Origin of the sequence: Ideonella alba (assembly GCF_018069875.1) — a bacterium.
Lineage (GTDB): Bacteria > Pseudomonadota > Gammaproteobacteria > Burkholderiales > Burkholderiaceae_C > Ideonella > Ideonella alba.
Map to the genome: position 1 here is coordinate 165,875 of NZ_JAGQDF010000009.1, position 55,488 is coordinate 221,362.

Genomic DNA, 55,488 nt, shown 5'->3' on the forward strand with positions numbered 1-55,488 from the left:
GTGCTGACGGCGCGGCCGTCCAGCGCCCACTGGGCGATGCCGCCGTCGAGCACGGCGATCTGGTCCTCGCCATAGACCTTGAACTGCCAGTAGACACGCAGCGCGTCGTCCACGTCGGCGGCCTCGGTGCCCAGCGGCACCAGCACGATCGGCTTGCCAGCGTCGATGCCCGCGGCCTGCACCGCCTTCTCGAAACCCTCCTTCTCGGGAATCATGTACTTGACCATCTGCTCGCCGATGCGGCGCTCGACGCGCATGGTCTTCATGTCGATCAGGCGCGAGCCGGGCACGTGACCGCCGGCCTCGACCACGGTCTTCCTGCCGGCCTTGTCGGTCTCGATCTCGGGGGCACTGGTGTAGGTCTTGGGGTTGGAGCGGACGTCAACCACCTGGACTTTGTCGAGGTTGTCGGCCAGCCAGGCCGGGGTGACCAGCGGACCGGGCAGCACGCCGGCCTGGGCCCATTGAAGACCCAGGGCCAGCGCGGCGGCGGCCAGGATGCGGGTGAGGCGCTTCATCAGTTGTCTCCTGGGGTGGGCGGGGGTATCCCCGCGAGTCGGGAAAGGGTGTGGGCGAGGTCGATCCGCTGCTCGGTGAGCACGTCGTGGCGGCGGTCCTCGAAGAAGTCGTCGGCATCGCGGCGCAGCAGGTGTCGCGCCACCACGGCGTCACGGCGGCGCAGCAGGGCCTTCAGGCCGCGGCGGTGGATCCAGACCATCGCGCCCAGCCACCGCGCCACGGGGGCCAGACGGCCGGTGGTGCGAGGGGCGAAGCGGTCGATGTCGGCCGACAGGGCGGGTGCCCACTGCCATGTCTCGCCGGTCACCCAGCGATTGGTCGTGAACCAGCGCAGGGGCCATCCGCGGTCGTCCAGCGACAGGCCGGCGAGGTGGCTGAAGCGGCCATCCGGCCGCCGAGTGAAGAGATGGAAGTGGCCATGCTCCGCCGCCGGGCAGCGGCTGGAGCCGTGCAGGTGGTAGTAGAACTGCGAGCGGTTGTCGGCATCGATCACGTCGCCACGGGGGTAGTGGCGCAGTGACTCGACCCGGCCGGCGCCGGCCAGTGCCGCCTGTGCCAGTCCCAGGCCGCGCCGGGCCAGTGCGAACTGCACGGCCACCAGTTCGGCGGCGGCGTCGGCAGGGGTGGCCCGGGCAGAAGTCATGGGGCGGGCAGGGCAGGGCGGCTCAGCCCTTCTTGGGGGCGCAGGGATTGGCCGGGCCGCAAGGGTTGTCGCCCGACTTCTTGCGCTTCCTGGCCGGGCCGCAGGGGTTGCTGGGGCCGCAAGGATTGGCCGCCTTGGCTGGCGCGGCGGACGAGGCGGACGAGGCGGCCGCCTTGGGCGCAGGCGCCGTGTCGGCCGCGCGGGCGGCCGGGGCCACCAGGCCGGCGGCCAGCATCAGCGCGGGAAGGGTTTGGGCAAGGGTCTTTCGACGCGACATGGGCACTCCTGGCGGGGATGAAAGGCGGGATTCGGGGGTCAGGTCCGGGTGAGTTCGTCGTCGGCGCCGGCCACCGCCTGTTCGGCGCTGACCGGGCCGCGGCCGCGGCGCTCCAGCCGGCCGCCGACGACGAAGACCGCCACCAGCGCGGCGGCCAGCAGGCCCAGCATCGCCAGGTCGGGCAGCCCGAAGGCATCGGCGAAGGTGTCGCCGCTGGGCAGTTCGCCCCAGCGGGTCAGCGATTCCAGCGAGGGGCCCCAGGCGGCGGCGAAGCCGAAGGTGCCCAGCACCAGGCCGGCAATGAAGAGCAGGGCATCGGCGCGGCCGGAGAACAGGCCCACGACCGAGGTGCCTGGGCAGTAGCCGCCCACCGCAAAGCCAATGCCGACCAGTGCGCCACCCACCGCGGCCGCGCCCAGGTAGGCGGCGGGCACGTACAGCGCATCCTCGGCCAGCAGCCCGGTGATGCGCAGCAGCCACAGGCCCGCAGCGGCCACGACGATGGCGGTGAACATCACCTTGAAGACCGACCAGTCGTTCAGGCGGAACTGGGCGGTGAGCTTGCAGGGACTGCCGAAGCCGGCCCGCTCCAGCACCACCCCGAAGGCCAGACCACAGACCAGACCGGACCACATGCCGGCATCGTTCAGCGGCAGCATCTCAGATCCCCCGCACCAGCCGGCTGGCGAGCAGCCCGGCGGCAAAGAAGGTGGCCAGGAACACGAAGGCCGCCACAGCCAGGGTGGCGGCACCGGACAAGCCCAGGCCACTGGTGCAGCCCGCCGCGACGCGGGCCCCGACACCGGCGAGCGTGCCGCCCGCCAAAGCTGTCAGCGCGCGACGGCCCAGGCCGATGCTGCGCAGACCATCCAGTTGCAGGCGAAAGCGTCCGGCCTGCCAGGCCGACAGGCCGGCACCCAGCGCCACGCCGAGGACCTGCCAGGTGATCCACGAGGGCAGGGGGTTGCCGTTCTCCAGCAGCGGACCCAGGTAGCCATTGGCCGCCGTCGCCTGCGGAGCGATCACGCCACCCAGCCAGGCGCTCAGACGGGTGGAGGCCCCGGTGGCGCCCAGCCCGTGGCCGGTGAGCACGAAGGTGAGCAGCAGCACCAGGCCGAGAACGATGCCGGCCAGCAGCGGGTTCCAGAAAGGGCGCATGGCGTGCGGTGGCTTGGCGGCAGGGACAGCGTTCATCGTGGCGGCTTGGCGTGATACCCAATGGGGTATGACATCATACCGGCCAGTGACGACCCCATGTCAAGTCCGCGCCGACCCGCGGGCGGTTCGCAAGGCGACCTGTCTGGCCGCGATCAGCCTGCCCGCAGCGGGCGCTGCAGACCTGTCGCCAGCTGGGCCATGGCGCCTCCGTTCATGGCCTGGCGGTAGCCCATCTGGCTCAGCACCGCGCAGGCAAAGGCCGATCGTGCCCCCGAGGCGCAGTAGACGATCAGTGGCTGCGCGAGGTCGGGCAGCAGGCGTGGCGCGGCGTGCTGGAGCTGGTCCAGCGGGAGGTGCAGTGCGCCGTCGATGTGGCCGCCGGCGAACTCGGCGGGCGTGCGGACGTCGAGCAGCACGGGCGGGGGTGCGGCGGTGCGGTCGTCAGGGTCGGCAGTGCGCATGTCTCAGTGTTTCCACCAGTTTCGTGTCAGGAACATTCACATAATATCTGCATGTGCTTATATCTCAATAGGCAGATTTGTGGATTCTTCTGAAGAGGACCGGGTGTTCGAACGCGCAGCAGAGCTGTTTGCCCTGCTGTCGACGCCGGTGCGCCTGCGGATCGTCCACGACCTGATGGGCGGAGAACGCACCGTGAGCCAGTTGATCGAGAGCGTGGGCGCCAGCCAGCCCAACCTGTCGCAGCACCTGGCCACCCTGTACCGCTGCGGCCTGCTGAGCCGACGCCGCGACGGCGTGCACATGCTCTACCGGATCGCCGGCGACCGCCTGGCGGCCCTGACCCAGTGGCTTGAGGCCCAGGCGGCGTCGCGCCCCCGGGGCCGCGAACCCAAGGAGACACCGTGACCCAAGACGATCGCATCCGTCTGCAACCCTTCCCCGCCGGGGGGCGGCTGCTGAAGGCGCCCGAGAACTTCCTCGATGCGCAAGGCATCCGCACCGTCTGGGCCGAGGCCAGGCAGGGGCGCCGCCATTTCATCCGCAGCGCTTTTGCGGCCGCGGCCGGCGCCAGCGCCGCTGGCGTCGCCCAGGCCACCTCGAACCCGGTGCCGGCCAGCGGGGGCGATGACAACATCCTGAACCTGCCCACCCACGCCACCACGCTGGGTGAGGGCGTGGCCACGCAGCCTTACGGCCTGCCGTCGAAGTTCGAGGCCAACGTGGCCCGCCGCCAGAGCCCGGGCCTGTCGCAGACCACCCAGGCCTCGGTCGCCTTCGCGCCGCTGCAGTCGCTGTTCGGCATTGTCACGCCCAGCGGCCTGCACTTCGAGCGCCACCATCAGGGCTGGTACGACATCGATCCGTCCAGGCACCGCCTGATGGTGCATGGCGCCGACGAGAAACTGGTCAGCAAGCCGCACGTCTTCACGATGGATGAGCTGATGCGGCTGCCCTCGGTGTCGCGCTTCCATTTCATCGAATGCGGCGCCAACACCTCGATCGAGTGGGGCAACGTGGCGGTGCCCACCGCGCAGTACACCCACGGCATGCTGTCGTGCAGCGAGTTCACCGGCGTGCCGCTGAAGCTGGTGCTGGACATGTGCGGTGTCGACGCCAGGCGCGGCCGCTTCGTGCTGGCCGAGGGCGGTGACGGCTCGGCGATGACCCGCACCATCCCGATGTCGCTGATCGAGAGCGGCGAGGTGCTGCTGGCCTGGGGCCAGAACGGCGAGATGCTGCGCCCCCAGCAGGGCTACCCGCTGCGCCTGGTGGTGCCGGGCGTGCAGGGCGTCAGCTGGGTCAAGTACCTGCGGCGCATCAAGGTGGGCGACCAGCCCTTCGGCACCAAGGACGAGGTGCTGGGCTACACCGACCTGATGCCCGACGGCACGCACCGCCAGTACAGCAGCCTGATGGAGGTCAAGAGCGTGGTCACCACGCCCTCGGGCGGCCAGGTGCTGCTGGACAAGGGCTTCTACAACATCAGCGGCCTGGCCTGGTCGGGCCGCGGCAAGATCAAGCGGGTCGACGTGTCAGTGGACGGTGGGCGCAACTGGCGCGAGGCGCGCCTGGAGACGCCGGTGATGTCGAAGTGCCTGACGCGCTTCAACCTCGACTGGGTCTGGGACGGCCAGCCCGCGCTGATCCAGAGCCGGGCCACCGACGAGACCGGCCACACCCAGGCCACCTACCGCCAACTGCGCGCGGTGCGCGGCACCCGCTCGATCTACCACAACAACGCCATCCAGACCTGGCTGGTCGAGGCCAATGGTGAGGTGAAGAATGTCCAGCTGTCGTGATCTGCGTTCCGGTGTCGCCGCGCTGGCCCTGGGCCTGGGCCTGGCGGCGCTGGCCCACGGCGCCAGCACCCCGGCGCCACCCAAGCCCGACGGCGGCCTGGCGCCGGTGTCCAGCGGCCTCTACAACGGCATCGGCCGCCCGGCCACCGAGCGGGAAATCGCCGCCTGGAACATCGACGTGCGCCCCGACCTGCAGGGCCTGCCCAAGGGGTCGGGGTCGGTCGCCCAGGGCCAGGACATCTGGGAATCCAAGTGCGCCGCCTGCCATGGCGTCTTTGGCGAGTCGCGCGAGTTCTTCAGCCCCATCGTCGGCGGCACCACCAAGGACGATGTCAAGACCGGCCGGGTGGCCCGCCTGCTCGACGAGGCCTACCCCGAGCGCACGGCGATGATGAAGCTCAGCTCGGTCTCCACCCTGTTCGACTTCATCAACCGGGCGATGCCCTGGAACGCGCCGAAGTCCCTGAAGACCGACGAGGTCTATGCGGTCGTGGCCTACATCCTGAATCTGGCCTACGTGCTGCCCGACGACTATGTGCTGTCGGACCGCAACATGGCCGAGGTGCAGAAGCTCATCCCCAACCGCAACGGCATGCAGACCCGCCATGGCCTGTGGCCGGGCAAGGAACTCGGTCACGGCAAGCCCGATGTGCAAGGATCGGCCTGCATGAAGGACTGTGCCACCGAGGTCAAGGTCGCGTCGCTGCTGCCTGAGTTCGCCCGCAACGCGCACGGCAACCTGGCCGATCAGCAGCGCATCGTCGGCGCGCAGTTGGGCGCCGACACCACCAGGCCCTCCGGGGCGCCTCGGGCGGCCGCGACGGCCGCAGCGAGCCCGGCGCCGGCCGCGGCGGCGACGCCAGCGCCGGCGATCGCGCTGCTCAGCAAGCACGGCTGCGTGGCCTGCCATGGCGTGGAGAACAAGATCGTCGGTCCGTCGCTGCGCGACGTGGCTGCGCGGCACGGCTCGCGGGCCGACGCCGTGGACTACCTGAGCGGCAAGATCCGCTCGGGAGGCGCAGGGCTATGGGGGGCGATCCCGATGCCAGCGCAGACCCTGTCGGAGAATGATGCCCAGAGCATTGCCCAATGGCTGGCGGCCGGCGCCAAGAAATGAGTCGACCACCAGGGTCGACCGTCCTTTCAACCCTCGGGCTGGCGGCACCGGACAGCACCCGACACCCTCTGTTTCCATCCAAGGAGAAATCCATGATCCATCGTCGTGACATGCTGGCGCACAGCGCCACCGTCGCCGGTCTGCTGGCCACCGCCGGTCTGGTCCCCACGGCAGCCCGCGCCAACTGGAACCAGCCGGCCTTCGATGCCAAGTCGATGGCCGAGGCCGTCAAGTCGCTGGGTGGCGCCGCGCCCACCGAGAGCAAGGACGTGGTGCTGACCGGCCCCGACATCGCCGAGAACGGCGCCGTGGTGCCGGTGGGTGCATCCACCAACCTGCCCGGTGTGAAGCGCCTGGCCATCCTGATCGAGAAGAACCCGTCGGCCCTGGCCGCGGTCTTCGAGGTCAGCGACGCGATCGACGCCAACATCGCCACCCGTGTGAAGATGGGCCAGTCGTCCAATGTGTACGCCGTGGCCATGATGGCCGACGGCAAGGTGCTCTACGCGACCAAGGAAATCAAGGTCACGCTCGGCGGCTGCGGCGGCTGATCGACAGTCCCCCTTCCAGCGAATCCAAGCAATCCAGGAGAACACACCATGGCAGATCCGATGCGCATCCGCGCCCAGTCCGCTGGCGACAAGACCACTGTGCGCGTGCTGATGAGTCACGAAATGGAAACCGGCCAGCGCAAGGACAGCGCCGGCAAGGTGATCCCCGCCTGGTTCATCCAGGAAGTCAGTGCCACCCTGAACGGCAAGCCGGTGCTCAGCGCCCAGTGGGGCCCGTCGGTGTCGAAGAACCCCTTCCTGCAGTTCAGCGTCAAGGGCGCCAAGGCCGGTGACAAGGTGGCCGTCACCTGGACCGACAACAAGGGCGACAAGCGCACGGACGAAGCCACCGTGTCCTGAGCCACGCAACCGCGCGCGACCCTTCCATCCATGTCCCCAGGAGACACCGTGTCCCACACGATCCGCTTGAGCCTCGCGGCCCTGGCACTGGCGCTGGGCGCCGGCGCCCAGGCCCAGAAGTCGGCCGCCGACGGCATCGCCGAATACCGTGCCATGCTGGCCGACGGCAATCCCGCCGAGCTGTTCGAAGCCAAGGGTGAAGACCTCTGGAAGAAGGCTCGCGGCCCGAAGAACGCGTCGCTCGAGCGGTGTGACCTGGGCAAGGGGCCGGGCGTCATCAAGGGCGCCTGGGTGGAGCTGCCGCGCTGGTTCGCCGACACCGGCCGCGTGCAGGACCTGGAGTCGCGCCTGCTGACCTGCATGGAGACCCTCCAGGGGCTGGACGCCAAGGCGATAGCAGCCACGCCCTTTGGCAAGGGCGAGCAGGCCAACATGGAGGCGCTGGCGGCCTACATCTCGGCCGAGTCGCGCGGCCTGAAGATGAACCTGCCGCAGGCCCATGCCGAAGAGAAGCGCATGTACGCGATGGGCCGCAAGGCCTTCTTCTTCCGCGGCGGGCCGATGGATTTCGCCTGCGCCACCTGCCACGGCGAGGCCGGCAAGCGCATCCGCCTGCAGGACCTGCCCGATCTGCGCGGCAACCCCGGTGATGGGGTCGGCTTCGCGGCCTGGCCGGCCTACCGCGTCTCCAGCGGCGAGATGTGGAGCATGCAGCGCCGCCTGAACGACTGCTACCGCCAGCAGCGCTTCCCGTACCCGGGCTTCGCCTCCGAGGTGACGATCGCCCTGGGCGTGTACATGGGCGTGAACGCCAAGGGTGCCGAGTCGATCGCACCGGCGATCAAGCGCTGATCCAGCAGGAGACCCGTGATGAAGAAAACCACCCCGCTGCTGGCCGCTGTCGCCGTCGTCGCTCTGGCTGGTTGCGCCAGTGCACCCAGTCCGGCCGAGTTGCAGGCGCAGTTCAGCGCGATGCTGAAGTCCTCGTTCCGCGACGAGGGCATCGCCAAGCTCGACCGGCTGGAGCAGGACGCCGGTCAGGCCGCCTGCTCCACCGGCCAGGCGCCCACGCCCGAGCAGGCCAAGGCCATCGAGGCCGAAGCCCTGGCGACGATCAAGCCACCCAGCGACGGCGCCTACCTGGGCGACTGGCGCGAAGGCGAGAAGCTGGCCCAGAACGGCCGTGGCATGACCTGGACCGACAAGTCGGCCGACCCATCGGCCAACGGCGCCAACTGCTACAACTGCCACCAGATCAGCAAGGCCGAGATCTCGTACGGCACGATCGGCCCCAGCCTGTACCAGTTCGGCAAGCTGCGCGGCGTGGCCAACCCGACCGCCCCGGAGGCGCAGGCGATGGTGCAGTACACCTGGGGCAAGCTCAACAATGCCTGGGCCTACAACGCCTGCTCCAACATGCCGCGCTTCGGGCACAAGAAGCTGCTGAACGAGCAGCAACTCAAGCACCTGATGGCGCTGCTGCTCGACCCCACCTCGCCGGTGAACGCGCAGTAGGCCGCCCCCGGTTTTTTCCGTGTCGTCGTCGTCCGCGCACCACCCTCGGGGTGCGCGGGCTCCTTCCTTGGAAGCTTCCCCGATGAATATCAGTAAGCGCGAATTCATGCAGGTGCTCAGCGCGGCCTCGGTGGCCGGCATGGGCCTGGGCCGATGGTCCGAGGCCGACGCGGCCACGGCGCAGAAGGGCCTGTACGACGTGCCCCGGTTTGGCAACGTCTCGTTCCTGCACATGACCGACTGCCATGCGCAGCTGATGCCGATCCGCTTCCGCGAACCCAGCGTGAACCTGGGCATCGGCGGCATGAAGGGCCAACTGCCGCACCTGGTGGGCGAGCATCTGCTGAAGACCCTTGGTGCGCGTCCGGACACCGACCTGTCGCACGCCTTCACCTGCCTCGACTTCGAGAAGGCCTCGCGCCGCTACGGCAAGGTCGGCGGCTTTGCCCACCTGGCCACGCTGGTCAGGCAGCTCAAGGCCAGCCGCCCGGGCGCGCTGCTGCTCGATGGCGGCGACACCTGGCAGGGTTCGGCCACCTCGCTGTGGACCAACGCCCAGGACATGGTCGACGCCTGCAAGCTGCTGGGCGTGGACGTGATGACCGGCCACTGGGAGTTCACCTACGGCATGGAGCGCGTCCAGGAGATCGTCAACAAGGACTTCAAGGGCCAGGTCGACTTCGTCGCGCAGAACATCAAGACCACCGACTTCGGCGACCCCGTCTTCAAGCCCTATGTGATCCGCGAGATCAATGGCGTGCCCTGCGCCATCATCGGCCAGGCCTTCCCCTACACGCCGATCGCCAACCCGCGCTACATGGTGGCCGACTGGAGCTTCGGCATCCAGGACGAGAACATGCAGGCCATGGTGGACGAAGCCCGCGGCAAGGGGGCGCAGGTGGTGGTGGTGGTCAGCCACAACGGCATGGATGTGGATCTGAAGATGGCCAGCCGGGTGCGCGGCATCGACGCCATCTTCGGCGGCCACACGCATGACGGCGTGCCGGTGGCCATTCCCGTGAAGAACGCCGGCGGCACCACGCTGGTCACCAATGCGGGCTCGAACAGCAAGTTCCTCGGCCTGATGGACTTCGACGTCAAGGGCGGCAAGGTGGTGGACTTCCGCTACCGCCTGCTGCCGGTCTTCGCCAACCAGCTGCAGGCCGATCCGGCGATGGCGGCGCTGATCAGGAAGATTCGCGATCCCTACGAGACCAAGCTGAACGAGAAGCTCGCCGTCACCGAAGGCCTGCTGTACCGCCGCGGCAACTTCAACGGCAGCTGGGACCAGCTGATCGTCGATGCGCTGATCGACGTGCAGGGCGCCGATCTGGCCTTCTCGCCGGGCTTCCGCTGGGGCACCTCGCTGCTGCCGGGCGAGACCATCACGCGCGAGCTGATGATGGACCAACTGGCCATCACCTACCCCTACGCCACCCTCACCGAGATGAGTGGCGAGATGATCAAGACGGTGCTGGAAGACGTCTGCGACAACCTGTTCAACCCCGACCCCTACTACCAGCAGGGCGGCGACATGGTGCGCGTGGGCGGCCTCACCTACACCTGCACCCCGGGCGCGGCGATGGGCAGCCGCATCAGCGACATGCGCCTGAAGGGCAAGCCGATCGACGCCGGCAAGACCTACAAGGTGGCCGGCTGGGCGCCGGTGGCCGAGGAAGCGCGCACTGCGCCCGGCAACAAGCCGGTGTGGGACGTGGTCGAAACCTGGCTGAAGTCGCAGGGCGGCCGCGTCAAGCCGCGGGCCATCAACACGCCGTCGCTGGTCGGCGTGCAGGGCAACCCGGGGATGGTGGCCTGACCGGGTCAGGGCCGCGGGTAGCTCTCGCTGCCGGTGGCCAGGGTCGGCGCCGCGGGCAGCACATCGCGCGGTCGGTCCAGCAGGTGATCGACCACGGTGCCCGCGGCCCAGATGCTGCACAGCGTGACCCAGGAGGTCAGCGCAAAGACCGCGGCCCCTGACACGCCGGCACCCACCGCACAACCGCCGGCCAGCATGCCGCCAAAGCCCATCAGCATGGCGCCGGCGATGTAGCGGCGCATGGACTGGCCATCCTTGAAGCCCTCCAGCGTCCACTCGCGCCACAGCAGGGCCGACACCAGGGAGCCCAGGGCCACGCCCGGTACCAGACCCAGGTCGAACTTCAGCGCGTGGCCGGGTGGCGAGAGCACCAGCATCAGGGTGTCGGCGGCCGGGCCTGTGAAGGACAGGCTCTGCACCGGGATCACCAGATCAAAGGCCTGGCGCGACAGGGCCCAGGTGGTCAGCCAGGCCACGGCCACCATCAGGCCCACGCCGATCGCGCCGAACCAGCCCCAGAAGCGCACCTGCTGGCGCCAGGCCCACACCAGCGCGGCCAGCAGCCACACGCCACCGAAGACGACGCCGATCGTGTGGTTCCAGCCCAGCCAGGCCAGCAGGTCACGGGCCGAGCCGCCTTCGATGGTCCACCAACCGGCAATCTCCAGGCGCAGCGGTGACATCAGACCCGACAGCGCCGATTGCGCCGTCACGGCGAACACCAGGCCCGAGAGCAGGGCACGCAGGTTGCCCTGTGCCGCCAGCACCAGCAGGCGGCTGGAGCAGCCGCGCGCCAGGATCATGCCGGCGCCGAACATCGCGCCGCCCACGATGGCGCCGGACAGGCTGCCGCGGGCCGACAGCTGACGCGCATCACTCACGTCCAGCCAGCCGGCCAGAATGAAGGCCTGGGTGGCGATCACCGCGGTGGAGAAGGTGAACAGCCAGACGGTCAGCTTGCCCTCGCGCGTGCCGCGCGAAAACTCGATCACCGCCGAGCGCATGCAGAAGCGCGAGCGGTGGGCGAAGAAGCCGAACAGCACGCCGATGGCCGCGCCGGCCAGCGTGATGGCCCACATCTCGCCCACCTGGGCGATCAGGGATTCGAGGAACATGGCGGGCTCGTCCGGCGGCGCATCCGTGTGTGCTGATGCGGCGATGATGAGCCCGTGACCCTGCCCGGCCCTTGACCTTGGTCAGGCCCGGGCACCGCGGCCGCGGTCAACCGAGCACGTCGGCCCAGATGTTCTTCGCCCAGGCCTCGGCGTAGCGGCCTTCCAGGTCGGAGCGCACATCGGAGACGCCGCCCGAGCCGCCGATCGTGAAGAAGCTCTTCTTCGGCGCCTGGTACTCGTGCACGCTGGCCACGTGGATCACGTGGGTGGCGTCGACATAGCTCATGCAGACGTTGGTCAGCATCGGGTGCGGGTTGACTTCCATGCCCTGCAGCTCGGCCACGATGGCGGCGGCGGTGACCTTGGCGTGCGAGTTGGCCATGTGGCCGGACTTGGGCATGCCCTGGGCCACCTGGATCGCGTCGCCGATGACGTGGATGTCCTTGGCGGCCGTCGACTCGAAGGTCAGGAAGTCGGTATGGCACCAGCGGCCGTTGGCGTTGGCCAGACCGGTGTCCACCGCCAGCTTGCCGGCACGCATCACCGGCAGCACGTTCAGCACGTCGGCCTTGACGTCGTCCTGCACGTCGAACTTCAGCGTGCGGCTCCTGCCGTCCACCGACACCGCCTTGTGCTGCGGCCGGTACTCCACCATCGGGCCGTAGATCTCGGCCCAGGCCTTCTTGAACAGCGGGCCCTTGGAGGTCACATCCTGGTTGGCGTCCAGGATCAGCACCTTGGACTTGGGCTTGTGCTGCTTCAGGTAGGCCGCCACCACGCTGGCGCGCTCGTAGGGGCCGGGAGGGCAGCGGTAGGGCGCCTCGGGGATGCTGATGGCGAACACGCCGCCGTCGCGCATCGACTCGAGCTGCCGGCGCAGCGCCATCGTCTCGGGGCCGGCCTTCCAGGCGTGCAGCACGTCGCCCGCGGCGTGGGCGGCCTGCAGGCCCTCGATCTGCTCCCACATGAAGTCGATGCCGGGGGCCAGCACCAGCTTGTCATAGCTCACCGAGCCACCAGAAGCCAGGGTCGCGGTCTTCCTGGCCGGATCGACCGAGGCCACCCTGTCCTGCACCACGCGCACGCCATGCCTGCTGGACAGGCCGGTGTAGGGGTTGGTGATGTCGGCCATGGTCTTCATGCCGGCGATCACCAGGTTGGACACCGGGCAGGAGACAAAGGCCGCGCTGGGCTCGACCATCATCACGTCGATGCTGTAATCGGACAGCAGGCGGATGTACTTGGACACCGTTGCGCCACCGTAGCCACCGCCCACCACCAGCACCTTGGCCTTGTTCGCCGAGCCGACCGACGCGCAGCCGGCCACGCCCAGTGCGCTGCCAGCCACCAGGCCGGCCAGGAGTTGTCTGCGTTGCGTCATGAGCACCTCCCTCAGGGCTTCTGCTTGGAGAAATAGACCGCCAGGGTCTCGAGCTGCTCCTGCGAGTAGCCCCTGGTGATCTGGTGCATGATGGTGGCGGGCCGCTGGCCGCTGCGGAAGGCCATCAGCTGGCTCAGGATGTAGTCCTGCGGCAGCCCAGCGAGCTTGATCAGGGCTTCGCCCTGGACGGCGTGGCCGTCGGTGCCGTGGCAGTGGGCGCAGGTGGCTGCCAGCGAGCGGGTGCGCAGCGTCGTGGGGTCCTTGGCGACAGCCGGCACCGCCAGCATCAGCAGCAGGGCCGCCAACAGGGGGCGTGGGGTCATGGGTGTTGTCTCCGGGGGCAGGGGGCCGCACACGGGGCTTGGCGCGCATGCGGTGTCGGACTTATAGTGTCCGAAATATCATTGATTGCTGATGTGGTGTTATCCCTGAAGTCGTCACGTCGCTACTTTCTGGCGGGCTGCGGCTGCAGCGCGGCCCTGGGCTGGCTGCCGCGCAGCCTGCGTGCCGAAGGGGCGCCGGCCGTCACCGTCGAGATGGCGCCGCAGCAGGTGGCCGAGGGCGTCTACTACGTGCAGGGCGAGTCGGCGCTCGGCTCGTCGGCCAATCAGAACTTCATCTCGAATGCCGGTTTCGTGATCACGGCCGACAGCGTCGTGGTGGTCGATGCGCTGGGCTCGCCACCGCTGGCGCAGCGTCTGCTGGCGCAGATCCGCGCGATCACGCCGCTGCCGGTGCGGCATGTGCTGGTCACCCACTACCACGCCGACCACATCTACGGCCTGCAGGTCTTCCAGGCGGCGGGCGCGAAGATCGTCGCCCAGGCGCGCGCCCGCGAGTACCTGGCGTCCGACACCGCCCGGCTGCGCCTGCAGTCCAGCCGCGAAGAGATGTTCCCCTGGGTCGACGAACAGACCCGGCTGGTGCCGGCCGATCGCTGGCTGGGGCTGGACGGCAGCCTGCGCGAAGAAGTGCTGGACATCGGGGGCACGCGCTTCGTGCTGCGGCCGGTCGGGCCGTCGCACACGCCCGAGGACCTGGTCATTTCGGTGCCGCAGCGCGGCGTGCTGTTCTCCGGCGACCTGTTGTTCCGCGGGCGTGTGCCCTTTGTCGGCCAGGCCGACAGCGCGGGCTGGATCAAGGCCCTGGACGGCATGCTGGCGGCGCAGCCGACGGTGGTGGTGCCGGGGCATGGGCCGGCGTCCACCGAGCCCCGCGCCGACATGCAGCTCACGCGGGACTACCTGGTCTACCTGCGCGAGCGCATGGGCGAGGCCGCCCGCAACATGGACCCCTTCGACGAGGCCTACCGCGCCACCGACTGGAGCCGCTTCGAGAAGCTGCCGCTGTTCCAGGCCGCCAACCGAATGAACGCCTACAACACCTACCTGCTGATGGAGTCCAGCCAGCGATGAACGCCGTGCCGGCTCGTCGTCGCCTGGGCCTGCTGCTGGCGCTGGCCGCCACCGGCCTGGCCGGCGCCGCACCGGCCCGGGCGCTGCAGCGCGGCGACAGGCTGGTGCCGCCACCGCTGCCGCTGCTCGACGGGCGGCGGCTGCGTCCGCAGGATTGGGCGGGACAGGCCTGGGTGCTGAGTTTCTTCACCCTTGACTGCCCCTACTGCCAGCGCCACAACGCACGCCTGGATACGCTGTCACGGCGCATGGCCGGTCAGGGCCTGCAGGTGCTGGGCGTGACCCAGGATCAACCCGAGGCGGTGCGCGAACACCTGCAGCGCCACGGCCTGGGTTTCGCCGCCACCGCGCAGGGGGCGACACTGCGCGCGCTGGTCACCGCCCGCCGCATCGTGCCCTTCACCGCGGTGATCGACGGCCAGGGGGTGGTTCGCGAACTGATCCCAGGCGAAATGAGCGACGATGACGTACAGGGTCTGGCGCGCTGGGCCCAGCCGTCCGGCGCCAGCGGACCCCTTTGAGGAGACCTCATGCCGCGATTCTTCCCGGCCCTGCTGGCCATCGCCGCTGTCGGCAGTCTGGCGCTGACACTGGTGCGCGCCGCCGAGCCGGCGGTCCCGGAGATCTTCAAGGAGGCGGACCTGGCCCTGGGCGCGAAGCTGATCGCCGAGCACCGCTGCACCGAGTGCCACACCCGCCACATGGGGGGCAGCGGGGGCGAGGACATCTACAACCCCCAGGGCCGGATCCGCGACGCCGGCGCGCTGCGCGGCATGGTGGAGGGCTGCAACACCCAGCTCAAGCTGCAGATGTTTCCCGAGGAAGTGACCGCGGTGGCGGCGGTCCTGAACCAGCGGCATTACCGGTTCAGCCGCTGAGGGAAGCATCCCGTGGGCGGCTTGGCGCTGGCTGCATGCGCGCATCAGTGCATACCGATACAATGACGCTCAACTGCCCCCGGACCCGCCATGTCACAGGATCCCAGCCTCCACGCCGACACGGTGTTTGACTCCGTGGCGGAGCTGTTCTCGCTGCTGTCGACGCCGGTGCGCCTGAAGATCATCAGCGCCCTGTGCAACGGCGAGAAGAACGTGTCCCAGCTGCTCGAGGAAATCGAGACCACGCAGCCCAACATGTCGCAGCACCTGGCCACCCTGTACCGGGCCGGTGTGGTGGGCAAACGGCGCGACAGCACCCAGATCTACTACCGCCTGCAGAGCGAACGCGTGGCCACCTTGTGCCGGGCGGTGTGCACCCAGGTGGCCAGCGAGATGGATCCAGACAGCGCGGTCGACCCGGATCAGCGGCTGCGCCCGGCCCAGGGCGTGCGCTGAGCGTCGACGCCGAGGGCCGACGCTAACGGCCGTCAGCGCACCTTGCCCAGCAGGGTCTGCACCTCTTCCAGCACCTCGGTCAGCTGCTTGCGGTTCTTGGCGCTGTCGCCCAGCCGGTTGCCGAGTTCCTGCTCCATGAAGCACACCGTCATGCGCACATAGGTGCTGTCCAGCGCCTTGCGCACCGCCGCCATCTGGCTGGCGATGTCCAGGCAGGGCTGGCCCTCCTCGATCATGCGCTGGATGCCGCGCAACTGCCCTTCGGCGCGCTTGAGGCGGTTGAGCAGGTCGGTGCGGTTCTTCTCGTCGGTCAGCTGGGACATGGCACACAGCTCCAGCGATGGAGCCTGGGAGGTGGTCACGGCCGCCATTGTCGTCGCTTCCGAAAGAAGGTGTCAGAGGCAGGGCTGGAGGGCTCAGCGCGGGCAGGCGGCCGCCGATTCGGGCACGCCGGCCTTGCGCAGGAACCAGACCATCGGGCAGACGTTGGTGAAGCCGAACTGCAGCAGGTTCAGGCCGACAAAGGCGGTGAAGGCCAGGGCCCAGCGGCTGACGAACAGCGGGCTGCCCTCGACGCCCAGCGCCAGTGACAGCAGGATGAAGGTGCCGGCGATCACGCGGATCCAGCGTTCGATGGTCATGGAAAGCTCCTTGGAATGACGAATGGGGGGGGTCAGCGGTCGGTGAGCCGCACGATGCCCAGGGCCTTGAGCACGTACTTCTCGTAGACCGGCTCCGAGTTGCCGGACTTCATCTTGGACAGGAAGTACTTCTCGAAGGCGATCTTGGCCAGGTGCACCCACTTGCCCTTCTTGAACCAGTTGACGTTGCGCGGCGGGATCTGCGGCAGGGCCACGAAGGCGGCGCCGGTGTCGCCCATGTCGGCCAGGCAGATCGCGTTCCAGGTGCCCTGGGCGGTGACCGGGCGGCCGGCCAGCTCGTCGGCGATGTTGTGGGCGATGGCCGAGACCATGGTCTCGATCATGTAGCCGGTCTTGGGTGCACCGGTGGGCACCGGCGTGGTTTCCACCGGGGGGATGGCCACGCACACGCCGGCCGAGAAGATGTTGCGGTAGGCCTTGCTGCGCTGGAACTCGTCGATGAGGACGAAGCCGCGCGGGTTGCACAGCCCGGGCACCGCCGCCACCGCGTCCACGCCCTTGAAGGCGGGCAGCATCATCGCCAGCTTGAAGGGCACCTCGTGTTCCTTGTAGACGTTGCCCAGGCCGTCGACCTCGGTGGTGAACAGCCTGCCGGCCTCGACCTTGGTGGTCCTGGCATTGCAGATCCACTTGATGTCGTGGTTGCGCAGCTCGCTCTCGAGCATGCTCTTGCTGTCGCCCACGCCGCCCAGGCCCAGGTGGCCGATGTAGGGCTCGCTGGTCACATAGGTCATCGGCACCTTGTGGCGCAGCTTGCGCTTGCGCAGGTCGGCGTCGACGATGAAGGCGAACTCGTAGGCCGGGCCGAAGCAACTGGCCATGGGCATGGCGCCCACCACGATCGGGCCGGGGTTCTTCAGGAACTGCTCGTAGTCGTGCCAGAAGGCCTGGGCGTGGTCGACCGAACAGACCGAGTGCGTATGACCGCCATGCGGGCCGGCGCCCGGCACCTCGTCGAAGCTGAGCTTCGGACCGGTGGTGATCACCAGGTAGTCGTAGCTCAGCGACTGGCCATCGGCCAGCGTCAGCGTGTTGCCCGGGGCGTCGATCGTGGTGACCGCTTGCGGGACGAAGGCGATACCCTTTCTGGCCAGCAGCGGGCCGATCTCCAGCACGATGTCGTCGCGCTGGCGCCAGCCCACCGCCACCCAGGGGTTGGAGGGCACGAACTGGAAGTAGCTCACCGCGCTGACGACGGTGATCTGGTGCTCCTTGGGCAGCAGTTCGCGCAGCTCATAGGCGGCGGGCATGCCGCCGATGCCGGCGCCCATGATGACGATGTGGGCCATGGTGTCTTGTCTCCGGAAGGCGTGAAGGGACCGCTCAGGTGGCGGCTTGGGGGACGTGTCGGCCTTGATAGACCGCGAAATAGAGCACCGGGATCACGACCAGCGTGAGCACGGTCGAGACCAGGATGCCGAAGATCAGCGACACGGCCAGACCATTGAAGATCGGGTCGTCGAGGATGAAGAAGGCGCCGATCATGGCGGCCAGCGCGGTCAGCGCGATCGGCTGCGCGCGCACCCGGGCCGACTCGGCCACCGCGCGGGCGAAGGGCACGCCCTGGGCCACCTGCAGCTCGATGAAGTCGACCAGCAGGATCGAGTTGCGCACGATGATGCCGGCCAGCGCGATCATGCCGATCATGCTGGTGGCGGTGAACTGCGCGCCCAGCAGCGCATGGCCGGGCATCACGCCGATGATGGTCAGCGGGATCGGCGCCATGATGATCAGCGGCGTCAGGTAGCTGCGGAACTGCGCTACCACCAGCAGGTAGATCAGGATCAGGCCCACGCCATAGGCGGCGCCCATGTCGCGGAAGGTCTCGTAGGTGACCTGCCATTCGCCGTCCCACTTGATCGCGTAGCTGCGGAAGGGGTCGGAGGGCTGGCGGATCCAGTACTCGGCCACGCCGCCGGTGCCCTCCAGCGCGGCCTGGGCCAGGTGGGGGCGGATGCTGAACAGGCCGTACAGCGGTGAATCGAGCCGACCGGCCATGTCGCCGAACACATAGCTCACGCCCTGCAGGTCCTTGGTGAACAGCGGCTTGTCGATCACCCCGCGCTGCACCTGCACCAACTCGGACAGCGGCACCAGCTGGCCATTGCCAGCGCGCAGCGGCAGCGCCAGCAGGGCGTCCAGCCCGACCTGGGCGCTGCGCGGCAGTTGCAGACGCACGGGCACCGGGTACTTGCTGGCGCCGTCCTCGTGCAGCCAGGCGGCATCGGCCCCGGACAGGGCGGCCTGCACCGTCTGCGCCACCACGGCCACCGGAATGCCCAGCGCCTCGGCGCGCTGGCGGCGGATGCGCAGGAAGGCGCGCGGGGCGTTCTCCTCCAGCGTCGTCTCGATGCCGACGATGTCGGGCGTGGCACGGAAGGCCTGGGCCACGCGCGCGGCCAGGGCCTGGCGGCCGGCCTCGTCGGGGCCGTAGACCTCGGCCACCAGCGGGCTCATCACGGGCGGACCAGGCGGGACCTCGACCACCTGGATGCGCGCGCCGTGCGCGGCGGCGATCTTCTCCAGGGCCGGACGCAGGCGCTGGGCGATGGCGTGGCTCTTGTCGCTGCGGTGGTGCTTGTCGACCAGGTTGACCTGCAGGTCGCCCTGCTCGGCGTCGGCGCGCAGGTAGTACTGGCGCACCAGGCCGTTGAAGGTGATCGGGCTGGCGGTGCCGGCGTAGGCCTGCAGGTCGGTGACCTCGGGCTGGGTGGCCAGGAAGGCGCCCATGTCCTGCAGCGCGGCGGCCGTGGTCTCCAGCGGCGTGCCGGCGGGCATCTCCACCACCACCTGGAACTCCGACTTGTTGTCGAAGGGCAGCATCTTCAGCACCACCCACTGCACCAGGGCCAGACCGACCGACAGCACCAGCGCGCCGACGATGCCGACCACCAGCAGCCAGCGCTTGCGGGCGCTGGCCAGCAGCGGCTCCAGCAGGGCGGCGAAGACGCCACCGAGCCGGGCACCGACGCCCACGGGTGCGAGGGCGGCATGGTCGCCGTGGTGCGGCTTCATCAGCTTGAGCGCCAGCCAGGGCGTCACGGTGAAGGCGATCGCCAGCGACAGCGCCATGCCCATGCTGGCGTTGATGGGGATCGGGCTCATGTACGGCCCCATCAGCCCGCTGACGAAGGCCATCGGCAGCAGCGCGGCGATCACGGTCAGCGTGGCCAGGATGGTCGGGCCGCCGACCTCGTCCACCGCACCGGGGATGATCTCGCGCAGGCTGCGGCCGGGGAACAGCTGCTGGTGGCGGTGGATGTTCTCGACCACCACGATCGCGTCATCGACCAGGATGCCGATCGAGAAGATCAGCGCGAACAGCGACACCCGGTTGAGCGTGAAGCCCCAGGCCCAGGAGGCGAACAGGGTGGCCGTCAGCGTCAGGATCACCGCGGCGCCGACGATCACCGCCTCGCGCCGACCCAGGGCCACGCCCACCAGCAGGATCACCGACGCGGTGGCGAAGGCCAGTTTCTGGATCAGCTTGTTGGCCTTCTCAGCCGCGGTCTCGCCGTAGTTGCGGGTGACGCTGACCTCGATGCCTTCGGGAATGACCGTGCCCTTGAGCTCGTCCAGGCGGGCCAAGGTGGCCGCGGCCACATCCACCGCGTTCATGCCGGGCTTCTTGGTCACGGTCAGCGTCAGCGCCGGCAGCGCCTGGCCAGCCCCCGGCGCCGAGGCGCCCTGGGCAGCGCCCGGCAGGTGCCACACCAGGTGGCCGGGCTGGGCGGCGCCGTCGCGCACCTGGGCCACCTCACGCAGGTAGACCGGCTTGCCGGCGTGGGTACCGACCACCACGTCGGCGACCTCCTCGGCCGAGCGCAGGAATTCGCCGGTCTGCACCGCCAGCAGACGATCCTCACCGGCCTGCGCCACCTGGCCGGCCGGCATCGACAGGTTGGCCGCGGACAGCGTGTCGCGCAGCCGCTGCAGGTCGACACCGCGCTCGCGCAGGCGGGAGGGATCGAGTTCAACCACCACCGCGCGGCCAGGGCTGCCGATGGTCTGCACCTCACGGCTGCCGGGCACGCGCTTGAGTTCGGCTTCCAGCGTGTGGGCCACACGCTGCAGTTCCAGCGCCGGCCGGGCGTCGGCCGACCACAGCGTGACGGCCAGCACCGGCACGTCGTCGATGCCCATGGGCCGCACGATCGGGGTCATCGTGCCCAGGCCGGCGGGCAGCCAGTCCTGGTTGGCGTTGAGCACGTCGTACAGGCGCACCAGCGCCTCGGTGCGCGGCACGCCCACCTTGAACTGCACCGTCAGCACGGCCACGCCGGGACGGGCGACCGAATAGGTGTGCTCGATGCCGGCGATCTGCGACAGCGCCTGCTCGGCCGGGCGGGCCACCATGGCCTGCACGTCGGCCGCGCTGGCCCCCGGGAAGGGGATCAGCACATTGGCCATCGTGACGTTGATCTGCGGCTCTTCCTCGCGCGGCGTGACCAGCACGGCGAACAGGCCCAGCAGCAGCGCCACCAGCGCCAGCAGCGGCGTGATCGCGTTGGCCTGGAAGGCCGCGGCCAGGCGGCCGGAAATGCCCATGGGTGCGTCGGCGGGTCGGGGATCGGTCACGGCGGCGGTCCTCAGCGTGCGGCGGGCGTGGCGTCGGCCAGGCCGGCGCGCACCGCATCGGCCGCGATCTGCTCGCCTGCCTTCAGGCCCGCCAGCACCTCGACCTGTGGGCCCTGGCGGCTGCCCAGGCGCACGGCGCGCAGCACGAAGCGCTGGTCGCGCAACACATAGACCGCTTCCAGCTCACCCCGCTGCAGCACCGCCGCGGCCGGAATGAGGAGCGCACGCGTCGTGGGCTCAGTCGGGGCGCCGTCAAAGCGCACGCTGACGCTCTGGCCCGGCGTGGCCTGGGCAGAGGCCGGCAGGTCCAGGCGCCACTCGACGGTCTGCGAGACCGGGTCGGTGGTGGGCAGTTCGGTGCTGCGCAGCGGCGTGACCCACTGCCCGTCGGGCAGTTGCACCTGCCGTCCGCTGGCCTGGCGGGCGGCCGCGGAGCGCGAGGCTGGCACCTGGACCACCGCGCGCAGCGCGCCGGGGGCGTACAGCGTCAGGATCGGCCGACCGGGCGCCGCCAGGTCGCCGGTGTCCAGGTGGGTGGCCAGCACCACGCCGTCGAACGGCGCGGTGATGGTGCTGAAGTCGCGTGCCAGCGCGGCCTGGCGCCGCCCGCCCTGGGCGGCCTGCAGCCCCGCCTGGGCGGACTTGAGCTGGGTTTCGGCCACGTCCAGTGCGGCCTGGCTGACAAATCCCTTGGCGCGCAGGTCGCGGGTGCGTTCGGCCTGGACCTGGGCATTGCGCAGTTCCGCTTCGGCCTGCAGCACGCCGCCCTCGCTGCGGCTGAGCGCGGCAGCCGGTTCACGGTCGTCGATGCGGGCCAGCCACTGGCCGGCCTTGACCCGGTCGCCGGCCTTGACGCCAAGGGCCAGCACGTTGCCGGAGGCCTGGGCCGCCACCGTGGCCTGGCGCAGCGCCTCGATCGTAGCGGACATCTCCAGGCTGCGGCCGGCGCTGGCCGCGCTGAGCTGGATCACCGGCACCGGGGTGGCGGCGATCGCGGCCCCGGTGAGCAGACCGGTCAGGCCCAGACCCAGTGCAGGCAGCAGGCGGCGACGGAGCCGGCTTGGAACGGCGGTGTTCTTGATACCCATATGGGTATCGTATCAGATACACCGTAGGGTATCAAACCCCTGGTTGTCCTCAGGTCAAACCCGAGGGTGGCGGGACCTCAGTCCCGCTCGGCCCGCCACAGCAGGAACTTCAGCGTCGCCACCGCACCGGCGATGATGCCGGCCAGCGCCAGGAAGGAGCCGATGGCCAGCGTGGACACGCCGCTGAGCCCCTGGCCCACGGTGCAGCCCAGCGCCGTGACGCCACCAAAACCCATCAGCACCGCACCCGCCAGCTGCTGGCGCAGGTCATCGAGCGATGCAAAGCCCTCCCAGCGGAAGCGACCGGTGGCCAGCGACACCGCCGCCGCACCCAGCACCACGCCCAGCACACTGGCGATGCCGAAGCTGATCTTCAGCGACTGGTCGGTCCAGCGCTGCAGCAGCTCCAGGCCATAGGCCAGCGGACCGACAAAGCTCATCGACTCCATCGCGCGTGAGTTGGTGGCGAAGTAAGTCATCTCCAGCGTCTCGGGGTTCTCGCCATAGCCCAGATGACCGCTGACGTACCAGCCGGCCACCACGCAGGCGCCGATCACCGTGCCGCCCAGGACCTGCCAGCCCTGGCTGCGGAAGCGCCGGTCCGCAAACACCCAGACCAGCAGCGCCAGCACCAGCACGCCGGTGGTGGTCAGGGCGGCCTGCTGCGGCGCCAGGCCCGTGGCCTGCTGCAGCAGAGTCGGCAGGCCCTGGTCCTTCCAGCCCAGCGCGGCCAGGTCCAGCGCCACCGGGTCCAGCCACTGTGCGCGCCATTGGGCGAACAGGCCCTTGAGTGCCAGGCTGGCCGACACCGCCAGCACCAGCAGCACCACCAGCGAGCGCAGGCTGCCGCTGCCGGCGCGCAGCAGGTTCTTGTTGGCGCAGCCGCCCGCCAGGGTCATGCCCACGCCGAACAGCACGCCGCCCACCAGCAGGGACAGCCAGGGCAGGCGGGGCCGCATCGCCACCGCCTGGGTCAGGTCGATCAGGCCCGCCTGTGACAGCGCTGCCGTGCCGGCCATGGCCACGGCCATGGCCAAGGCCCACATGCGCATGCGGCCCCAGTGGCCCATGTTGACGATGTCGGATAAGGCCCCCATGGTGCAGAAGTTGCTGCGCTGCGCGGCCGCGCCCAGCACCATGGCGCAGACCAGACCGCCCAGGACGACCGTGCTTTCAATCGACATGTTCACCCCTTGCGCAGGAAGAACACGAAGCGGTCACCTTCGCTGCGCTGCTCCAGCAGGGGATTGCCGGTCTGTTCGGCGAAGGTGGGGATGTCGTCCAGCGAGCCCGGGTCGGTGGTGGACACGCGCAACACCTGGCCGCTGGCCATGCCGGCCAGCGACTTGCGGGTCTTCACGATGGGCAGCGGGCAGGCGAGTCCGCAGGCGTCGAGGTCCTGGTCAAAATGCATCGGTGGGTATCCTGTCTTCGGCGGGGCGTGGATCCGGCCCGCGGGCGGCAGCCTCGATTGTCGGGCAAGTGCCCGGCCGATCGCCGCGTGGGGCTGCCGCCGCTGACAGACCTACCGGCCGGGGCGAGCCTCTCGGGGCGTCAGTAGTCCAGCCGCTCGACCTTCACCGCCACGGGCGCCTGCGGCGACACGATCGCCCCCAGCGCCTGGGCGTAGATGTCCACCGCGTTGTCAAAGCAGCCGTGCGAGGCCGCGATGCCCTTGACGCCGTTGGACACGCTGGGCTTGCTCAGCACCTGTGGCTGGCCCTGGCCCAGGCTGCTCCAGAAGGCCTGCCAGTCCAGCACCTCCTGGCGGCGGTCCTGCGACCAGATGTCAGCCGCCAGCGAGCCGGGGTCGAATGCCTTGGCCATGCCCAGGATCGGCATTTTGTGCACGTCCTCGAAAGCCCGGCTGACCAGGTACAGCAGCGACTTGCGGTAGGGACCGACGCTGTCGTTCAGTTCATTGGCGTCCGACAGCACATGCAGGGCCAGCCGGTCCCCGCGCAGCGTGCCGCGCTGCACCGCCGGGCGGTAATGGTCCAGCGCAAAACGCAGCGTGCAGGCCGGCGCGAACAGGCGCAGGCTGGCGGCGGCCAGGCCAGCCTCGTGCAGGCGATCCAGCATGGCGCCCAGCACGATCGAGCCGGCGGAGTGGCCGACCAGGTGGATCTCCAGCTTCGGGATCTGCGCCTTCAGGGCCTTCAGTTGCGCCACCATCAGGCGCACGCCGCCCTGGGCGTCGCTGCTGGCGCGCTCGGCGTTGAGCTTCATCTGGCCCCACATCGCGCCGCCGGGCCCGCGCAGCGCGGGCTCGAGCATGCGGTCGGTGGTCTCGCTCAGCCGGTCCAGCCAGCCGCGGGCCGGAGCACCGCCGCGGCTGCCCAGGCCGAAGCGGGCCATCTGCTCCTCGACCAGGTCCGACACGGTTTCCATCGGCCCAGAGCGCCAGCTGATGAACAGCGGGTAGATGCCGTTGGCCAGCGCGTAGGGCGCCATCACGCGGATGCGGGTGATCGAGTCGGCCTCGCTGTTGAGGCCGCCGTGGGCGTAGACCATCAGCTTGACGCTGCCCTGGGCCTTCAGCCAGGCCAGCGGACGGGTCATCGTGGCGGCCTCCAGGGCGCTTGCGGCGCTGTCGGCGGTGATGTCGTTGCGTACCGGAAAGCCGCGGTCCAGCACCAGCGTATGGCGGTAGGCCTGGTCGGGGTCCAGCGGCTGGTGAGCGGGGTTCTTCAGGCCCTGGTAGCGGCGGGTCAAGGCGTCGTCAGCGCCGACCAGGCCGGCTGGGCGCTCGTTGGCTGCCGCAGTGGCGCCGGTGCCGGCGGGCACCAGGAAGCGGGGCGCGCGCCGTGCGCGTGCGGCGCCCGCCGCGGCGGTCTTGCCCTTGCGGGGCGCAGCGGTGGCCGCTGCCGGCCCCAGGCGTGGCACGCCCAGTGTGAACACCCAGGCATCGGTGGCATGGGTGACCCAGTCCTCGTAGGGCAGCAGCGCAAAACCGTGCGAGCCCCAGTCCGGGCCCCAGGAGTTCTGCACCACGAAGCCATCGGCGTTGTAGCCGATCAGTGCAAAGGCGTGACCGCCGGCATCCTTCGGGCGCGGCACGGCGCGGATGCGCACCAGATCGGCATGGCCGGTGAGGGTCTTGCGGGCGGGCACGGCCCAGCCTTCATGCACCGTGGCCGAGACATAGACCACGCCGTTCTCGCGCAAGGCGGCCTGCAGGTCGACCACCGAGCGCACATCCACCCGGTAGTACACGCCCAGCGTGCAGGCCAGCGCGTCCACATCCCAGTTGCGATCGGGGTCGTCGGGGTGCCTGGCATCCTCCCCAGGGGGCCGGCGGCGGCCTTGCTTGTCGGTGCCGTGCGGCCACAGCGCGGCGCGGCACACGCCGTGTCGGTGCCAGCCCTTGAGGGCACCGCGGCAGCTCGAGCCTTCGTAGTCCTCACCCGGCCACTCGTCGTACAGCCGCGCGAGTTGGTACAGCATCGCCGGGCTGACCTGGCGCTCGACGCTGCCACCCGCCTGCATGGCGCGGATGAACAGCTGGTAGTTGATCGCCGCCGCCAGCCCGAAGCCGGTGCAGGCGCCTTCCTGGCCCTGGTCCAGGATCAGCGGCGCATAGCGCGGCAGCAACTCGCGCACATCGACATCGGTAGGCCACTGCGTGGGCAGGTTGCCCAGCGGTGGCAGATAAGGCCGGTCGCGCAGGTCCAGGCGGTCGGGGCGGGCATCCAGCGACACGGCGCGCTGGCCGATCTGCACGTTCTTGGTGGGCATGGCGGTCTCCCGGTGGCGTGCGCTGATGCTAGGCGCAACGCGGTCACCGGTGCACCCTGATGCCTTGGGGAGGCCGGCGCAAAGAAAAAGCCCGTCGCGGTGACACGACGGGCTTGGCAGTCTGGCTCCCCGACCTGGGCTCGAACCAGGGACCTACGGATTAACAGTCCGGCGCTCTACCGACTGAGCTATCGGGGAAGGGATCTTGGATGTCGGCCGGTGCATACGGTGGCACACCGGCGTCTTGATCGTCTGACCTGAGTTACACCAACCTGGGCAGTTGCAAGAAGCAGTTGCCATGTTTGGCTCCCCGACCTGGGCTCGAACCAGGGACCTACGGATTAACAGTCCGGCGCTCTACCGACTGAGCTATCGGGGAACAGGTAAGCCTGAGATTATAGGCAGATTTTCAGCACTCTCACAAGCTGACCTGGACTGAAGCGCGCCAGGTGCGCGGTGCCAGCGGGTAGAGGTAGGCATGGCCGAACTGGAACGGGGTTTCCTGCCAGGCGCGGCGGTCGAACAGGTTGTCCACGCCCAGGCGCGCGATCCAGTCGCGGCCCCCCTCGCGCCAGCCATAGCGGGCGTTCAGGCCCACGGTGGTCCAGGCGCCGCTCTCGATGCTGTTGTCGGGCAGCACGTAGCGCGGACCCTCGTGCGACAGCCAGCCCTGCAGCAGCAGGCCGGGCAGGGCGCCGGGCTGCCAGCCCAACTGGGCGCGCAACACGCGGCGCGCGACGTTCTCGGGCACCAGGCCGTTGATCGCGGTATCGGCGGCGTCCTCGCGCACGGCGTGCAGCCACAGCGCCGAGCCCCGTAGGCTGAACTCGCCCCAGCGTGTCTCGCCAGCGGCTTCCAGCCCGCGGTGGCGGGCGGCACCGTCGATCAGGTAGGCGCTGCCGGTGTCGGTGACAGCCGGGCGGCGGATGTCGAAGGCGGCCAGCGAGGTGCCCCAGTCGCGCTCCTCATGCTTCCAGCCCAGTTCGGCCTGGCGGCTGCGCAGCGCGGGCAGCGGCTGGCCGGCCTGGGCGCCGTAGCTGCTGCGGTTGGGCACGACCACGCTCTCGACGCCCTGGCCCCAGCTGGCGTAGGCCATGTCCTGCGGCGTGAGCTGCCAGGTGGCGGCCAGCCAGGGCGTGGTGAAGCCCTGGTCATAGGACGTGGCGCGGCTGCCGTCGGTGCGCACGCTCTCGCGTTGCAGTGCGGTGTGGCGCAGGCCCAGCCACAGCCCCCAGGGGCCGTTCTGAAGGCGGTCGGTGAACTGCCACTCGGTGCTGCGCTCGTCGCGGTTGGTGTTGGTATCGGCAGGCACCGGCGATGCGGGCACCACGGCCTGGCCATCGATCGTGCCGATGCCGGCCCAGTTGAAGGCCTGCGCCCCCATGCGCTGACGGTAGCGTGTGGCCAGCACCGACAGACCCAAGGCATGCGTCCAGTCGCCGGTGCGGGCCTGACCGTCCAGGCGCAGCGCCAGGGCGTTGCTGTCGCGGTGCTCGCCGTTGCTGCGGAAGTCGTAGACGTCGAAGCTGCCGTCGCTGCAGTAGCGGTCGTAGGTGTTCTCGCTGCTGCAGCCAAAGGGGAAGGCCATGCGGTCGTCGGTGCGCAGGCGCTGGGTCATCGCGTGGGCCTGCACACGCCAGCCCTCGACCAGGGTCTGGGTGTAGCGCAGGCTGGCGGTGTGGCCGTCGAACACCACCGGGCCGGCCCAGGACTGGTTGTTCAGGTTGATGCGCGGGTTGATGGTCTGCGCCGAGGGCAGTGTGCTGCCCAGCAGGCTGAAGGCGGCGGCGCTGCGCTGGGCCTGGTGGCTGCGCTCCACCTCGGCCTCCAGCGTCTGGTCGGCCGACAGGCGCCAGGTGCCGGCCAAGGCGGCCAGCCAGCGCTGGCCGTCGGTGTCGTGCAGCAGCGGTCGCAGGCGGTCGGCGGACAGGGTCAGGCGCAGGCCCACGGCCTCGCCCACGCGGCGGTCGATGTCGGCGGCGGCGCGCAGGCTGCCGTCATCGGCGGCCCCGAGCAGCACGGTGGTGGCGTCACCCCGTGGCCGGCGCACCACCAGGTTGACCAGGCCGCCGGGGCTGCTGGTGCCGGCCTGCATGCCGCTGATGCCCTTGAGCACCTCGACGCGGTCCTTGTTCTCCAGGCCCAGTGCGGTCTCGGCGTTGATCGGCAGGCCGTCGCGGCGGAAGTTGAAGCGGTTGTCCAGCGCGTAGCCGCGCACCCGCATCTGCGCCCAGTAGCCGGGGGCGTTGTAGGCGTCGCCGAGGCTGGCGTCCAGGCGGGTGATCTCGCCCAGGGTGTCGATGCCCTGGTCGCGCAGGGCGGTGGTGCCCGCGGTGACGGTGGCGATGGGCGTGCGCTCGGCAGGGACGTCGCCAAAACCCGCCACGTCGGCCGGCAACTGCGGTGCGCGGCCGGTGACGGTGACCTGGGTGGATTGCGCCGACGCACCGAGTGCGGCCAGGGCAGCGAGGGCGGGCAGGGTGTGCCGGAAACGGCGGAGAACGGTGGTGTCAGCCATACGTGGACAGGTCCAGTGATGGCGCAGGCGGCTTGGTCGGGAGACCTGGGCGGCGCGGCCTGGAACGGGCGGACGCCGGCAGGCCGAAGGACGGCTGCTTCCCTGCGCGAGGATTACCTCAGTCAGGTTCAAAGGGTGTTTTCTCAGCCCCGAAGCCGTGAACGGCTCGGAGCACCCCTAGCGGATGCGGCGCAGGAATCTGCACCGCGAGGCGAATTGTGCCAGACGTGAAAAGGCCCGCACGCGGCGGGCCTGGGATCAGGGGCGCCGGGGGCTCAGCGCTGCAGCTGGTCCAGCTTGCCCTTGACGTCCTTCCACTGGTCGGCATCGGGCAGCGCGGCCTTGCGCTTGGTGATGCTGGGCCACTTCTTGGCCAGGTCGGCGTTGAGCTGGATGTAGGCCTGCTGGTCGCCGGGCACGTCTTCCTCAGGCAGGATGGCGTTGACCGGGCACTCGGGGATGCAGACGGCGCAGTCGATGCATTCGTCCGGGTCGATGGCCAGGAAATTGGGGCCTTCGCGGAAGCAATCGACGGGGCAGACGTCGACGCAGTCGGTGTACTTGCAGCGGATGCAGGCTTCGGTGACGACGTGGGTCATGGGGCGACGGTCAGAGTGTGAATGATGGGAGGCGGGCGCCCGGGGCGCTGGCCGTCGCTCATGCCATCCCGCGCGGGGGCAGGCACCAACGGCAAACCCGCAATTCTAAAGGGTGGCAGGGGGGTCCGAGTGATATCCCGCAATCGCCGCAGTGTGTCCCGCGCTCAGCGGGGTCGAGCCCACGCCCACCAGCACCACGGCCGGACGGCCGGCATGCAGTGCGTGGGCCTGGCCCAGCGTGCCCACCTGGTGGTCGCTGACGCGCTGGTCGGGCCAGCCCGCACGCGAGACCACACAGGCCGGCGCATCGGCCGGCCAGCCGGCGGCCTGCAGGCGCTCGCCCAGCGCGGCCAGCTGCTGGCCGGCCATGTAGAAGATCTCGGTGTCGGCGCGGCGCTCCACGCGCAGCTCGTGCTGGGCGGTCATCGCGGTGCTGAAGGCCACGCTGCGGCCCTCGCCGCGGCGCGTCAGTGGCCGCGCAGTGGCGGCGGCAGCGGCCTGTGCGGCGCTGACGCCGGGCACCACCTCGTAGCCCAGGCCGGCCGCTTGCAGCGCCTCGATCTCTTCCTCCAGGCGGCCGAAGACGCTGGGGTCGCCGCCCTTCAGGCGCGCGACGCGCTCGCCCGCGCCGGCCAGTTCGACCAGCAGGCGGTTGATCTCGTGCTGCGCGGTGGCGTGCGAGAAGCCGCGCTTGCCGACGTCGATCCAGCGTGCTGCCGGCGCGGCCTCGCGCAGCGCCGGGTCGGCCAGCGCATCGGCCAGCACCACCGTGGCGGTGCCCAGCAGGGTCCAGCCGCGGCGGGTGATCAGGTCGGCAGCGCCGGGGCCGGCGCCGATGAAGAGCACGTGTCCGGTCATCCGGACATCATGCCAGGGCGCGCTCGGCCTCGGGCTTCTTGACGTGCAGGCCGCATTCCTTGGCCGACTCGTCTTCCCACCACCAGCGCCCGGCGCGGAACTCCTCGCCCACGGCGATGGCGCGGGTGCAGGGGGCGCAGCCGATGCTGGGCATGAACTGGTCGTGCAGCGCGTTGTAGGGCACGTCGTTGCTGGCGATGTAGTGCCAGACGTCGTTCCAGCTCCACTCGACCAGCGGGTTGAACTTGACGCGGCCGTTGGGCTCGGTCTCCACCGCCGGCATGGTGCCGCGGTTGGCCGACTGCTCGCGGCGCAGGCCGGTGACCCAGGCGCTGCGGCCGCCCAGCATGCGCGACAGCGGCTCGAGCTTGCGCACCTGGCAGCAGGCCTTGCGCAGCTCGATGCTCTGGTACATCGCCTGCTCGCCATGCTGGCGCACGAAGTGCACCACCGATTCCTGCTGCGGCGCGTAGAGCTCGACCTTCAGGCCGTAGCGCTGTTCGATCTGCGGGATCAGGGCGAGCGTCTCGGCATGCAGCGCGCCGGTCTGCAGCGTGCCGATGGCAATGGGCAACTGGTGGCGGGCGATCAGGTCGGTCAGGACCATGTCCTCGGCGCCCAGGCTGTTGGCCAGCACGACCTGGCCGGGGTGCTCGGCGGCGGCGCGGCGCAGCCATTCCACCGTGTCGGCCACGCGCTGCTCGAAGCCGGGCGTGTGGCGGGCGTACAGGGCCTTGGCGTCAGAGACGGCGGGCGCGGCGGCCCAGGGCAGGGAAGAGGTGGTGCTCATGCGGCGACTCGCGCAAACAGCGGGCGCGGCTGGTGCACGTCGCCCTGGTAGTGATCGGTGACCAGGCCCAGCGCGCGCAGCGCGTGGGATTCCTTCTGGTCGGCACGCAGCTGCACCGCGTCGAAGCCGGTGCGCTGCAGCAGCGGCAGCATGTCGACCAGCACCTCGCCGGTGGCGCGCACCTGGCCGCGGTAGCCCAGGCGAACGCGCAGCAGGTGGGCCTGGCTGTAGGCGCGGCCGTCCACCCACTTGGGGAAGTGCAGTGCCACCAGCGCCAGGCGGGGCAGGTCGGCAGCAAGGTCTTCGACGTCGGCGGTGTTGGGCAACTGCACGCCCACCGGCAGATTCGCCGGCCAGGTGTCGCGCACGGCGTGCCACTGCTCCAGCGTCAGCAGCCGATGGGCGGCGGCTTGCGGATGAGGCACCGGGCCGTCTTCACCGCCAACGCGGTGCCAGGGGTCGTCGTGGGTGTGGATGAACAGCATGGCAGTCGGACTCACTCAGGCTTCGGCGGATTCGGGCTGGTGTTGAGCGGTGGCGTGGCGCACCGCGTCGGTGGCGGCGCGCAGCGGCGCGGTGCCCAGACGGCGCATGGTGTCGACGAAGGCCTCGCCGGCGGCGCGCTCGGCGCGGTAGACCTGCAACAGGGCCTCGATCGCGTCGGTCACTTCCTCGGCGGCGAAGGCCGGGCCGATCACCTTGCCGGGCGTGGCCGCGCCACTGGCGACGCGGCCGTCGGAGCCGCCCACCGACACCTGGTACCACTCCTTGCCGTCCTTGTCGACGCCGAGGATGCCGATGTGGCCGGTGTGGTGGTGGCCGCAGGAGTTCATGCAGCCGCTGATGTGCAGGTCGATGTCGCCCAGGTCGTGCAGCTCGTCCAGGTCGGCGAAGCGCTCGGTGATCTCGGCGGCCACGGGGATGGAGCGGGCGTTGGCCAGCGCGCAGAAGTCGCCACCGGGGCAGGCGATGATGTCGGTCAGCAGGCCCAGGTTGGGGGTGGCAAAGCCGGCGTCCTTGGCGGCGTGCCAGACGGCCAGCAGGTCGGCCTCGCGCACCCAGGGCAGCAGCAGGTTCTGCTCATGGGTGACGCGCAGCTCGCCCTGGCTGTAGCGGTCGGCCAGCGTGGCGGCGGCGTCCATCTGGTCGGCGGTGGCATCGCCCGGGGCCTGGCCGGCGCGCTTGAGCGACAGCGTCACGGCGCGGTAGCCGGGCACGCGGTGGGCGGCCACGTTGCGTTCCAGCCAGCGCAGGAAGGCCGGGTCGGCGGGGCCGGTGCGGTGCGGGTTGAAGCCCGGAGCGGCCGGGTGCACGCCGGCGGGGACCTCGAAGTGGCGCGACACGCGCTCCAGCTCAGAGGCCGGGATGATGTGCTCGCGACCGCCGGCATCGACGTTCAGGATCTTGTCGAACTCGGCGTTCACGGCATCAAAGAAGCGCTGGCCCTCGGCCTTGACCAGGATCTTGATGCGTGCCTTGTAGGCGTTGTCGCGGCGGGCGAAGCGGTTGTAGGTGCGCACCACCGCTTCCAGGTAGACCAGGATCTGCTGCCAGGGCACGAAGGCGGCGATCTCGCTGGCGATCACCGGCGTGCGGCCCATGCCGCCGCCAACGAAGACCTTGAAGCCCACCTCGCCCTCGGCGTTCTTCAGCACCTGCAGACCGATGTCGTGCCACAGGATGGCGGCGCGGTCTTCGGCGGCACCGGTGATGGCGATCTTGAACTTGCGCGGCAGGAAGGCGAACTCGGGGTGCAGCGTGCTCCACTGGCGCAGCAGCTCGGCATAGGGGCGCGGATCGACCGCTTCATCGGGGGCGATGCCGGCCAGCGCGTCGGTGGTGATGTTGCGGATGCAGTTGCCGCTGGTCTGGATGCCGTGCATGTCGACCTCGGCCAGGCGGTCCATCACGTCGGCTGCGCGCTCCAGCGGGATCCAGTTGTACTGCAGGTTCTGGCGGGTGGTGAAATGCCCGAAGCCGCGGTCGAATTCGCGGGCGATGTCGGCCAGGGTGCGCAGCTGGCGGCTGGCCAGCTCGCCGTAGGGCACGGCCACGCGCAGCATCGGTGCATGGCGCTGGACGTACCAGCCGTTCTGCAGGCGCAGCGCCCGGAAGTCGTCGTCGGGCAGTTCGCCGGCCAGGTGGCGCGTCAGCTGGTCGCGGAACTGGGCGGCGCGCTGGCGGACGAACTGGCGGTCGAAGGCGGTGTAGGCGTACATGGCGTTCCGGGTGCGGAAGAGGTCTGGCTGCGCACTCTAGGGAAAACGCATATGTTTGAAAACGAATCAAATTTCAGATGAACATATCTGATGGTTATATAAAGCGCCGCCAGCCCGTGTGCGGCGCCTTCCTAGAATGCGCGCCATGACCGAGATCCTCGACCGGCGCCGCCGCCTGGGCCTGCAGTGGGCCACGCTGGCGGCCCTGGGGGGCCTGGCGGGCTGCCAGACGACGCCCCCGTTGCCGGCCCCCGCACCGTCCCCCGCCCCGGTGCCGCCTCCACCGCCGCCCCCGCCCCGGGTGCTGCGCCCGCCGGTGCTGGGCCTGGCGCTGGGTGGCGGCGCGGCGCGCGGCTTTGCCCACATCGGCGTGATCCAGGTGCTGGAGGAGCAGGGCATCCGGCCGCAGCTGGTGACCGGTACCTCGGCGGGCAGCCTGGTCGCGGCGCTGTACGCCAGCGGCCACAGCGGCACCGACCTGGGCCGCATGGCCCAGGACATGGACGAATCGGCGCTGACCGACTGGGCCTTTCCGGGCCGTGGCGTGCTCAAGGGCGAGGCGCTGGCGGTGTATGTGCGCAAGCAGACCGGCGGGCTGCCGATCGAGCAGATGAAGCTGCCGCTGGGCATCGTCGCCACCGACCTGGCCGACGGCCAGCCCATCCTGTTCCGCCGCGGCGATGTGGGCTCGGCGGTTCGGGCCTCCAGCGCGGTGCCGGCGGTGTTCCATCCGGTGCGCATCAACGGCCGCGAGTACGTGGACGGCGGCCTGGTGTCGCCGGTGCCGGTGCGCTATGCGCGGGAGATGGGCGCCGAGATGGTGATCGCGGTGGACATCTCCACGCCGCCGGACGGCGGCGCCACCGGCGACGCGCTGCGCCTGCTGCTGCAGACCTTCTCGATCATGGGCCGCAGCATCAACCAGTGGGAGCTGAAGGACGCCGACGTCGTGCTGCGCCCCACGCTGACCGGCGTGGCCGGCACCGACTTCACGGCGCGGCTGAAGGCATTGAAAGCGGGCCGCGAGGCGGCGCAGGCGATGCTGCCGGCGATCCGCCAGAAACTGGCCGCCCTGGCGCGCTGACGAACGCGCTGACAAGATCGCGCCGACAAAAAAAAGACCCGGCCGCGGGGCCGGGTCTGAAGGGTACCTGGAAGCCAGTCTTCGGAGGTACCGAGGAGACAACCTTCACAGATAGAGAGTGAGGACCGCCCTGGGCAGGGCGGTCGGCGCAGCCTGGGAATCAGGCGGCGCGGCGCGACTTGGTGGCGGTCTGCGTGGTCTTGACGGCTTGCGCGGTCACGGCCTGGAAGTTGGCTTCGGCCACTTCGGCGGCTTGCTTGGCAGCCTTGTGCACGCTCTCGTAGGCGTTGTTGGCGGCGGCCATGGCCGACTTCACCAGGGCGACGGCGTTCTCGGTGCCGGCCGGGGCGTTCTTGACGGCGCTGTCGACCAGGCCGGTGAACGACTTCTGGGCGTCAGCCACTTGGCTCTCGGCCAGCTTGACGACTTCGGCGTTGGTGGCGGCGACGATGTCGTACAGGTGACGGCTGTAGGCGGCGGCCTTCTCGGCGGCCGGTTGCAGCAGGCCAGCTTGCAGGCTCATCAGCTCTTGCGCGTCCTTGACCGACAGGGCGGCCTTGGTGGTCTCGGCGGCTTCGGTCATCGAGGCCTTGGCGACTTGCAGGTTCAGCTCGACGAGCTTTTCCACGCCTTCGAAGGCCTTGCCGGTCAGGTCGAACAGGGTTTCGACGTTGGCCTTCTGGGCGGCGAGCAGTTGTTCAGCGGTCAGCATGTGAATCTCCTAAGGGGGGTTGAACACTTGCTGCCGTGTTTGTTGCACTGCAGCATGGAACGAAGTATGCGGGTCAACCCGCGGGATTGCAAGCACTTTTTTGTGCGGTGCAGCAAACTCTAGGGGCATCGCTCTAACCCAGCCCCGTCGCCTCTCCTGACCCCGCGCCGGCGCCGGTCAGCCCGTACACCGCAGAATCGCTAGGTGCACGCCTACACCTCTGACCACCATGCGCTGCCGCTGCCCTCGGGTCACCGTTTTCCGGTCTCCAAGTACCGGTTGCTGCGGGAGCGGGTGGCGCGCGACCTGCCGCAGATCCGCCTGATTCCGGCCCCACCGGCCAGCGAGGGCGAGCTGGCGCTGGCCCATGAGCCGCGCTGGATCTCCGCCGTGCTGGAAGGCACCACCACGGCGGCCGAGCAGCGCGAGATCGGCTTTCCCTGGACGCCGTCGATGGCCGAGCGCTCCCGTCGGTCGGTGGGCGCCACCATTGCCGCCGCGCGCCAGGCCCTGTCCGAGGGGGTGGCGGCCAACCTGGCGGGCGGCACCCACCATGCCTATGCGCACAAGGGGGCGGGTTTCTGTGTCTTCAACGACGTGGCGGTGGCCGCGCGCCTGATGCAGGCCGAATGGCTGCGCCGCCAGGCCCAGGGGCTGCAGGTGCTGGTGATCGACCTGGACGTGCACCAGGGCAACGGCACGGCCTCGATCTTCGCCCGCGACCCCTCGGTGTTCACCTTGTCGATGCACGGCGCGCGCAACTTCCCGTTCCGCAAGGAAGCCAGCGACCTGGACGTGGAACTGCCCGACGGCTGCCGCGACGAAACTTACCTCGAGGCACTGGACGCCGCGCTGGTGGAGGTGGAGTGCCGCCTGGCCGCGCAGCCGCCCGGCCTGGCCTTCTACCTGGCCGGCGCCGACCCGCACGAGGGCGACCGCCTGGGCCGGCTGAAGCTGACGGCCGCCGGCCTGGCCGAGCGTGACCGCCGGGTGCTGGAGTGGCTGCGCCTGCGCCAGGTCCCGGTGGCGCTGAGCATGGCCGGCGGCTACGGCCACGACATCGAGGTCACCGTGGCGCTGCAGGCCACCACCATCGAGCTGGCCTGGCAATCCTGGCAAGTCTGGGGCCGTGGGTGCCGCGCGGGCGACACGGACGCCGCCGCCGCGGTGGAACAATCCGCCCGATGAGCGCCCGCCCGCAACCCGACGCCCGCAGCAGCTACCGCCTGTTCCGCCCGGTCCCCACCCGCTGGATGGACAACGACATCTACGGCCATGTCAACAACGTCCACTACTACAGCTACTTCGACACCGCGGTCAACAGCTACCTGATCGAGACCGGCGCGCTGGATATCCACGCCGGCCGCACGATCGGCCTGGTGATCGAGACGCGCTGCAACTACTTCGCGCCGCTGGCCTTTCCGCAGCTGGTGGAGGCCGGCTTGCGCGTGGCGCACCTGGGCAGCTCCAGTGTGCGCTACGAGATCGGCCTGTTTGCGGCTGGCGAGCCGCTGAGCGCCGCCAGCGGCCATTTCGTCCATGTCTATGTCGACCGCGACAGCCGCCGCCCGGTGCCCCTGCCGGACGCTCTGCGCGCCGCCCTGGAACCCCTGAGAACCTGAGACCGATGCCCACCTCCATCACCCCCGAGTCCATCGCCGCGGTCGATGCCGCCATCACCAGCCGCCGCTCGATCCGCGCCTTCCTGCCCACGCCGGTGCCGCGCGAGACCGTCGAGCAGATCCTGGCGGTGGCGTCGCGCGCGCCGTCGGGTACCAACACCCAGCCCTGGCAGGTGCATGTGCTGACCGGTGCGTCGCTGGCCGAGCTGAGCCGGCGCGTGCGCAGCGCCTTTGATGACCCCGAGGAGCGCGCACGTCACACCGAGGAGTACGACTACTACCCGGCGCAGTGGGTGTCGCCCTACATCGACCGCCGCCGCAAGGTGGGTTGGGACCTCTACAGCCTGCTGCAGATCGGCAAGACCGACAAGCAGCGCATGCACGAGCAGCACGGCCGCAACTACGCCTTCTTCGATGCGCCGGTGGGCCTGATCTTCACGATCGACCGCATCATGGGCACCGGCAGCATGCTCGACTACGGCATGTTCCTGCAGAACGTCATGGTGGCGGCGCGGGCCCGAGGGCTGGACACCTGCCCGCAGGCGGCCTTCACGCAGTTCCACCGCGTGATCGAGGACTTCCTGGGTCTGGACGCCGCCAAGCAGATGGTGGTCTGCGGCATGTCGCTGGGCCATGCCGACCCGGAGCGCATCGAGAACAGCCTGGTCACCGAGCGCGAGCCGGTGGCCGGCTTCACACGCTTCCACGAATGAGACACCGAGGACCGGTCGCCGTGATGGCGCCCTGGAGCTGATCCATGAGCCGGATGACCCAGCGCCGACTGCTGGCGCCCCTGTGCCTGCTGGCCGCGGCCTGGCCCGCCAGCGCCCATGCCGGCGCCCAGGCCACGGCCTTTGCCGGGCCGGCCCTGGCCGGGGTGCCTCTGGAATTCTTCATGTTCGCCATCGTGCTGGCGGGCGTGGCCATGTTCCACCACCACACGCTGCGCATCGCCGTGGCCGGTGCGCTGGGCATTGCGCTGTACAAGGTTCTGGCCTCGCCGTTCGCCCACGGCGCGGGGCTGGGCGGACTGGCGGCCCACCTGGGCCATGAGTGGGTGGTGCTGGCCAACCTGCTGCTGCTGCTGCTGGGTTTTGCGCTGCTGGCGCAGCACTTCGAGGACAGCGAGGTGCCGGCGGTGCTGCCGCGCTGGCTGCCTGACGACTGGACCGGCGCGCTGGCGCTGCTGGTGCTGGTGTTCGTGCTGTCGGCCTTCCTGGACAACATTGCCGCGGCCATGATCGGCGGCGCGATCGCCCACACCGTGTTCGGCGGCAAGGTGCACATCGGCTACCTGGCGGCGATCGTGGCGGCCTCGAACGGCGGCGGCGCCGGCTCGGTGGTGGGCGACACCACGACGACGATGATGTGGATCGCCGGCATCAGTCCCGGCGAGGTGCTGGAGGCCTACGTCGGCTCGGTGGTGGCACTGGCGATCTACGGCGTGCCCACCTCGATCAAGCAGCAGGCCTACTCGCCGATCCAGAAGGACGAACGCGCTGGCGTGCACATCGACTGGACGCGCCTGGGCATCGTGGTGTTCATCCTGCTGGCGGCGATCGTCGTCAATGTGGCGGTCAACACGCGTTTCGCTGAACAGGCCGACGCCTTTCCCTTCTTGGGCGCCGCGGTCTGGGTGGCGGTGCTGGCCAGTGCACCGCTGCGGATGCCCAAGTGGTCCTTGCTGCCGGGGGCGCTGAAGGGGTCGGTGTTCCTGCTGTCGCTGGTGCTGTGCGCGTCGATGATGCCGGTCGAGCGGCTGCCGGCCGCGTCCTGGTCCACGGCGCTGGGGCTGGGCTTCCTGTCGGCGGTGTTCGACAACATTCCGCTGACCGCGCTGGCCCTCAAGCAGGGCGGCTACGACTGGGGTTTCCTGGCCTATGCGGTGGGCTTCGGTGGATCGATGATCTGGTTCGGCTCCTCGGCCGGTGTGGCCCTGTCCAACATGTACCCGCAGGCCCGCTCGGTGGCGGCCTGGCTGCGGGAGGGCTGGTACGTGGCCCTGGCCTATGTGATCGGATTTGCGGTGATGATGATGACGCTCGGTTTCCATCCCGGCAGCACGCCACGCGGCCAGGCGGCAGCGCCCGCGGCCTCGGCCGTGGAGGGCCAGCCATGAGTCCAGCGCGCCCCCGCATCCTGGTCACCCGGCGCATCTTCGAGCCGGTGCTCGACCGCCTGCGTGCCGTGGCCGACCTCGACGTGCACGACAGCGACGTGGCGCTGTCGCCGCAGGAACTGATGCAGCGCCTGCCGGCCTGTGACGGCGCCTTCGTGGCCACCACCGAGCGCATCGACGCCGCACTGCTCAATGCCTGCCCACGCCTGCGCGCCGTGTGCAGCATGGCGGTGGGCTACAACAACATCGACCTGGCAGCGTGCACCGCCCGCGGCGTGCTGGTGAGCAACGCGCCCGATGTGCTGACCGAAACCACCGCCGACTTCGGCTTTGCGCTCTTGCTGGCCACCGCGCGGCGGGTGACCGAGAGCGAGCATTTCCTGCGCGCCGGCCAGTGGCGCTACTGGAGCGTGGACCTGTTCGCCGGCCAGGATGTGCACGGCGCGACGCTGGGCATCCTGGGCATGGGCCGCATCGGCCAGGCCGTGGCGCGGCGCGGCGTGCTGGGCTTTGGCATGAAGCTGGTCTACCACAACCGCAGCCGCCTGCCGGCCGAGACCGAGGCCGCGCTGGGGGCCCGCTGGGTGGACAAGGACACGTTGCTGGCCGAAGCCGATCACCTGGTGATCGTCGTACCCTACACGCCCGAGACCCACCACCTGGTGGGCGCGGCCGAACTGGCCCGCATGAAGCCCGGCGCCACGCTGGTGAACATCGCCCGCGGCGGCGTGGTGGACGATGCCGCGCTGGCCCAGGCGCTGCGCGAGGGCCCGCTGGCGGCTGCCGGTCTGGATGTGTTCGAGGGCGAGCCCTCGGTCCACCCCGGCCTGCTGGCCGCCTCCAACGTGGTGCTGACGCCCCACATCGCCAGCGCCAGCCTGCGCACCCGCCTGGCCATGGCCCAGCTGGCGGCCGACAACCTGCTGGCCTTCTTCAGCGGCGGCACGCCGCCCACGGCGCTGAACCCCGAGGTGCTGGCACGGCCTCGATGAGCAGCGCGCTGCGCGAGCGTTTCTGGGCCGTCATTGCCGCACTGGTCTGCGTGCATGCCGCGATGGCGGCCACACGTGTCACCGCCAGCCTGTTGCTGCTGCACCGCGGCGCACCGGAATGGCAGGTCGGTGCACTGCTGTCCCTGTTCGCGGTGGCGCCAATCGGCCTGAGCCTGTGGGCCGGCCGCCTGGCCGACCGTCACGGCCTGCACCGGCCGCTGGCGGTGGGGGTGCTGCTGGGCTGCGCCGGGGCGGGCATCGCGGTCTGGAGCCAGCACACGCTGGCGCTGGCCTGGGCGGCGCTGTGTACCGGCGGCGGCATTGCGGTGGCGGCGGTGGGCATCCAGCGCGAGGCCGGGCTGATGGCGCGGGATCCGTCCGACCTGAAAAGGGTGTTCAGCTGGGTGGCGCTGGGACCGGCGATCTCGAATGCGGCGGCGCCGGTGCTGGTGGGCCTGCTGATCGACCATGTGGGGTTCCGCGCCGGCTTCGTGCTGGCCGCGAGCCTGCCGCTGCTGGCCTGGTGGCTGGGTCGCCTGCTGCCGCGCCTGGCCCCGAAGCCGCCGGCCGCAGCGGCGGCGTCGGCGCGCACGCGCAGCGCGCTGTGGCGCCACCCGCCGCTGGTGCTGCTGGTGGGGCTGAACCTGGCGCTGTCGTCGACCTGGGATGCCCACAGCTTCGTGGTGCCGGTGCTGGGCCACGCGCGCGGGATGAGCGCCTCGGCCATCGGCCTGGTGCTGGGCAGCTTTGCGGTGGCGGCCAGCCTGGTGCGGCTGGCGATTTCACGCTGGGCCGATCACCTGGACGAGGTCCGGGCGCTGCGGTGGGCGATGGCCGTGGCGGGCAGCACGTGCCTGGTCTATGCCTTCCTGCCTGGTGTGGGTGGCATGCTGCTGGGCTCGGCGGTGCTGGGGGTGGCGCTGGGCTCGGTGCAGCCGATGGTGCTGGCCCTGCTGCACCAGGTCACGCCGGCAGCGCGCCATGGCGAGGCGCTGGGCCTGCGCATGCTGGCCACCAACGCAGCGACGATCGGCATGCCGCTGCTGTTCGGCCTGCTGGCCGGGGCCACCAGCCGTGCGGCACCGATGTGGCTGATGAGCAGCCTGCTGGCGCTGGCCTGGTGGCAGGCCGGGCGGCTGCCGCCTGCCCACGCACGCGAGGTGGCGGGCTGAGCAGGCCTCAGCCGACGCTCAGAAGCGGATCTTCGGCCGCGACGGGTCGTCGGTGGGCTCAGGCGCCGGAGAGGTTGGCGCCGGACTGGGCACCGCGGGCGCCGGCGGCACGGCCGGGCCCAGCGGCTCGGGGGCCGGGCGGGCCCAGTTCTTGGGCAGGCGGTTGTCCTTGGGGTAGCCGGCGGCGTCCAGGTAGCTGTTCCACTCCTGGCTCACCAGACCGACCACCTGCTGCCGACCGACGATCAGCACCGGCAGCGAGGTGGCGCCGGTCAGGTGGCGCAGCGCCGCGATGTCCCCTGCGGTGTCGACCTTCTTCTCGGTGAACGGCACGCCGCGCTGCACCAGCAACTGGCGCGCAGGCTCGCAGGCGCGGCAATCCTTGCCGGTGATCAGCTGCACCGGGTAGCGGTTGCTGGCCTCACGCAGTTCATAGGGCAGGGTCTGCGCCCAGGCGCTGCCCAGGCACAGGGTGGCCAGGGCCAGCGACGCCAACGGGCGGAAGAGGGGGCGGTGGTTCATCGGTGGGTGAGCGCGAAAGCGGGCACGGTCATAGTGTCGGGCAGGGCGCTCAGGCGGGCAAGCCAGCCATGCCCTGGTGACGCAGCAGCGCATCGATGCGGGGCTCGCGGCCGCGGAAGGCCTGGAAGCTCTCCAGCGCCGGGCGGCTGCCGCCGACCTCCAGCACCTCGCGGCGGAAGCGCTCGCCGGTGGCGGCGTCCAGCACGCCAGCCTCCTCGAAGGCGCTCCAGGCGTCGGCCGACAGCACCTCGGCCCACTTGTAGCTGTAATAGCCCGCGCCGTAGCCCCCGGCGAACAGGTGCGAGAAGGTGTTGGGCATGCGGTTGAACGCCGGCGGCTGCACCACCGCCACCTCGTCGCGGACCGATTCGGCAATCGCCTGCACGCGGCCGGGCGCATCGGCTTCGGTGTGGATGCGCATGTCGAACAGGCCGAACTCGACCTGCCGCAGCGTCTGCATGCCGCTCTGGAAGTTCTTGGCCGCGTTCATCTTGTCGTACAGCGCACGCGGCAGCGGCTCGCCGGTGTCGACATGGGCGGTCAGGCGCTGCAGCACGTCCCATTCCCAGCAGAAGTTCTCCATGAACTGGCTGGGCAACTCCACCGCGTCCCATTCAACGCCGGCAATGCCCGAGACGCCCATGTCCTCGATGCGGGTGAGCAGGTGGTGCAGGCCGTGGCCGAATTCGTGGAAGAGGGTGGTGACGTCGTCATGCGTCAGCAGCGCCGGCTTGTCGCCCACCGGGGCGGCGAAATTGCACACCAGATGGGCCACCGGGGTCTGCAGGCCGCGGCCGTCCGGGCGCAGCCAGCGCTCGCGTGCGTCGTCCATCCAGGCGCCCGGGCGCTTGCCTGGGCGGGCATAGGGGTCCAGGTAGAACTCGCCCACCAGTGCACCCGCCCGCTCCAGCCGGAAGAAGCGCACCGACGGGTGCCAGGTGCGCGCCTCGGCCGGCGTGATCGTGACGTCGAACAGCGAGGAGATGATCGAGAACAGGCCGTCCAGCACCTTGGGCAGCGGGAAATAGGCCTTCACCTCCTGGTCGCTGAAGGCGTAGCGGGCCTCCTTGAGCTTCTCGCTCACATAGGCGATGTCCCAGGACTGCAGCTCGTTCAGCCCCAGCTGCGCCGTGGCAAAGGCGCGCAGCTCGGCCATGTCGCGCTGGGCCGGGCCGCGGGCGCGCCGGGCCAGGTCGCGCAGGAAGGCCATCACCTCGTCCGGGCTGCGCGCCATCTTGGCGGCCAGCGACAGCTCGCCGAAGTTGGCGAAGCCCAGCAGTGCGGCCTCCTCGGCGCGCAGCTGCAGCAATTCGGCCATCACCGGCGCGTTGTCGCGTTCGGGCGGACCGAACTCGCTGGCCCGGGTGACATAGGCGCGGTAGAGCTGCTCGCGCAGCGCGCGGTCGTGGGCGTACTGCATCACCGGCAGGTAGCTGGGCGCATGCAGCGTGATCTTGCAGCCGGCGCGGCCCTCTGCCTCGGCGGCGGCACGGGCGGCCTGCACCGCATCGGCCGGCACGCCGTCGAGCTGCGCGGGCTCCAGGTACAGGGCGAAGGCATCGGTGGCGTCGAGCACGTGGTTCGAGAAGGCCTGCGACAGCGCGGCGCTGCGCTCCTGGATCTCGGCGTAGCGGGTGCGGGCTGCGCCCTGCAGGTCGGCGCCGCCCAGGCGGAAGTCGCGCAGCCAGTGGGCCAGTGCCGACTGGCGCGGCGCGCTGAGCGTGGCCGCCTGCGGGCTGGCGGCCAGCGCCTTGTACTTGGCGTACAGGCGCTCGTCGCTGCCCAGGCGGGTGTAGAACTCGGTGACGCGGGGCAGCAGCTCCGCGCGGGCGGCGCGCAGCTCGGCCGTGTCGGCCACGTGGCACAGGTGACCCACCGCGCCCCAGGCGCGCGACAGGCGTTCGGTGGCCACGCCCAGCGACAGTGACAAGGCGTCATAGTCGATCGCCACATCCGGGCCGACGCAGCGGTCCAGCGCGGTTTCGGCGTCGGCCAGCAGCTGGGTCATCGCGGGCGCCACCTGCTCGGGGCGGATCAGGTCATAGGCCACCAGGCCGTCGAGTTGCAGCAGCGGGTTGTCGGTGTTCATGGCGTGATCTTCGGCGCGCAAGGGTGTCCGTGAAGGGCCCAGGGTCAGGCGGCGGCCCGCTCGGCGGCTTCCAGCGTGTTGACCAGCAGCATGGTGATGGTCATCGGGCCGACGCCGCCGGGCACCGGGGTGATCCAGCCCGCCACCTCGCGCACACCGGCGAAGTCGACATCGCCGCACAGCTTGCCCTCGTCGTTGCGGTTCATGCCCACGTCAATCACCACCGCGCCGGGCTTGACCATGTCGGCGGTCAGCACGTTGCGCTTGCCCACCGCGGCCACCACCACATCGGCCTGCCGGGTGAAGGCGCCCAGGTCGGCCGTGCCGCTGTGGCAGACGGTGACGGTGGCATTGGCCTGCAGCAGCATCATCGCCATCGGCTTGCCGACGATGTTGCTGCGGCCGATGACCACCGCATGCTTGCCGCGCAGGTCCTTCAGACCGATGGATTCCAGCATCTTCATGCAGCCGTAGGGAGTGCAGGCCTTGAAGCCGACCTCGCCCACCATCAGCGCGCCGGCGCTGGCGACGTGGAAGCCGTCGACGTCCTTGGCCGGCGAGATGGTCTCGATGACCTTGTGGTCATCAATGTGCCTGGGCAGCGGCAGTTGCACCAGGATGCCGTGGATGGCGGGATCCTTGTTCAGGGCGTCGATCCGGGCCAGCAGCGCGGCCTCGGAGAGGTCGGCGTCGTACTTCTCCAGCACCGAGTGGAAGCCGGCGTCGGCGCAGGCCTTGACCTTGTTGCGCACATAGACGGCGCTGGCGGGGTTGTCGCCCACCAGGATCACCGCCAGGCCCGGGCGGTGGCCGCGGGCGGTGAGGGCTGCGGCGCGTTGCGCCACCTCGGCGCGAACCTGGGCGGAGAGGGCGTTACCGTCGATCAGTTGGGCGGTCATGGCGGTGTGTGTGCAGGAGGGATCAGGAATGCAAAACGGGGCGCGAGGCCCCGTTCGGTGGTGTCGGGCCGGATCAGGCCTTCTGGGAAGCACCCAGCGCGATCTTCAGCAGGTCGGCCACGGTGTTCGCGTTGAGCTTTTCCATGATGTTGGCGCGGTGCGCCTCGACCGTCTTGATGCTGATGCCCAGGTCGTCGGCGATCTGCTTGTTCAGGCGGCCGGCGACGATGCGCTCAAGCACCTGCGCCTCGCGGGTGGTCAGGCGCGACAGCAGGGCGTCGCGGCTGGCCTGCTCCTGGTGCTGGCTGAAGGCCACGCGGGCCTGGTCCAGCATGCGCTCGACCAGCGAGACCAGCTCTTCTTCCTTGAAGGGCTTCTCGATGAAGTCCATCGCGCCCTTCTTCATGGTGTTCACCGCCATGGGCACGTCGCCGTGGCCGGTGATGAAGACGATGGGCAGCGGGCTCTTGCGCTCCAGCAGCCGGTCCTGCAGTTCCAGACCGCTCATGCCGTCCATGCGGATGTCGGCGATCAGGCAGGCCACCTCGCGCGGGTCGAAGCGCGACAGGAAGGATTCGGCCGAGTCGAAGCACTTGACCCGGTAGTCCTTGCCCTCGAGCAGCCATTGCAGGGAGTCACGGACCGCCTCGTCGTCGTCGACCACGTAGACGGTACCTTTCTTGGGGATCAGGCTCATGAGGAAGCAGCGTTGGGGTTGGCGGCCGCGGCCTCGTCGGGTACTTCGGGTACCGGCGGTGCCTCGGCGCGCTGGCTGAGGTCGACGGGCAGGGTGAAGGCGAACCGGCACCCCGTCACATGCGTGCCATTGTATTGGTTCTGGGCCCTCATCCGACCACGGTGCGACTCAATGATCGAGCGGCACAAGGACAGGCCGATGCCCATGCCGTCGGCCTTGGTCGAATAAAAGGCTTCGTACAGTCGGCTGAGCACGTCCTCGGGGATGCCGGGGCCGGTGTCGGTCACGCTGAACTCGATCACCCCGCCTTCCTCGGCGGTGTGGCGCGGCGCCACGCGCAGCTCGATGTGTCGCCGCGTGGGCGGCATGCGGGCGCCGTCGATCGCCTCGGCGGCGTTCTTCAGCAGGTTCAGCAGCACCTGCTCGATCAGGATGGGGTCGACATGCAGCGTCGGCAGGCGCTGGGCCACATAGGTGTGGATGTTGACCTTGCGACGGCGCAGTTCGATGCCGGCCAGCTCCACCGCGTCCTCGACGATGTCCTTGGCCTGGGCCGCCTGGCGCTGCGGCTCGCTGCGTTTCACGAAGCTGCGGATGCGGTGGATGATCTGCCCGGCGCGCTCGGCCTGGCGGCCGGTCTTCTGCAGTGCCGCCACCAGGTCGTCGTTGCTGATGCTCCCGGCCTGCACCCGGCTGACCATGCCATTGCAGTAGTTGTTGATCGCGGTCAGCGGCTGGTTCAGCTCATGCGCCACCGACGAGGCCATCTCGCCCATCGTGATCAGCCGGCTGGTCACCGAGGCCTTTTCGGCCTGCTGGCGCGCCAGCTCCTCCACCCGGCGCCGGGCGGTGATGTCGGTGGCGATCAGCATCTGGGCCAGGCGGCCGTCGGTCCATTGCACATAGCGCGAGCGCACATCGAACCACATCTGCAGCGAGTCGATGAACACCTCGTGCGGCTGCGTGCTGGTCTCGGTCAGCGGATGGGTGGGCAGGCCGGAGAGGTTGTCGACGTCCTCGTCGTCCTCGGTCTGGAAGACGCTGTCGCCGGCGCTGCTGGCCAGCAGCGAATGGCCCTGGGCGTCGGCGCCGAACCACAGCCGGTAGCTGCGGTTGCAGAACAGCAGCTCGTTGTGCTGGACCGACATCACCGACACGGCGGCCTCCAGGCCTTCCAGCACGGTGGTGAAGCGCTCGTGCGAGGCGCTGAGCTGGTCGCGGATGCGCTTGGCCTCGGTGATGTTGGTCATCGAGGTCATCCAGCCGGTCTGCTGGCCCTTGGGGTCGATCAGCGGCGAGACGTACATCCGCGCATCGAAGACCGAGCCATCCTTGCGCATCACCTTGACCTCGATGCCGCCGGCCGGGCTGCGACCCTGCAGCTCCTGCTGCAGCAGGCGCGAGTTCTCCTCGATGCGGTCGCTGGGCCAGTAGGGGAAGGGCGGGCGCCCGCCGACCAGGTCGTCCTCGGAGAAGCCGGTCATCGCGCAGAAGGCCGGGTTGACGTAGGTGACCCGGCCTTCCAGGTCCATCGCCCGCATGCCGGTCAGCATGGAGTTCTCCATGGCCCGACGGAAGTTGGTTTCCTGCACCAGCGCGCCCTGGATCTGCGCGCGCCGGCGCACATGGCGCCAGGTGCCCAGCAGCATCCACACCGTCAGCACCGACAGCGCCACCACCATCCAGAACAGCGTGCTGCCGATGAGGCCGACCGAGGTGCGGTAGCCCATGCCCTTGAGCACCAGTCCGTTGGACATCGGCGCCAGCGGCAGCTCGTAGCTCAGCGAGGGCGGGCTGCTGCGCTGGCCGGGCATCGCGGTGACGGTGCTGGTCAGCGTGCGGCCGCCGCTGTCAAGCACGGCGATGCTGTGGCGGCGCGTGACCTCGGGCGGCACATGGTGGCGCAGCAGGGCCTCGATGCCGTAGTCGATGGCGAGCACGCCATTGAAGTTGCCGCGGTCGATCAGCGGCACCTGGATCTGGAACACCGGCACGCCAGCGGCATCGGTGAAGGCGTGCGAGTAGACCGGTTGGCGGCTGTCGCGGGCGGCCTGGAAGGTGAACTCGGCGTCGATCGGCTGGCCCTGGGCGGGCAGTGAGGGGTCGGTCTTGACGCCGTCGGTGGCCACCAGCGGCGCAAATCCCATCAGTTCCTGGCTGGCACGAACCTGACGCTGGGCGGTGATCCAGGCGATGCGCCGCACCGCAGGGCGCTCGCGCTGGAAGGTGGCTGCCTGGTCCAGGAAATCGGAGGTGGTGATGTCGCGCGTGGCCAGCTCGCGGGCGATGCGCACCAGTTGCTCCTGGTTCTCGATCAGGTGCAGCCGGATCTGTTGCTGGGCCACCTCGGTGTCGCGGCGCAGCGCCTCGGCGGTGCGCTCGATTTCCTCGTTGCGCAGGTACCAGGACGCGGCGGTGATGGCCGCCAGGAACATCAGCACCGACAGCAGCGGGCCGATCGTGGCGAAGCGGTCCTGGCGCGCCGGGGACTGCTTGCGCCACCAGCGTCCGAAAAGGCGGTTCAGCCGCGAGCGGTAGGTGGCGGAAAGTTCGGCGAGCTTGCTCATGCGGTGTGGATTATCCGGCCCGCGTGACCTGGGACACGGTCCGGAATCGGCCAGATGCGTCACGAATTCCGTAATATGAAATGATTGTCCGCGATTTGAAAATTCCAAAAGCCTGTGCGACACTTCGCGCCGATCCGACATCCCCCAAACGGACCTTCACAGGAGACAAATCCATGTCCGCCAGCCCCGACGCCCGTCCCGGTGCACTGCCGCCCGATCTGGACGCCCAGGAAACCCGCGAATGGCTGGATGCCCTCCAGGCCGTGATCGACAAGGAAGGTCCTGACCGCGCCCACTTCCTGCTGGAACAGTTGCTGGAGGAAGCCCGTCAGCACAGCGTGGACATGCCGTTCTCGGCCACCACGGGCTATGTCAACACGATCGAGCCCAACGAGGAAGAGCGCTGCCCCGGCAACATCGAGGTGGAAGAGCGCCTGCGCGCCTACATGCGCTGGAACGCGATGGCCATGGTCGTCAAGGCCAACCGCCACAACCCCGAGGATGGCGGTGACCTGGGCGGCCACATCGGCTCCTTCGCGTCGCTGGCCCACATGTTCGGTGCCGGCTTCAACCACTTCTGGCACGCCGAAGGCCCGGACCACGGCGGCGACTGCGTCTACTTCCAGGGCCACGTGGCCCCCGGCGTGTACGCCCGCGCCTACCTGGAAGGCCGGCTGACCGAGGAGCAACTGCTGCATTTCCGCCAGGAAGTCGACGGCAAGGGCCTGTCCAGCTACCCGCACCCGAAGCTGATGCCCGGCTTCTGGCAGTTCCCCACCGTCAGCATGGGCCTGGGCCCCTTGATGGCCATCTACCAGGCCCGCTTCCTGAAGTACCTGCACGCCCGCGGCATTGCCGACACCAGCAACCGCAAGGTCTGGGTGTTCTGCGGCGACGGCGAGATGGACGAGCCCGAGAGCCTGGGCGCGATCGGCCTGGCCGCCCGCGAAGGCCTGGACAACCTGATCTTCGTCATCAACTGCAACCTGCAGCGCCTGGACGGCCCGGTGCGCGGCAACGGCAAGATCGTCCAGGAACTCGAAGGCGAGTTCCGCGGCGCCGGCTGGAACGTCATCAAGCTGCTGTGGGGCAGCAACTGGGATCCGCTGCTGGCGCGCGACAAGGACGGCGCGCTGCGCAAGCTGATGATGGAGACGCTGGACGGCGACTACCAGGCCTTCAAGGCCAATGACGGCGCCTATGTGCGCAAGCATTTCTTCGGCCGCGACCCGCGCACGCTGGAGATGGTGGCCAAGATGTCCGACGACGACATCTGGAACCTGCGCCGCGGCGGCCACGACCCGCAGAAGGTCTATGCCGCGTACCACAAGGCGGTCAACCACAAGGGCCAGCCCACGGTGCTGCTGATCAAGACGGTCAAGGGCTTCGGCATGGGCAAGGCCGGCGAGGGCAAGAACACCGTCCACCAGACCAAGAAGCTGACCGACGAGGACATCAAGTACTTCCGCGACCGCTTCAACATCCCCATCCCCGACAGCGAGCTGCCGAAGATCCCGTTCTACAAGCCGGCCGACGACACGCCGGAGATGAAGTACCTGCACGAGCGCCGCCAGGCGCTGGGCGGCTACCTGCCGCAGCGCCGCACCAAGGCCGACGAGAGCTTCACCGTGCCCTCGCTCGAGACCTTCAAGGCCGTGCTGGAGCCCACCGCCGAGGGCCGTGAGATCAGTACCACCCAGGCCTATGTGCGCTTCCTGACGCAGCTGCTGCGCGACCAGGCGCTGGGCCCGCGCGTGGTGCCCATACTGGTGGACGAGGCCCGCACCTTCGGCATGGAAGGCCTGTTCCGCCAGGTCGGCATCTACAACCCGAAGGGCCAGCAGTACACCCCGGTCGACAAGGACCAGGTCATGTACTACAAGGAAGACGTGGCCGGCCAGATCCTGCAGGAAGGCATCAACGAGGCCGGCGGCATGAGCAGTTGGATCGCCGCGGCCACCAGCTACAGCACGTCGAACCGGATCATGATCCCGTTCTACGTGTACTACTCGATGTTCGGTTTCCAGCGCATCGGCGACCTGGCCTGGGCCGCTGGCGACATGCAGGCGCGCGGTTTCCTGCTGGGCGGCACCTCCGGCCGCACCACGCTGAACGGCGAGGGCCTGCAGCACGAGGACGGCCACAGCCACATCCTGGCCGGCACGATCCCGAACTGCGTCTCCTACGACCCCACCTTCGCGCACGAGGTGGCGGTGATCATGCAGCATGGTCTGAAGCGCATGGTCGAGAAGCAGGAGAACGTCTTCTACTACCTGACGCTGCTCAACGAGAACTACGCGATGCCGGGCCTGAAGGCCGGCACCGAAGAGCAGATCATCAAGGGCATGTATCTGCTGGAAGAGGGCGCCAAGAAGACACCGCGCGTCAACCTGCTGGGCTCCGGCACGATCCTGCGCGAGTCGATGGCTGCCAAGAAGCTGCTGGAAGAAGAGTGGGGCGTGGCCGCCAATGTGTGGAGCTGCCCGAGCTTCAACGAACTGGCCCGCGACGGCCAGGACTGTGACCGCTGGAACCTGCTGCACCCGACCGAGGCGGCCCGTGTGCCCTTCATCGCGCAGCAGCTGGACCCGCACCCGGGCCCGGTGATCGCGTCGACCGACTATATGAAGAACTACGCCGAACAGGTGCGGGCCTTCATCCCCAAGGGCCGGACCTTCAAGGTGCTGGGCACCGACGGCTTCGGCCGCAGCGACTTCCGCAGCAAGCTGCGCGAGCACTTCGAGATCAACCGCCACTACATCGTCGTGGCGGCGCTGAAGTCGCTGGCCGACGAGGGCAGCGTGCCGGCCGCCAAGGTGGCCGAGGCGATCGCCAAGTACGGTCTGAACACCGAGAAGATCAACCCGCTGTACGCCTGACGCGCGGCCCGACGGAGACAAGACATGGCATTGGTTGAAGTGAAGGTCCCCGACATCGGGGACTTCAAGGACGTGGCGATCATCGAGCTGCTGGTCAAGCCCGGCGACACGGTGAAGGCCGAACAGAGCCTGATCACGGTGGAGTCGGACAAGGCCTCGATGGAGATCCCCTCGTCGCATGCCGGCGTGGTCAAGGAGCTGAAGGTGGCCCTGGGCGACAAGGTCAGCGAAGGCTCGCTGGTGTTGATGCTGGAGACCGCCGGTGAGGCGGCTGCGCCGGCGCCGGCGCCCGCTGCAGTGGCACCGGTGGCCGCGCCAGTGGCCGCCGCCCCGGCCGCCGCGCCGGTGGCGGCTGCCGCGCCGGCCGGCCGCATCGAGGTGCTGGTGCCCGACATCGGCGACTTCAAGGACGTGGCCGTCATCGAGCTGCTGGTCAAGGTGGGCGATACCGTCAAGGTGGAGCAGAGCCTGATCACGGTCGAGAGCGACAAGGCCTCGATGGAGATTCCGTCGTCGCATGCCGGCGTGGTCAAGGAACTCAAGGTCTCGCTGGGCGACAAGGTCAACATCGGCACGCTGATCGCGGTGCTCGAAGGCGCTGGTGGCGTGGCCGCCCCTGCCGCCGCCGCACCGGCACCGGCCGCCGCCGCGCCGGTGGCCGCCGCCCCGGCCGTGGCCGCCGCGGCACCGGCCGGGGCCGCTGCCAGCGTGCCGGCCCACCAGCCCGGCACGCCCGCCCCCGGCCTGCCCCACGCCAGCCCCAGCATCCGCAAGCTGGCGCGCGAGCTGGGCGTGCCGTTGGCCGAGGTCTCGGGTTCCGGCCTGAAGGGCCGCATCACCCAGGACGACGTGCAGAACTTCGTCAAGAGCGTGATGGCTGGCGCCGTGCAGACGGCCGCCCAGAAGGCCAAGGCGCCGGCCGCCGCGCCGGCGGCTGCCGGTGGTGCGTTCCCGGGTCTGCTGCCCTGGCCGCAGGTGGACTTTGCCAAGTTCGGCCCGGTGGAGCGCAAGGACCTCTCGCGCATCAAGAAGATCTCGGGCGCCAACCTGCACCGCAACTGGGTGGTGATCCCGCACGTCACCAACCACGACGACGCCGACATCACCGACCTGGAAGCCTTCCGCGTCCAGCTGAACAAGGAGAACGAGAAGTCCGGCGTCAAGGTGACGATGCTGGCCTTCATGATCAAGGCGGCCGTGGCCGCGCTGAAGAAGTTCCCCGAGTTCAACAGCTCGCTCGATGGCGACCAGCTGGTCTACAAGAACTACTTCCACATCGGCTTCGCGGCGGACACGCCCAATGGCCTGGTGGTGCCGGTGATCAAGGACGCCGACAAGAAGGGCATCTTCCAGATCAGCCAGGAAATGTCCGAGCTGGCCAAGAAGGCGCGCGACGGCAAGCTGGGCCCGGCCGACATGAGCGGCGGCTGCTTCAGCATCTCCAGCCTGGGCGGCATCGGTGGGCGCTACTTCACCCCCATCATCAATGCGCCGGAAGTGGCGATCATGGGCGTGTGCAAGAGCGCCATTGAGCCCAAGTGGGACGGCAAGCAGTTCGCCCCGCGCCTGATGCTGCCGCTGAGCCTGAGCTGGGACCACCGCGTGATCGACGGTGCCGCCGCGGCCCGCTTCAACGTCTACTTCGCCTCGCTGCTGTCCGACTTCCGTCGGATCGCGCTGTGACCGGGAGCTGCACATGGCATTGATCGACGTGCAAGTGCCGGACATCGGCGACTTCAAGGACGTGGGCGTGATCGAGATCCTGGTCAAGCCGGGTGACACGGTGAAGGCCGAGCAGAGCCTGATCACCGTCGAGTCCGACAAGGCCTCGATGGAGATCCCCTCCAGCCACGCGGGCGTGGTGAAGGAACTCAAGCTGGCGCTGGGTGACAAGGTCAACCAGGGCTCGGTGATCCTGGTGCTGGAGGCCGCTGGTGCGGCCGCCGCGCCGGCACCGGCCCCCACCCCTGTCGTGGCAGCGCCGGCGCCGGCCGCAACGGCCCCGGTGGTGGCGCCCACCGCTGCCAGCTTCGGCGGCGGCGCGGACATCGAGTGCGATGTGCTGGTGCTGGGCGCCGGCCCCGGCGGCTACTCGGCCGCCTTCCGCGCGGCCGACCTGGGCCTGAAGGTGGTGATCGTCGAGCGCTACGCCACGCTGGGCGGTGTCTGCCTGAACGTGGGCTGCATCCCCTCGAAGGCGCTGCTGCACGTGGCCGCGGTGATGGACGAGGTGAGCCACCTGGGCGACCTGGGCGTCGAGTTCGGCGCCCCCAGCGTCAACATCGACAAGCTGCGCAGCCACAAGGAAAAGGTCATCGGCAAGCTGACCGGCGGCCTGGCGGCGATGGCCAAGATGCGCAAGGTCACCACCGTGCGCGGCTACGGCGCCTTCGTCGGCCCCAACCATGTGGAGGTGGAAGAGACCACCGGCACCGGCCAGGAGAAGACCGGCAGCAAGAAGGTCGTGGCCTTCAAGACCTGCATCATCGCGGCCGGCTCGCAGGCCGTGCGCCTGCCCTTCATGCCCGACGATCCGCGCGTGGTGGACTCCACCGGCGCGCTGGCGCTGCAGGGCGTGCCCAAGAAGATGCTGATCGTCGGCGGCGGCATCATCGGCCTGGAGATGGGCACCGTCTACAGCACACTGGGCGCCCGCCTGGATGTGGTGGAGATGATGGACGGCCTGATGCAGGGCGCCGACCGCGACCTGGTCAAGGTCTGGGAGAAGATGAACAAGGGCCGCTTCGACAAGATCCTGTTGAAGACCAAGACCGTCGGCGCGACGGCCACGCCCGAAGGCATCACGGTGCAGTTCGAGGGCCTGGACGGCACGAAGAGCGAAGGCACCTACGACCTGGTGCTGCAGGCCGTGGGCCGCACGCCCAACGGCAAGAAAATCGCTGCCGACAAGGCGGGGGTGGCGGTGACTGACCGCGGCTTCATCAACGTCGACATCCAGATGCGCACCAACGTGCCGCACATCTTCGCGATCGGCGACATCATCGGTCAGCCGATGCTGGCCCACAAGGCGGTGCACGAGGCGCATGTGGCCGCCGAGGTGATCGCTGGTGAACTGCAGGGCAACAAGGAACTGGCCTCAAGCGCCTTCAACGCCCGCGTGATCCCCAGCGTGGCCTACACCGACCCCGAGGTGGCCTGGGTGGGCCTGACCGAGGACCAGGCCAAGGCGCAAGGCATCAAGGTGAAGAAGGGCCTGTTCCCCTGGACCGCTTCAGGCCGCGCCATCGCCAACGGCCGCGACGAGGGCTTCACCAAGCTGCTCTTTGATGACTCGCCCGAGGCCCATGGCCACGGCAAGATCCTGGGCGGCGGCATCGTGGGCACCCACGCCGGCGACATGATCGGCGAGATCGCACTGGCCATCGAGATGGGCGCCGACGCGGTGGACATCGGCAAGACCATCCACCCGCACCCCACGCTGGGCGAGAGCATCGGCATGGCGGCGGAAGTGGCGCACGGCAGTTGTACTGACCTGCCGCCGAGCAAGCGCTGAGACCGGCAACGGCCGGACACGACAAGGGGCCTGAGGGGCCCCTTGTGCGTTCAGCCGGCAGGCGCCGTCAGCGGACCGGCCCTTCGGCCACGATGCGCCAGCCGCTGCGCGTCTCGCGCCAGTACTGCCGCATGAGCCGGTCGCGGCCCTTGGGGCCGCTGCCGACTTCCTTGAAGGTCACGACCAGCTTGCCTTCGTCGTCGTGCCAGGTGAGCACGCTGACCTCGCCAAAGCCTTCCGGGGCGGACGCCACCTTGGCGCGGAAACGTTGCTCGGCGCCGCCATCCTGCGGACCGCTCTGTTCATACAGCTCGCGCATCTGCGCCAGGTCGGCGCGCAGCCGGGCCTGTTGCCACTGGGCAAAGGTCTGCTGAAAGCCCTCGGGCGTGGCCCGCTTGGCGGGTTCGACCCAGCGGATCTGACGCGTGATGACCACGGGGGTGTCACGCTGGGGCAGGCGGCTGGCCAGCCGCGTGAGGTCTTCATTGGCCATGGCCACGCAGCCATCGCTGTCCAGCGGCGGGCGCGAGTAGGTGCTGGCGGTCACGCCATGCAGCAGGATGCCGCTGCCAGTGCGTCCCTTGAGCTTGTCGTAGGCGTTGGGGTAGTTCAGGGGCAGGGCACCGGAGCCGAAGCGCTCCTGCAGCGAGCGCGGGTCGAGCCGGTCGGTGGTGAAGTACACGCCCAGCGGGGTGCGCTGGTCGCCCTCGACCGATTTGTCCACGCCTTGCTTGCCCACCGAGACATACACGTCGTCGACCAGACGCAGGCCGGCCGGACTGTTCTCGAAGAGGTACAGGCGGGCCGCGCTGGTGTCGACAGCGATCGCGAAGGGCACGCTGGGCGGCAGGCTGAGGAACTCGGCCGGCACGGCGCCTTCGGGGGGACGCTGGATCAGCGCCTTCAGGCGCAGCCGGGCCTCGTCGCGCAGCGTGGTCAGCTCGCCGCGCTCACCGGTGTCAGCGCCTTGCCGGGCACCGGCGCCGAAGTCCTGCAGCGGCTCGAAGCGGGCCACCATCAGGTCGGCTTGCACCAGTTGGGCCAACCGGAAGTTCGGGTAGGCGCGCACCAGGGCTTCGGCGGCCTGCAGCGCGGGTTCGTAGCGGCCGGAGGCCAGCAGCCGGTAGACCGCGATCAGGCGCCTCTCTGGCGAGCCGCGCAAGGCGTCGGGCGGGACCGTGCCAGGAACGGCCTGGTCGACCAGGTTGACCGGCGGCGTCAGGGTTTTCGGCCGCCCCGCCTCCGGGCTGGGCAGCAGGGGGAGGGCGGTGCTGTTGACGGCGGCGGCCGGTTCGGGCGCGGCCGGCACCAGCGACGATGCCACGTTGCCGCCCAGCAGGGCCGTGGCCACCAGACCCGCAGCGCCCAGCGCCGCGGCGCCACGCCGATGAGCGGGCCGGATGCGGTTGATCACCATGCGATACGAGAACCTCGGCGACTCAACCGCCCACCGATTCCTGGCGGATCAGCCACTTGCCGCCACTGCGCACCAGCTCGAGCGTCTTGCGGCTGCTGGTGGACAGCGCGTCGGATTCGTAGTTCTGGCGGAAGCGGGCCGTGGCCTTGTCACCGTTGACGCTGACCTTCAGCTCGCTGACGCTGACCTTGATCGACTTCTTGCCGACGATACGGTCACGCCGCTCCTCGACCCACTTCTTGTGCGAGCCGGACTGGCCCGCATAGTCATTGGTGTAGGCGGCCACATAGTCGCCCATGTCCTTGCGGCTCCAGGCGCTGGCCCAGGCCTTCACGGCGCGCTCGATGTCGGCCTCGGCATTGGCCGGGGCCGGCGTCGGCTTGGGTGCGGCCGGCGCCGCGGCGACCGAGGCGGCGGGCTTGGGCGCCGCAGCCACACTGGCGGCCGGCGCCGGCGCGGGCGGCACCGCGGGTGCCGGCTTCGGCGCTGCTGCGGGCGGCGGCGGGGGCAGTTGCGGCGCCGGTGCCGGGGTCGGCGTGGGCTTGGCTGGCGCAGGGGACGCCGCCGGCGCACTGGAGGCGGTCAGCTCGCGCAGCAGCGAGAGCTTGGGCGGCAAGGTGCTGTCGTTCTTGTCCAGCTGCAGCGCCTTGGTGTAGGCCTGGCTGGCCAGCTGGGCGTAGACGTCGCC

53 protein-coding genes, 2 tRNA genes and 1 riboswitch (2 of these 56 only partly in view) are annotated in these 55,488 nt (G+C 69.7%); of the genes, 22 read left to right on the forward strand and 33 right to left on the reverse strand.

The features are described from left to right. The 6 genes from KAK07_RS16290 to KAK07_RS16315 form a co-directional block, all read right to left on the reverse strand. Positions 1–518, reverse strand: partial view of a sulfurtransferase gene (locus tag KAK07_RS16290; protein ID WP_210861906.1) — the 5' portion only. Its footprint begins 466 nt before the window's first position; 518 of the gene's 984 nt are visible here — the first part of the coding sequence; it begins with the start codon at positions 516–518; its stop codon lies off the left edge, out of view. Beyond that, positions 518–1,162: a DUF6969 family protein gene (locus tag KAK07_RS16295; RefSeq protein ID WP_210861908.1), complete on the reverse strand. Its 645-nt coding sequence runs from the start codon at positions 1,160–1,162 to the stop codon at positions 518–520. Before KAK07_RS16295 ends, KAK07_RS16290 begins: the two co-directional genes overlap by 1 nt. Before the next feature lie 22 nt (positions 1,163–1,184). Beyond that, positions 1,185–1,439: a hypothetical protein gene (locus KAK07_RS16300; RefSeq protein WP_210861910.1), complete on the reverse strand. Its 255-nt coding sequence runs from the start codon at positions 1,437–1,439 to the stop codon at positions 1,185–1,187. Positions 1,440–1,477: 38 nt separating this feature from the next. Next, the gene (locus KAK07_RS16305) at positions 1,478–2,098 is read right to left on the reverse strand and encodes a DUF6691 family protein (protein ID WP_210861912.1); all 621 of its coding nucleotides are present in this window, start codon (positions 2,096–2,098) and stop codon (positions 1,478–1,480) included. A 1-nt stretch (position 2,099) separates the two neighbouring features. Next, positions 2,100–2,633, reverse strand: a complete 534-nt coding sequence (locus KAK07_RS16310; RefSeq protein WP_247661060.1) for a YeeE/YedE thiosulfate transporter family protein — start codon at positions 2,631–2,633, stop codon at positions 2,100–2,102. A 116-nt stretch (positions 2,634–2,749) separates the two neighbouring features. Further along, positions 2,750–3,058: a rhodanese-like domain-containing protein gene (locus KAK07_RS16315; protein WP_210861913.1), complete on the reverse strand. Its 309-nt coding sequence runs from the start codon at positions 3,056–3,058 to the stop codon at positions 2,750–2,752. A gap of 79 nt (positions 3,059–3,137) precedes the next feature. Here KAK07_RS16315 and KAK07_RS16320 point away from each other — a divergent pair, with 79 nt between their 5' ends. The 8 genes from KAK07_RS16320 (at position 3,138) to soxB (ending at position 10,220) form a co-directional block, all read left to right on the forward strand. Then, a complete protein-coding gene (locus KAK07_RS16320) occupies positions 3,138–3,464 on the forward strand; it encodes an ArsR/SmtB family transcription factor (RefSeq protein ID WP_310738545.1) in 327 nt (108 codons plus the stop codon). Next, positions 3,461–4,858, forward strand: a complete 1,398-nt coding sequence (soxC, locus tag KAK07_RS16325) for a sulfite dehydrogenase (protein WP_310740742.1) — start codon at positions 3,461–3,463, stop codon at positions 4,856–4,858. Before KAK07_RS16320 ends, soxC begins: the two co-directional genes overlap by 4 nt. Continuing rightward, positions 4,842–5,975, forward strand: a complete 1,134-nt coding sequence (locus KAK07_RS16330; RefSeq protein WP_210861915.1) for a c-type cytochrome — start codon at positions 4,842–4,844, stop codon at positions 5,973–5,975. Before soxC ends, KAK07_RS16330 begins: the two co-directional genes overlap by 17 nt. A 92-nt stretch (positions 5,976–6,067) precedes the next feature. Next, positions 6,068–6,526 (forward strand): thiosulfate oxidation carrier protein SoxY, encoded by a 459-nt coding sequence (gene soxY / locus KAK07_RS16335; RefSeq protein WP_210853789.1) that lies wholly within the window; start codon positions 6,068–6,070, stop codon positions 6,524–6,526. A 48-nt stretch (positions 6,527–6,574) separates the two neighbouring features. Next, the gene (gene soxZ / locus KAK07_RS16340; protein WP_210853790.1) at positions 6,575–6,886 is read left to right on the forward strand and encodes a thiosulfate oxidation carrier complex protein SoxZ; all 312 of its coding nucleotides are present in this window, start codon (positions 6,575–6,577) and stop codon (positions 6,884–6,886) included. A gap of 30 nt (positions 6,887–6,916) precedes the next feature. Beyond that, entirely contained in the window at positions 6,917–7,738 is an 822-nt protein-coding gene (gene soxA, locus KAK07_RS16345; RefSeq protein WP_210861918.1) for a sulfur oxidation c-type cytochrome SoxA, read from the forward strand. An 18-nt stretch (positions 7,739–7,756) separates the two neighbouring features. Continuing rightward, positions 7,757–8,401, forward strand: coding sequence for a sulfur oxidation c-type cytochrome SoxX (gene soxX / locus KAK07_RS16350; RefSeq protein WP_210861920.1), 645 nt, complete (start codon positions 7,757–7,759; stop codon positions 8,399–8,401). 82 nt (positions 8,402–8,483) lie between these two features. Beyond that, positions 8,484–10,220, forward strand: a complete 1,737-nt coding sequence (soxB, locus tag KAK07_RS16355) for a thiosulfohydrolase SoxB (protein ID WP_210861922.1) — start codon at positions 8,484–8,486, stop codon at positions 10,218–10,220. Positions 10,221–10,225: 5 nt separating this feature from the next. On the opposite strand, the gene KAK07_RS16360 is transcribed toward soxB, so the two are convergent. The 3 genes from KAK07_RS16360 to KAK07_RS16370 all read right to left on the reverse strand — a co-directional run bounded on the left by KAK07_RS16360 (position 10,226) and on the right by KAK07_RS16370 (position 13,039). Continuing rightward, entirely contained in the window at positions 10,226–11,335 is a 1,110-nt protein-coding gene (locus KAK07_RS16360) for a YeeE/YedE family protein (protein ID WP_210853794.1), read from the reverse strand. 106 nt (positions 11,336–11,441) lie between these two features. After that, on the reverse strand, positions 11,442–12,716 hold the full coding sequence (locus KAK07_RS16365) for an NAD(P)/FAD-dependent oxidoreductase (RefSeq protein ID WP_210861929.1): 1,275 nt from the start codon (positions 12,714–12,716) through the stop codon (positions 11,442–11,444). Positions 12,717–12,727: 11 nt separating this feature from the next. Next, positions 12,728–13,039: a c-type cytochrome gene (locus KAK07_RS16370; RefSeq protein WP_210853795.1), complete on the reverse strand. Its 312-nt coding sequence runs from the start codon at positions 13,037–13,039 to the stop codon at positions 12,728–12,730. A 213-nt stretch (positions 13,040–13,252) separates the two neighbouring features. Between KAK07_RS16370 and KAK07_RS16375 the strand changes: the two genes are divergently transcribed. The 4 genes from KAK07_RS16375 (at position 13,253) to KAK07_RS16390 (ending at position 15,465) form a co-directional block, all read left to right on the forward strand. After that, the gene (locus KAK07_RS16375) at positions 13,253–14,131 is read left to right on the forward strand and encodes an MBL fold metallo-hydrolase (RefSeq protein ID WP_210861982.1); all 879 of its coding nucleotides are present in this window, start codon (positions 13,253–13,255) and stop codon (positions 14,129–14,131) included. Further along, positions 14,128–14,652 (forward strand): TlpA disulfide reductase family protein, encoded by a 525-nt coding sequence (locus KAK07_RS16380; RefSeq protein WP_210861931.1) that lies wholly within the window; start codon positions 14,128–14,130, stop codon positions 14,650–14,652. The genes KAK07_RS16375 and KAK07_RS16380 overlap by 4 nt, the downstream gene beginning before the upstream one ends. Positions 14,653–14,661: 9 nt before the next feature. Next, entirely contained in the window at positions 14,662–15,009 is a 348-nt protein-coding gene (locus tag KAK07_RS16385) for a hypothetical protein (RefSeq protein WP_247664403.1), read from the forward strand. Positions 15,010–15,099: 90 nt separating this feature from the next. Continuing rightward, entirely contained in the window at positions 15,100–15,465 is a 366-nt protein-coding gene (locus tag KAK07_RS16390) for an ArsR/SmtB family transcription factor (RefSeq protein WP_210853797.1), read from the forward strand. A 32-nt stretch (positions 15,466–15,497) separates the two neighbouring features. On the opposite strand, the gene KAK07_RS16395 is transcribed toward KAK07_RS16390, so the two are convergent. The 16 genes from KAK07_RS16395 to KAK07_RS16470 form a co-directional block, all read right to left on the reverse strand. Then, positions 15,498–15,788, reverse strand: coding sequence for a metal-sensing transcriptional repressor (locus tag KAK07_RS16395; protein WP_210853798.1), 291 nt, complete (start codon positions 15,786–15,788; stop codon positions 15,498–15,500). Positions 15,789–15,881: 93 nt separating this feature from the next. Next, on the reverse strand, positions 15,882–16,106 hold the full coding sequence (locus tag KAK07_RS16400; RefSeq protein WP_210853799.1) for a YgaP family membrane protein: 225 nt from the start codon (positions 16,104–16,106) through the stop codon (positions 15,882–15,884). Positions 16,107–16,138: 32 nt separating this feature from the next. Beyond that, positions 16,139–17,416: an NAD(P)/FAD-dependent oxidoreductase gene (locus tag KAK07_RS16405; RefSeq protein ID WP_210861932.1), complete on the reverse strand. Its 1,278-nt coding sequence runs from the start codon at positions 17,414–17,416 to the stop codon at positions 16,139–16,141. 34 nt (positions 17,417–17,450) lie between these two features. Continuing rightward, positions 17,451–20,675, reverse strand: coding sequence for an efflux RND transporter permease subunit (locus KAK07_RS16410; protein ID WP_210861986.1), 3,225 nt, complete (start codon positions 20,673–20,675; stop codon positions 17,451–17,453). A gap of 41 nt (positions 20,676–20,716) precedes the next feature. Beyond that, positions 20,717–21,793 (reverse strand): efflux RND transporter periplasmic adaptor subunit, encoded by a 1,077-nt coding sequence (locus tag KAK07_RS16415; protein ID WP_210861934.1) that lies wholly within the window; start codon positions 21,791–21,793, stop codon positions 20,717–20,719. A 77-nt stretch (positions 21,794–21,870) separates the two neighbouring features. Then, on the reverse strand, positions 21,871–22,977 hold the full coding sequence (locus KAK07_RS16420; protein WP_210861936.1) for a YeeE/YedE family protein: 1,107 nt from the start codon (positions 22,975–22,977) through the stop codon (positions 21,871–21,873). 2 nt (positions 22,978–22,979) lie between these two features. Beyond that, positions 22,980–23,207: a sulfurtransferase TusA family protein gene (locus KAK07_RS16425; RefSeq protein WP_210853803.1), complete on the reverse strand. Its 228-nt coding sequence runs from the start codon at positions 23,205–23,207 to the stop codon at positions 22,980–22,982. Positions 23,208–23,347: 140 nt separating this feature from the next. Then, entirely contained in the window at positions 23,348–25,531 is a 2,184-nt protein-coding gene (locus tag KAK07_RS16430) for a C1 family peptidase (protein WP_210861939.1), read from the reverse strand. 122 nt (positions 25,532–25,653) lie between these two features. Then, positions 25,654–25,729: transfer RNA gene (locus KAK07_RS16435), tRNA-Asn, on the reverse strand. 105 nt (positions 25,730–25,834) lie between these two features. Continuing rightward, positions 25,835–25,910: transfer RNA gene (locus tag KAK07_RS16440), tRNA-Asn, on the reverse strand. Positions 25,911–25,949: 39 nt separating this feature from the next. Next, a complete protein-coding gene (locus KAK07_RS16445) occupies positions 25,950–28,049 on the reverse strand; it encodes a TonB-dependent siderophore receptor (protein WP_210861941.1) in 2,100 nt (699 codons plus the stop codon). An 82-nt stretch (positions 28,050–28,131) separates the two neighbouring features. After that, positions 28,132–28,238: riboswitch (TPP riboswitch) on the reverse strand. An 86-nt stretch (positions 28,239–28,324) separates the two neighbouring features. Beyond that, positions 28,325–28,648, reverse strand: a complete 324-nt coding sequence (gene fdxA / locus KAK07_RS16450; RefSeq protein ID WP_210804402.1) for a ferredoxin FdxA — start codon at positions 28,646–28,648, stop codon at positions 28,325–28,327. Between the two features lie 105 nt (positions 28,649–28,753). After that, entirely contained in the window at positions 28,754–29,506 is a 753-nt protein-coding gene (cobA, locus tag KAK07_RS16455; RefSeq protein WP_210853806.1) for a uroporphyrinogen-III C-methyltransferase, read from the reverse strand. A 7-nt stretch (positions 29,507–29,513) separates the two neighbouring features. Further along, positions 29,514–30,296 carry a phosphoadenylyl-sulfate reductase gene (locus KAK07_RS16460; RefSeq protein ID WP_210861943.1) on the reverse strand — a complete coding sequence of 261 codons (783 nt, stop codon included), beginning with the start codon at positions 30,294–30,296 and terminating at the stop codon, positions 29,514–29,516. Next, positions 30,293–30,781, reverse strand: coding sequence for a DUF934 domain-containing protein (locus KAK07_RS16465; RefSeq protein WP_210861945.1), 489 nt, complete (start codon positions 30,779–30,781; stop codon positions 30,293–30,295). The genes KAK07_RS16460 and KAK07_RS16465 overlap by 4 nt, the downstream gene beginning before the upstream one ends. Positions 30,782–30,796: 15 nt before the next feature. Then, positions 30,797–32,515: a nitrite/sulfite reductase gene (locus KAK07_RS16470; RefSeq protein ID WP_210861946.1), complete on the reverse strand. Its 1,719-nt coding sequence runs from the start codon at positions 32,513–32,515 to the stop codon at positions 30,797–30,799. A 145-nt stretch (positions 32,516–32,660) separates the two neighbouring features. Here KAK07_RS16470 and KAK07_RS16475 point away from each other — a divergent pair, with 145 nt between their 5' ends. Further along, the gene (locus KAK07_RS16475) at positions 32,661–33,599 is read left to right on the forward strand and encodes a patatin-like phospholipase family protein (RefSeq protein ID WP_210861948.1); all 939 of its coding nucleotides are present in this window, start codon (positions 32,661–32,663) and stop codon (positions 33,597–33,599) included. A 160-nt stretch (positions 33,600–33,759) separates the two neighbouring features. Here the strand turns inward: KAK07_RS16475 and KAK07_RS16480 are convergent, their stop codons facing one another. Further along, positions 33,760–34,311: a phasin family protein gene (locus KAK07_RS16480; RefSeq protein WP_210853811.1), complete on the reverse strand. Its 552-nt coding sequence runs from the start codon at positions 34,309–34,311 to the stop codon at positions 33,760–33,762. A 204-nt stretch (positions 34,312–34,515) separates the two neighbouring features. Between KAK07_RS16480 and KAK07_RS16485 the strand changes: the two genes are divergently transcribed. From KAK07_RS16485 to KAK07_RS16510, 6 genes are read left to right on the forward strand one after another with little or no spacing between them, the layout of a single operon-like run. Further along, positions 34,516–35,499, forward strand: coding sequence for a histone deacetylase family protein (locus tag KAK07_RS16485; RefSeq protein WP_210861950.1), 984 nt, complete (start codon positions 34,516–34,518; stop codon positions 35,497–35,499). Further along, positions 35,496–35,933: an acyl-CoA thioesterase gene (locus KAK07_RS16490; RefSeq protein ID WP_210853813.1), complete on the forward strand. Its 438-nt coding sequence runs from the start codon at positions 35,496–35,498 to the stop codon at positions 35,931–35,933. Before KAK07_RS16485 ends, KAK07_RS16490 begins: the two co-directional genes overlap by 4 nt. A gap of 5 nt (positions 35,934–35,938) precedes the next feature. Then, positions 35,939–36,646, forward strand: coding sequence for a nitroreductase (locus KAK07_RS16495; protein WP_210861952.1), 708 nt, complete (start codon positions 35,939–35,941; stop codon positions 36,644–36,646). 44 nt (positions 36,647–36,690) lie between these two features. Beyond that, positions 36,691–38,052, forward strand: coding sequence for a citrate transporter (locus tag KAK07_RS16500; protein WP_247664405.1), 1,362 nt, complete (start codon positions 36,691–36,693; stop codon positions 38,050–38,052). Continuing rightward, entirely contained in the window at positions 38,049–39,044 is a 996-nt protein-coding gene (locus KAK07_RS16505) for a 2-hydroxyacid dehydrogenase (protein WP_210861955.1), read from the forward strand. The genes KAK07_RS16500 and KAK07_RS16505 overlap by 4 nt, the downstream gene beginning before the upstream one ends. After that, complete coding sequence (locus KAK07_RS16510) at positions 39,041–40,216, forward strand: MFS transporter (protein ID WP_210853817.1); 1,176 nt, start codon at positions 39,041–39,043, stop codon at positions 40,214–40,216. The genes KAK07_RS16505 and KAK07_RS16510 overlap by 4 nt, the downstream gene beginning before the upstream one ends. Positions 40,217–40,234: 18 nt before the next feature. Here KAK07_RS16510 and KAK07_RS16515 read toward each other — a convergent pair whose 3' ends face one another. The 5 genes from KAK07_RS16515 to KAK07_RS16535 all read right to left on the reverse strand — a co-directional run bounded on the left by KAK07_RS16515 (position 40,235) and on the right by KAK07_RS16535 (position 46,990). Beyond that, positions 40,235–40,738, reverse strand: coding sequence for a glutaredoxin family protein (locus KAK07_RS16515; protein WP_210861957.1), 504 nt, complete (start codon positions 40,736–40,738; stop codon positions 40,235–40,237). Positions 40,739–40,787: 49 nt separating this feature from the next. Next, the gene (locus KAK07_RS16520; RefSeq protein WP_210861959.1) at positions 40,788–42,827 is read right to left on the reverse strand and encodes a M3 family metallopeptidase; all 2,040 of its coding nucleotides are present in this window, start codon (positions 42,825–42,827) and stop codon (positions 40,788–40,790) included. A gap of 44 nt (positions 42,828–42,871) precedes the next feature. Beyond that, positions 42,872–43,726, reverse strand: coding sequence for a bifunctional methylenetetrahydrofolate dehydrogenase/methenyltetrahydrofolate cyclohydrolase FolD (gene folD / locus KAK07_RS16525; protein WP_210853820.1), 855 nt, complete (start codon positions 43,724–43,726; stop codon positions 42,872–42,874). 73 nt (positions 43,727–43,799) lie between these two features. Next, complete coding sequence (locus tag KAK07_RS16530; protein WP_210804387.1) at positions 43,800–44,423, reverse strand: response regulator transcription factor; 624 nt, start codon at positions 44,421–44,423, stop codon at positions 43,800–43,802. Next, a complete protein-coding gene (locus tag KAK07_RS16535; protein WP_210861961.1) occupies positions 44,420–46,990 on the reverse strand; it encodes a PAS domain-containing sensor histidine kinase in 2,571 nt (856 codons plus the stop codon). The genes KAK07_RS16530 and KAK07_RS16535 overlap by 4 nt, the downstream gene beginning before the upstream one ends. A gap of 173 nt (positions 46,991–47,163) precedes the next feature. Here KAK07_RS16535 and aceE point away from each other — a divergent pair, with 173 nt between their 5' ends. Genes aceE through lpdA form a run of 3 tightly spaced genes read left to right on the forward strand, consistent with a single transcriptional unit; the run spans position 47,164 to position 53,383 of the window. Then, positions 47,164–49,869, forward strand: coding sequence for a pyruvate dehydrogenase (acetyl-transferring), homodimeric type (gene aceE, locus KAK07_RS16540; protein ID WP_210853822.1), 2,706 nt, complete (start codon positions 47,164–47,166; stop codon positions 49,867–49,869). 24 nt (positions 49,870–49,893) lie between these two features. Continuing rightward, positions 49,894–51,552 (forward strand): dihydrolipoyllysine-residue acetyltransferase, encoded by a 1,659-nt coding sequence (aceF, locus tag KAK07_RS16545; RefSeq protein WP_210853823.1) that lies wholly within the window; start codon positions 49,894–49,896, stop codon positions 51,550–51,552. A gap of 13 nt (positions 51,553–51,565) precedes the next feature. Continuing rightward, entirely contained in the window at positions 51,566–53,383 is a 1,818-nt protein-coding gene (lpdA, locus tag KAK07_RS16550) for a dihydrolipoyl dehydrogenase (RefSeq protein WP_210853824.1), read from the forward strand. A gap of 67 nt (positions 53,384–53,450) precedes the next feature. On the opposite strand, the gene KAK07_RS16555 is transcribed toward lpdA, so the two are convergent. Both KAK07_RS16555 and KAK07_RS16560 read right to left on the reverse strand, forming a co-directional pair. Next, a complete protein-coding gene (locus tag KAK07_RS16555) occupies positions 53,451–54,800 on the reverse strand; it encodes a L,D-transpeptidase family protein (protein ID WP_210853825.1) in 1,350 nt (449 codons plus the stop codon). 22 nt (positions 54,801–54,822) lie between these two features. Next, positions 54,823–55,488, reverse strand: partial view of a nuclear transport factor 2 family protein gene (locus KAK07_RS16560; protein WP_210853826.1) — the 3' portion only. Its footprint extends 447 nt past the window's final position; the window shows 666 of its 1,113 coding nt (coding positions 448–1,113); its start codon lies off the right edge, out of view; its stop codon occupies positions 54,823–54,825.

Excerpts from the sequence above, each read along its gene's own strand:
- KAK07_RS16295 (WP_210861908.1), bottom strand. The coding sequence starts at position 1,162 with ATGACTTCTGCCCGGGCCACCCCTGCCGACGCCGCCGCCGAACTGGTG.
- KAK07_RS16300 (WP_210861910.1), bottom strand. The coding sequence starts at position 1,439 with ATGTCGCGTCGAAAGACCCTTGCCCAAACCCTTCCCGCGCTGATGCTG.
- KAK07_RS16305 (WP_210861912.1), bottom strand. The coding sequence starts at position 2,098 with ATGCTGCCGCTGAACGATGCCGGCATGTGGTCCGGTCTGGTCTGTGGT.
- KAK07_RS16310 (WP_247661060.1), bottom strand. The coding sequence starts at position 2,633 with ATGAACGCTGTCCCTGCCGCCAAGCCACCGCACGCCATGCGCCCTTTC.
- KAK07_RS16315 (WP_210861913.1), bottom strand. The coding sequence starts at position 3,058 with ATGCGCACTGCCGACCCTGACGACCGCACCGCCGCACCCCCGCCCGTG.
- KAK07_RS16330 (WP_210861915.1), top strand. The coding sequence starts at position 4,842 with ATGTCCAGCTGTCGTGATCTGCGTTCCGGTGTCGCCGCGCTGGCCCTG.
- soxY (WP_210853789.1), top strand. The coding sequence starts at position 6,068 with ATGATCCATCGTCGTGACATGCTGGCGCACAGCGCCACCGTCGCCGGT.
- soxZ (WP_210853790.1), top strand. The coding sequence starts at position 6,575 with ATGGCAGATCCGATGCGCATCCGCGCCCAGTCCGCTGGCGACAAGACC.
- soxA (WP_210861918.1), top strand. The coding sequence starts at position 6,917 with ATGTCCCCAGGAGACACCGTGTCCCACACGATCCGCTTGAGCCTCGCG.
- soxX (WP_210861920.1), top strand. The coding sequence starts at position 7,757 with ATGAAGAAAACCACCCCGCTGCTGGCCGCTGTCGCCGTCGTCGCTCTG.
- soxB (WP_210861922.1), top strand. The coding sequence starts at position 8,484 with ATGAATATCAGTAAGCGCGAATTCATGCAGGTGCTCAGCGCGGCCTCG.
- KAK07_RS16360 (WP_210853794.1), bottom strand. The coding sequence starts at position 11,335 with ATGTTCCTCGAATCCCTGATCGCCCAGGTGGGCGAGATGTGGGCCATC.
- KAK07_RS16365 (WP_210861929.1), bottom strand. The coding sequence starts at position 12,716 with ATGACGCAACGCAGACAACTCCTGGCCGGCCTGGTGGCTGGCAGCGCA.
- KAK07_RS16370 (WP_210853795.1), bottom strand. The coding sequence starts at position 13,039 with ATGACCCCACGCCCCCTGTTGGCGGCCCTGCTGCTGATGCTGGCGGTG.
- KAK07_RS16375 (WP_210861982.1), top strand. The coding sequence starts at position 13,253 with ATGGCGCCGCAGCAGGTGGCCGAGGGCGTCTACTACGTGCAGGGCGAG.
- KAK07_RS16380 (WP_210861931.1), top strand. The coding sequence starts at position 14,128 with ATGAACGCCGTGCCGGCTCGTCGTCGCCTGGGCCTGCTGCTGGCGCTG.
- KAK07_RS16385 (WP_247664403.1), top strand. The coding sequence starts at position 14,662 with ATGCCGCGATTCTTCCCGGCCCTGCTGGCCATCGCCGCTGTCGGCAGT.
- KAK07_RS16390 (WP_210853797.1), top strand. The coding sequence starts at position 15,100 with ATGTCACAGGATCCCAGCCTCCACGCCGACACGGTGTTTGACTCCGTG.
- KAK07_RS16395 (WP_210853798.1), bottom strand. The coding sequence starts at position 15,788 with ATGTCCCAGCTGACCGACGAGAAGAACCGCACCGACCTGCTCAACCGC.
- KAK07_RS16400 (WP_210853799.1), bottom strand. The coding sequence starts at position 16,106 with ATGACCATCGAACGCTGGATCCGCGTGATCGCCGGCACCTTCATCCTG.
- KAK07_RS16405 (WP_210861932.1), bottom strand. The coding sequence starts at position 17,416 with ATGGCCCACATCGTCATCATGGGCGCCGGCATCGGCGGCATGCCCGCC.
- KAK07_RS16410 (WP_210861986.1), bottom strand. The coding sequence starts at position 20,675 with ATGGGCATTTCCGGCCGCCTGGCCGCGGCCTTCCAGGCCAACGCGATC.
- KAK07_RS16415 (WP_210861934.1), bottom strand. The coding sequence starts at position 21,793 with ATGGGTATCAAGAACACCGCCGTTCCAAGCCGGCTCCGTCGCCGCCTG.
- KAK07_RS16420 (WP_210861936.1), bottom strand. The coding sequence starts at position 22,977 with ATGTCGATTGAAAGCACGGTCGTCCTGGGCGGTCTGGTCTGCGCCATG.
- KAK07_RS16425 (WP_210853803.1), bottom strand. The coding sequence starts at position 23,207 with ATGCATTTTGACCAGGACCTCGACGCCTGCGGACTCGCCTGCCCGCTG.
- KAK07_RS16430 (WP_210861939.1), bottom strand. The coding sequence starts at position 25,531 with ATGCCCACCAAGAACGTGCAGATCGGCCAGCGCGCCGTGTCGCTGGAT.
- KAK07_RS16445 (WP_210861941.1), bottom strand. The coding sequence starts at position 28,049 with ATGGCTGACACCACCGTTCTCCGCCGTTTCCGGCACACCCTGCCCGCC.
- fdxA (WP_210804402.1), bottom strand. The coding sequence starts at position 28,648 with ATGACCCACGTCGTCACCGAAGCCTGCATCCGCTGCAAGTACACCGAC.
- cobA (WP_210853806.1), bottom strand. The coding sequence starts at position 29,506 with ATGACCGGACACGTGCTCTTCATCGGCGCCGGCCCCGGCGCTGCCGAC.
- KAK07_RS16460 (WP_210861943.1), bottom strand. The coding sequence starts at position 30,296 with ATGAGCACCACCTCTTCCCTGCCCTGGGCCGCCGCGCCCGCCGTCTCT.
- KAK07_RS16465 (WP_210861945.1), bottom strand. The coding sequence starts at position 30,781 with ATGCTGTTCATCCACACCCACGACGACCCCTGGCACCGCGTTGGCGGT.
- KAK07_RS16470 (WP_210861946.1), bottom strand. The coding sequence starts at position 32,515 with ATGTACGCCTACACCGCCTTCGACCGCCAGTTCGTCCGCCAGCGCGCC.
- KAK07_RS16475 (WP_210861948.1), top strand. The coding sequence starts at position 32,661 with ATGACCGAGATCCTCGACCGGCGCCGCCGCCTGGGCCTGCAGTGGGCC.
- KAK07_RS16480 (WP_210853811.1), bottom strand. The coding sequence starts at position 34,311 with ATGCTGACCGCTGAACAACTGCTCGCCGCCCAGAAGGCCAACGTCGAA.
- KAK07_RS16490 (WP_210853813.1), top strand. The coding sequence starts at position 35,496 with ATGAGCGCCCGCCCGCAACCCGACGCCCGCAGCAGCTACCGCCTGTTC.
- KAK07_RS16495 (WP_210861952.1), top strand. The coding sequence starts at position 35,939 with ATGCCCACCTCCATCACCCCCGAGTCCATCGCCGCGGTCGATGCCGCC.
- KAK07_RS16500 (WP_247664405.1), top strand. The coding sequence starts at position 36,691 with ATGAGCCGGATGACCCAGCGCCGACTGCTGGCGCCCCTGTGCCTGCTG.
- KAK07_RS16505 (WP_210861955.1), top strand. The coding sequence starts at position 38,049 with ATGAGTCCAGCGCGCCCCCGCATCCTGGTCACCCGGCGCATCTTCGAG.
- KAK07_RS16510 (WP_210853817.1), top strand. The coding sequence starts at position 39,041 with ATGAGCAGCGCGCTGCGCGAGCGTTTCTGGGCCGTCATTGCCGCACTG.
- KAK07_RS16515 (WP_210861957.1), bottom strand. The coding sequence starts at position 40,738 with ATGAACCACCGCCCCCTCTTCCGCCCGTTGGCGTCGCTGGCCCTGGCC.
- KAK07_RS16520 (WP_210861959.1), bottom strand. The coding sequence starts at position 42,827 with ATGAACACCGACAACCCGCTGCTGCAACTCGACGGCCTGGTGGCCTAT.
- folD (WP_210853820.1), bottom strand. The coding sequence starts at position 43,726 with ATGACCGCCCAACTGATCGACGGTAACGCCCTCTCCGCCCAGGTTCGC.
- KAK07_RS16530 (WP_210804387.1), bottom strand. The coding sequence starts at position 44,423 with ATGAGCCTGATCCCCAAGAAAGGTACCGTCTACGTGGTCGACGACGAC.
- KAK07_RS16535 (WP_210861961.1), bottom strand. The coding sequence starts at position 46,990 with ATGAGCAAGCTCGCCGAACTTTCCGCCACCTACCGCTCGCGGCTGAAC.
- aceE (WP_210853822.1), top strand. The coding sequence starts at position 47,164 with ATGTCCGCCAGCCCCGACGCCCGTCCCGGTGCACTGCCGCCCGATCTG.
- aceF (WP_210853823.1), top strand. The coding sequence starts at position 49,894 with ATGGCATTGGTTGAAGTGAAGGTCCCCGACATCGGGGACTTCAAGGAC.
- lpdA (WP_210853824.1), top strand. The coding sequence starts at position 51,566 with ATGGCATTGATCGACGTGCAAGTGCCGGACATCGGCGACTTCAAGGAC.
- KAK07_RS16555 (WP_210853825.1), bottom strand. The coding sequence starts at position 54,800 with ATGGTGATCAACCGCATCCGGCCCGCTCATCGGCGTGGCGCCGCGGCG.